Annotated in this window: 42 protein-coding genes (2 of these 42 running past the window's edge); 29 read left to right on the top strand and 13 right to left on the bottom strand. The window is 45.7% G+C overall.

The annotated features are described in order from the left end of the window. Both PPO43_RS03290 and yihA read right to left on the bottom strand, forming a co-directional pair. Positions 1-900 carry the 5' portion of an MATE family efflux transporter gene (locus PPO43_RS03290; RefSeq protein ID WP_272620374.1) on the bottom strand. 423 nt of this gene lie to the left of the window's left edge, so 900 of the gene's 1,323 nt are visible here — the first part of the coding sequence; it begins with the start codon at positions 898-900; the stop codon falls past the left edge of the window. Positions 901-931: 31 nt separating this feature from the next. Then, complete coding sequence (gene yihA, locus PPO43_RS03285) at positions 932-1,540, bottom strand: ribosome biogenesis GTP-binding protein YihA/YsxC (protein ID WP_272620373.1); 609 nt, start codon at positions 1,538-1,540, stop codon at positions 932-934. Positions 1,541-1,640: 100 nt separating this feature from the next. Here yihA and ubiE point away from each other — a divergent pair, with 100 nt between their 5' ends. The 3 genes from ubiE (at position 1,641) to rluF (ending at position 4,546) form a co-directional block, all read left to right on the top strand. Continuing rightward, positions 1,641-2,393: a bifunctional demethylmenaquinone methyltransferase/2-methoxy-6-polyprenyl-1,4-benzoquinol methylase UbiE gene (gene ubiE, locus PPO43_RS03280; RefSeq protein ID WP_272620372.1), complete on the top strand. Its 753-nt coding sequence runs from the start codon at positions 1,641-1,643 to the stop codon at positions 2,391-2,393. Then, a complete protein-coding gene (gene porT / locus PPO43_RS03275; RefSeq protein ID WP_272620371.1) occupies positions 2,393-3,064 on the top strand; it encodes a type IX secretion/gliding motility protein PorT/SprT in 672 nt (223 codons plus the stop codon). The genes ubiE and porT overlap by 1 nt, the downstream gene beginning before the upstream one ends. Before the next feature lie 777 nt (positions 3,065-3,841). Continuing rightward, the gene (gene rluF, locus PPO43_RS03270; protein ID WP_272620370.1) at positions 3,842-4,546 is read left to right on the top strand and encodes a 23S rRNA pseudouridine(2604) synthase RluF; all 705 of its coding nucleotides are present in this window, start codon (positions 3,842-3,844) and stop codon (positions 4,544-4,546) included. Between the two features lie 86 nt (positions 4,547-4,632). On the opposite strand, the gene PPO43_RS03265 is transcribed toward rluF, so the two are convergent. Beyond that, a complete protein-coding gene (locus PPO43_RS03265) occupies positions 4,633-5,229 on the bottom strand; it encodes a TetR/AcrR family transcriptional regulator (protein ID WP_272620369.1) in 597 nt (198 codons plus the stop codon). A gap of 125 nt (positions 5,230-5,354) precedes the next feature. On the opposite strand from PPO43_RS03265, the gene PPO43_RS03260 reads away from it, so the two are divergent. After that, positions 5,355-7,466, top strand: coding sequence for a penicillin acylase family protein (locus PPO43_RS03260; protein WP_272620368.1), 2,112 nt, complete (start codon positions 5,355-5,357; stop codon positions 7,464-7,466). Here PPO43_RS03260 and PPO43_RS03255 read toward each other — a convergent pair. After that, positions 7,444-8,538, bottom strand: a complete 1,095-nt coding sequence (locus PPO43_RS03255) for a hypothetical protein (RefSeq protein ID WP_272620367.1) — start codon at positions 8,536-8,538, stop codon at positions 7,444-7,446. The genes PPO43_RS03260 and PPO43_RS03255 overlap by 23 nt on opposite strands. 715 nt (positions 8,539-9,253) lie before the next feature. Continuing rightward, positions 9,254-10,498 (bottom strand): T9SS type A sorting domain-containing protein, encoded by a 1,245-nt coding sequence (locus tag PPO43_RS03250; protein WP_272620366.1) that lies wholly within the window; start codon positions 10,496-10,498, stop codon positions 9,254-9,256. Between the two features lie 351 nt (positions 10,499-10,849). Between PPO43_RS03250 and cysS the strand changes: the two genes are divergently transcribed. The 7 genes from cysS to PPO43_RS03215 all read left to right on the top strand — a co-directional run bounded on the left by cysS (position 10,850) and on the right by PPO43_RS03215 (position 19,977). Beyond that, positions 10,850-12,373, top strand: coding sequence for a cysteine--tRNA ligase (gene cysS / locus PPO43_RS03245; protein ID WP_272620365.1), 1,524 nt, complete (start codon positions 10,850-10,852; stop codon positions 12,371-12,373). A gap of 291 nt (positions 12,374-12,664) precedes the next feature. Then, positions 12,665-13,234 carry a hypothetical protein gene (locus tag PPO43_RS03240; RefSeq protein ID WP_272620364.1) on the top strand — a complete coding sequence of 190 codons (570 nt, stop codon included), beginning with the start codon at positions 12,665-12,667 and terminating at the stop codon, positions 13,232-13,234. A gap of 4 nt (positions 13,235-13,238) precedes the next feature. Further along, positions 13,239-13,784, top strand: a complete 546-nt coding sequence (gene rfbC, locus PPO43_RS03235; RefSeq protein ID WP_272620363.1) for a dTDP-4-dehydrorhamnose 3,5-epimerase — start codon at positions 13,239-13,241, stop codon at positions 13,782-13,784. 6 nt (positions 13,785-13,790) lie between these two features. Then, the gene (gene rfbD / locus PPO43_RS03230; protein ID WP_272620362.1) at positions 13,791-14,669 is read left to right on the top strand and encodes a dTDP-4-dehydrorhamnose reductase; all 879 of its coding nucleotides are present in this window, start codon (positions 13,791-13,793) and stop codon (positions 14,667-14,669) included. Between the two features lie 65 nt (positions 14,670-14,734). Next, on the top strand, positions 14,735-16,624 hold the full coding sequence (hscA, locus tag PPO43_RS03225) for a Fe-S protein assembly chaperone HscA (RefSeq protein WP_272620361.1): 1,890 nt from the start codon (positions 14,735-14,737) through the stop codon (positions 16,622-16,624). Between the two features lie 217 nt (positions 16,625-16,841). Further along, positions 16,842-18,203, top strand: coding sequence for an aldehyde dehydrogenase family protein (locus PPO43_RS03220; protein ID WP_272620360.1), 1,362 nt, complete (start codon positions 16,842-16,844; stop codon positions 18,201-18,203). Positions 18,204-18,417: 214 nt separating this feature from the next. Next, on the top strand, positions 18,418-19,977 hold the full coding sequence (locus PPO43_RS03215) for a hypothetical protein (RefSeq protein WP_272620359.1): 1,560 nt from the start codon (positions 18,418-18,420) through the stop codon (positions 19,975-19,977). Between the two features lie 210 nt (positions 19,978-20,187). Here the strand turns inward: PPO43_RS03215 and PPO43_RS03210 are convergent, their stop codons facing one another. Beyond that, a complete protein-coding gene (locus tag PPO43_RS03210) occupies positions 20,188-22,725 on the bottom strand; it encodes a DNA gyrase/topoisomerase IV subunit A (RefSeq protein ID WP_272620358.1) in 2,538 nt (845 codons plus the stop codon). A gap of 330 nt (positions 22,726-23,055) precedes the next feature. On the opposite strand from PPO43_RS03210, the gene PPO43_RS03205 reads away from it, so the two are divergent. Continuing rightward, complete coding sequence (locus tag PPO43_RS03205; RefSeq protein WP_272620357.1) at positions 23,056-23,757, top strand: peptidoglycan DD-metalloendopeptidase family protein; 702 nt, start codon at positions 23,056-23,058, stop codon at positions 23,755-23,757. 36 nt (positions 23,758-23,793) lie between these two features. After that, positions 23,794-24,657, top strand: a complete 864-nt coding sequence (locus tag PPO43_RS03200; RefSeq protein WP_272620356.1) for a hypothetical protein — start codon at positions 23,794-23,796, stop codon at positions 24,655-24,657. A gap of 249 nt (positions 24,658-24,906) precedes the next feature. Here PPO43_RS03200 and PPO43_RS03195 read toward each other — a convergent pair whose 3' ends face one another. Further along, positions 24,907-26,175 carry an alkaline phosphatase D family protein gene (locus tag PPO43_RS03195; protein WP_272620355.1) on the bottom strand — a complete coding sequence of 423 codons (1,269 nt, stop codon included), beginning with the start codon at positions 26,173-26,175 and terminating at the stop codon, positions 24,907-24,909. Positions 26,176-26,290: 115 nt separating this feature from the next. Here PPO43_RS03195 and PPO43_RS03190 point away from each other — a divergent pair, with 115 nt between their 5' ends. Beyond that, positions 26,291-26,713: a hypothetical protein gene (locus tag PPO43_RS03190; protein ID WP_272620354.1), complete on the top strand. Its 423-nt coding sequence runs from the start codon at positions 26,291-26,293 to the stop codon at positions 26,711-26,713. Positions 26,714-27,064: 351 nt separating this feature from the next. Here the strand turns inward: PPO43_RS03190 and PPO43_RS03185 are convergent, their stop codons facing one another. Further along, positions 27,065-30,592 carry a T9SS type A sorting domain-containing protein gene (locus PPO43_RS03185; RefSeq protein ID WP_272620353.1) on the bottom strand — a complete coding sequence of 1,176 codons (3,528 nt, stop codon included), beginning with the start codon at positions 30,590-30,592 and terminating at the stop codon, positions 27,065-27,067. 1,121 nt (positions 30,593-31,713) lie between these two features. On the opposite strand from PPO43_RS03185, the gene PPO43_RS03180 reads away from it, so the two are divergent. Further along, a complete protein-coding gene (locus PPO43_RS03180) occupies positions 31,714-34,698 on the top strand; it encodes a T9SS type A sorting domain-containing protein (protein WP_272620352.1) in 2,985 nt (994 codons plus the stop codon). 307 nt (positions 34,699-35,005) lie between these two features. Here the strand turns inward: PPO43_RS03180 and PPO43_RS03175 are convergent, their stop codons facing one another. The 5 genes from PPO43_RS03175 to PPO43_RS03155 form a co-directional block, all read right to left on the bottom strand. Then, the gene (locus PPO43_RS03175; RefSeq protein WP_272620351.1) at positions 35,006-35,596 is read right to left on the bottom strand and encodes a bifunctional nuclease family protein; all 591 of its coding nucleotides are present in this window, start codon (positions 35,594-35,596) and stop codon (positions 35,006-35,008) included. A 258-nt stretch (positions 35,597-35,854) separates the two neighbouring features. Continuing rightward, complete coding sequence (locus tag PPO43_RS03170) at positions 35,855-37,102, bottom strand: bifunctional 3,4-dihydroxy-2-butanone-4-phosphate synthase/GTP cyclohydrolase II (RefSeq protein ID WP_442985434.1); 1,248 nt, start codon at positions 37,100-37,102, stop codon at positions 35,855-35,857. Beyond that, entirely contained in the window at positions 37,068-38,273 is a 1,206-nt protein-coding gene (locus tag PPO43_RS03165; RefSeq protein ID WP_272620349.1) for a glycosyltransferase, read from the bottom strand. The genes PPO43_RS03170 and PPO43_RS03165 overlap by 35 nt, the downstream gene beginning before the upstream one ends. Positions 38,274-38,419: 146 nt before the next feature. Further along, entirely contained in the window at positions 38,420-38,674 is a 255-nt protein-coding gene (locus PPO43_RS03160) for a hypothetical protein (RefSeq protein WP_272620348.1), read from the bottom strand. Positions 38,675-38,787: 113 nt separating this feature from the next. After that, entirely contained in the window at positions 38,788-40,338 is a 1,551-nt protein-coding gene (locus PPO43_RS03155) for a T9SS type A sorting domain-containing protein (protein ID WP_272620347.1), read from the bottom strand. A 674-nt stretch (positions 40,339-41,012) separates the two neighbouring features. Between PPO43_RS03155 and mraZ the strand changes: the two genes are divergently transcribed. The 14 genes from mraZ to ftsZ all read left to right on the top strand — a co-directional run. After that, the gene (gene mraZ / locus PPO43_RS03150; protein ID WP_272620346.1) at positions 41,013-41,474 is read left to right on the top strand and encodes a division/cell wall cluster transcriptional repressor MraZ; all 462 of its coding nucleotides are present in this window, start codon (positions 41,013-41,015) and stop codon (positions 41,472-41,474) included. Then, complete coding sequence (rsmH, locus tag PPO43_RS03145) at positions 41,467-42,375, top strand: 16S rRNA (cytosine(1402)-N(4))-methyltransferase RsmH (RefSeq protein WP_272620345.1); 909 nt, start codon at positions 41,467-41,469, stop codon at positions 42,373-42,375. Before mraZ ends, rsmH begins: the two co-directional genes overlap by 8 nt. A 1-nt stretch (position 42,376) precedes the next feature. Continuing rightward, on the top strand, positions 42,377-42,718 hold the full coding sequence (locus PPO43_RS03140; RefSeq protein ID WP_272620344.1) for an FtsL-like putative cell division protein: 342 nt from the start codon (positions 42,377-42,379) through the stop codon (positions 42,716-42,718). Between the two features lie 9 nt (positions 42,719-42,727). Next, on the top strand, positions 42,728-44,887 hold the full coding sequence (locus PPO43_RS03135; protein WP_272620343.1) for a penicillin-binding protein: 2,160 nt from the start codon (positions 42,728-42,730) through the stop codon (positions 44,885-44,887). Between the two features lie 9 nt (positions 44,888-44,896). Continuing rightward, positions 44,897-46,372: a UDP-N-acetylmuramoyl-L-alanyl-D-glutamate--2,6-diaminopimelate ligase gene (locus PPO43_RS03130; protein WP_272620342.1), complete on the top strand. Its 1,476-nt coding sequence runs from the start codon at positions 44,897-44,899 to the stop codon at positions 46,370-46,372. Positions 46,373-46,989: 617 nt separating this feature from the next. Beyond that, on the top strand, positions 46,990-48,039 hold the full coding sequence (locus PPO43_RS03125) for a leucine-rich repeat domain-containing protein (protein ID WP_272620341.1): 1,050 nt from the start codon (positions 46,990-46,992) through the stop codon (positions 48,037-48,039). A 215-nt stretch (positions 48,040-48,254) separates the two neighbouring features. Beyond that, positions 48,255-49,508, top strand: coding sequence for a phospho-N-acetylmuramoyl-pentapeptide-transferase (mraY, locus tag PPO43_RS03120; RefSeq protein WP_272620340.1), 1,254 nt, complete (start codon positions 48,255-48,257; stop codon positions 49,506-49,508). A 1-nt stretch (position 49,509) separates the two neighbouring features. After that, on the top strand, positions 49,510-50,886 hold the full coding sequence (gene murD / locus PPO43_RS03115; protein WP_272620339.1) for a UDP-N-acetylmuramoyl-L-alanine--D-glutamate ligase: 1,377 nt from the start codon (positions 49,510-49,512) through the stop codon (positions 50,884-50,886). A gap of 6 nt (positions 50,887-50,892) precedes the next feature. Continuing rightward, on the top strand, positions 50,893-52,059 hold the full coding sequence (locus PPO43_RS03110; protein ID WP_272620338.1) for an FtsW/RodA/SpoVE family cell cycle protein: 1,167 nt from the start codon (positions 50,893-50,895) through the stop codon (positions 52,057-52,059). Then, positions 52,059-53,144, top strand: coding sequence for an undecaprenyldiphospho-muramoylpentapeptide beta-N-acetylglucosaminyltransferase (gene murG / locus PPO43_RS03105; RefSeq protein WP_272620337.1), 1,086 nt, complete (start codon positions 52,059-52,061; stop codon positions 53,142-53,144). The genes PPO43_RS03110 and murG overlap by 1 nt, the downstream gene beginning before the upstream one ends. 164 nt (positions 53,145-53,308) lie before the next feature. Beyond that, the gene (murC, locus tag PPO43_RS03100) at positions 53,309-54,670 is read left to right on the top strand and encodes a UDP-N-acetylmuramate--L-alanine ligase (RefSeq protein WP_272620336.1); all 1,362 of its coding nucleotides are present in this window, start codon (positions 53,309-53,311) and stop codon (positions 54,668-54,670) included. A gap of 348 nt (positions 54,671-55,018) precedes the next feature. Then, complete coding sequence (locus PPO43_RS03095; RefSeq protein ID WP_272620335.1) at positions 55,019-55,807, top strand: cell division protein FtsQ/DivIB; 789 nt, start codon at positions 55,019-55,021, stop codon at positions 55,805-55,807. 56 nt (positions 55,808-55,863) lie between these two features. Beyond that, positions 55,864-57,207: a cell division protein FtsA gene (gene ftsA / locus PPO43_RS03090; RefSeq protein ID WP_272620334.1), complete on the top strand. Its 1,344-nt coding sequence runs from the start codon at positions 55,864-55,866 to the stop codon at positions 57,205-57,207. Between the two features lie 50 nt (positions 57,208-57,257). Next, positions 57,258-57,671, top strand: partial view of a cell division protein FtsZ gene (gene ftsZ, locus PPO43_RS03085; protein ID WP_272620333.1) — the 5' end (the start) only. The gene runs 978 nt beyond the window's last position; the window shows 414 of its 1,392 coding nt (coding positions 1-414); the start codon lies at positions 57,258-57,260; the stop codon falls past the right edge of the window.

Genomic DNA, 57,671 nt, shown 5'->3' with positions numbered 1-57,671 from the left:
TTTACCGATGAGTTGGCTAACGATGGTGTTGATGCCGGAAGAAAAGCCCCAGGCGGGAATCATATAGATCATGTAAGCTGCTCGAATGATATTGGAAACGGCCAATTCTTTTTGGCCCAGCTGTTCGATCAGGGCGAAAAAGACAAACCAACTGCCCACGCTAGCAATAGATTGGAGGACGATGGGGCCAGAAAGGCGAAGTTGGGCCTTAATGAGCTCAATATCTAGTTCTGGCCATTTAAAGAGTTGGTAATCATGGCATTTTTTATCGAGAAGCACATAAATAATAAAAACGCCAAAGGCCAAGACCTCGGCTAGGGTAGAGGCTAGGGCGGCTCCAGAAATCCCCATTTCGGGCAGGCCAAAATGGCCAAAAATGAGCCCATAATTGAGAATCGTATTGGCGATACCCATAACGACAGCATTATAAATAATTACGGTCGTTCGGGCTAAGCCTGTATACATGGCTACAAAGGCCACGCCTAGATAAGAGAAAAAGACCCCATAACAGCGATAATCGAGATAGGCAATACAGGCCTCGTAAATATCGGGATCGGTCACAAACCAGCCAAAAAAGGTCCGGCTACCAAAAGCTAAAAGTAAAAACATGAGTAGGGCGAGCAAAAAAGCAAAAATGCCCATAGCATGTACTTGTGGACCCACCTCTTCTTCTTGTTCCGACCCAATTCGGCGGGCGATCATAATTTGGCCTGCCTTCGTAAAACTGTAGCCAATAGAGGTGATGAGCAAATAAAAAACGCCCACTAAACCAATAGCGCCTAGCTCCACTTTGCCCACCCGACCCAAAAAAATGGTATCGGTTAGGGTAATGAGATTTTGTACCGCAGAGCCCACCATAATGGGCATAGAAATTTGAAAAATTCTCTTGTAAGTGATCATAAAAAAAGGCTAGCTGAGAGAAGGAGATGGCTTAATGCAGAGGTTCGAAATTGGCATTGACCGATTCGATAAACTCTAGCAATTCCTCTCGGCCTCTTTTGCTTTCGGCAGAACTGAGGTAGCAGGGCGGAATTTGCTCCCAGTATTCGCCCAATTTTTGTTTGAAGGCCCGAATATAGTTATCGCCCTGACGGGCTTTTTTCTTATCTGTTTTGGTAAAGACAATCACAAAAGGGATTTGATTTTCGCCCAACCAATTGGCAAACTCAATATCAATATCTTGAGGGGGAACCCCACTATCAATGAGCAGAAAAGCACATTGCATAGAAATCCGAAGTAAGAAATACTCCTCAATCATTTTGCGCCAATTTTGCCGTCTTTGCTTACCCGTTTGGGCGTAGCCATAGCCCGGTAAATCGACCAAATACCACTCTTTATTGATGTCGAAATAGTTAATCATTCGGGTTTTCCCTGGGCGGCCAGAAGTTAAGGCCAATTTGCTGTGGCCCGTTAGCATATTGATGAGCGAAGATTTCCCCACATTAGAACGACCAATAAAGGCGTATTCGGGGCGATCGGAATGCGGTGCCAACTCTACTTTGGGCACACTAATGAGGTATTCTGCAGTTTTTATAATCATATCAACCTTTATTGGGCTATTCCTGTTACCTTTGTAGCGCATTTGCCAGGGCAAATGAGGCAACTCAATTGTTTTCCGTTCACAAAATAGTAAAATTGATATGAGTGTTCAAAAGATAAAATCGGAAGAGGTCAAGCCCTATGAAGTAGAAGCTGAGAAAAAGGCCCAGGTTTCCAAAATGTTTAACAACATTTCGAAGACCTACGATTTCCTCAATCACTTCCTTTCACTCAATATAGATAAGAGCTGGCGCCGCAAAGCCATTGCAGAACTCCAAGATATTCAGCCTAAACGCATTTTAGATGTGGCTACAGGAACTGCCGACCTCGCCCTAGAGGCCTACAAACAACTTTCTCCCCAAGAAATTATTGGCGTAGATATTTCTGTAGGTATGCTCGAAGTGGGCCGCAAAAAAATTACTAAAAAAGGCCTCGATAAAATTATTGTCCTCGAAGAAGGCGATTCTGAACATCTGCCCTTTGAAGACAATAGTTTCGATGCCGTCATCGTTGCTTTTGGAGTACGCAACTTCGCCAACGTAGAAGCTGGCCTCAAAGAAATGGTACGAGTCTTGCGCCCCGGCGGAAAATGCGTGGTCCTCGAATTCTCCAAACCTAAAGTCTTTCCTATTAAGCAAGTTTACAACTTTTACTTCAGTAGCATTCTGCCCGGTATTGGCCGCCTGACCTCCAAGGATCAGAAAGCCTATGCCTACCTCTATGAGTCAGTGCAGGCTTTTCCCGAAGGAAAAGACTTTGAAAACTTATTGCTTAAACTTGGACTAACTGATACGAAATGCCAGCCACTCACCACCGGAATTTGTTCGCTCTACTCGGCTTGCAAACCTGCATAATGGCCCTCCTCCTTTTTGGGCCTAGCTTGTCTGCCCAAAGAGGAACCTTCAACTATTACGCTTTTTCCAAAAAGACTTATTATTTTGGAATTACCCTGGGCTACAATAGCTCGCGCTACCAAATTCAACGCTCCGAAACGCTGATCCAAAACGATAGCATTCGCCTGATCCAATCTTCTAATGGCCCCGGTTTCAACCTCGGAATCGTGACCAATATTAAGTTTGGCGAAAATATGGATCTGCGCTTCAATTTGCCGACCCTCTCTTTTGCCGAGCGCCGCCTAGAGTACACCCTGCCCACGCAAGAGGTCATTAGCCGAAATATCGAATCGGTTTTCCTCGATTTCCCCATCCAGTTTCGCTACAAATCGAAACCCTATCACGATGTCCGCGCTTTCTTTATTGTGGGGGCCAAGTATAGCCTCGATTTGGCCTCCAATTCTAGAGCCCGCAAGGCCGAAGATTTGGTCCGCATCCAAAGTAGCGACATCCTCATCGAGTATGGAGTAGGCCTGCAGTTTTTCTTTCCCTACTTTATCCTCTCACCCGAAATCAAGTTTTCGCACGGCATCAATAATATCCACAGCCGAAACGATCAGTTGATTTACTCTCGAACCATCGATAAGCTTTTTGCCCAAGGAATTACCATCTCGGTCCATTTTGAAGGCTAAATAAAGCCAATAAAAGATAACTGGCCCTTCACTTTCTTGTGGAGGGCCTTTTTTTGGGGCTGCCCCTTCCGCTAGGTTGAAACCCAGCGCAAAGCGGTATCGCTTTGCGAAGCGATACAAAATGAGGGTTGAAACCCTCATGAATTATCGGTCGGGTCGGGCTGTCTCGCAGCTCGCTGATCGTTCGGCCCTGCGCCGCCAAAGGCGGCTGGGTCTGGCCTTCGGCCACTGCTGCCCATCCCTCAGCCTGCGGGCCTTCGGCCCTTTTTACTGTAGGTTGAAACCTACAGCCAGATGGTATTGCTTCGCAACCTTATATGAATGAGGGTTAAAACCCTCATGAATTCAACTTAGGTTGAAACCTACAGCAATAGTGGTATTGCTTCGCAATCTTTTATAAATCAGTTTACTGCAGCCTAAAGGCCGCAGCCAATCTTGTTGGTCCTCATTTTTCTTGCCGCAGCGGCTTAAAAGCCCCTGCTTATGATTTTATGGAGGACGTCTATTTTCAGGCTTAGCGGATTTTGGCTTAGCAAAAATAGCCGAAGCGCAGGACTTCCATTTGGCCTAGCGATGTGCAGCAGTGCGGCGCAGCCGCAGACCAAGGCCGTTAGGCCGCAGGGCCGAGCGAATAGCGAGCTGCGAAACGTAGCGCCGCAAGGCCGCAGGCCGCAGCGGAGGCCCCAAAAGAAAAAAAACTCCAAAACGGAAGTTGAAGGCTTTTCCTCCTCCTTTTCATTTTCTGCCGTATCTTAGGGCCGAAAATTAGCAACAGATATGAGTCAAGATAATAGCATTAGCCTCAATAAATATATTAGCAGCAAAGGGATTTGCTCTAGACGAGAGGCCGATCGTTGGATCGAAGAGGGCCGCTTGAAAATTAACGGGCAATTGGCCAAAAAAGGAAACCGAGTGTCGCCCGGAGATGAGGTGCTGCTAGATGGCAAGGCCCTGCCCAATGCCCCCCAAAAACTATATATCGCCTTTCATAAGCCAGCAGGCGTAACCTGTACTACCGACCGTAGAGATCGCAGCAATATTGTCGATTTTATTGGGCATAAGGAGCGTATTTTTCCCATTGGCCGCCTAGATAAGGCCTCTACGGGCCTCATTTTACTTACGAATGATGGCGATATGGTCAACCCCATTTTACGGGTAGAAAATGGCCATGAAAAAGAATATATCGTTACGGTAGATAAGCCCATCAATAGCCGATTTGTGCAGCGTATGGCTGGGGGCTTGCCTATCTTGGGCCAAACCACAAAAAAGGCCCAAGTAGAACAACTTGGGCCCAAACGCTTTCGCATTATCTTGAAGCAAGGACTCAATCGGCAAATTCGGCGGATGTGCGAGTACCTAGGCTATGAGGTGCGTACCCTCAAAAGGGTACGCATTATGAATATTGAACTGGACCAACTGCCCAAAGGTCAATGGCGAGAACTAAGTAGCCAAGAACTTAAAAACTTAGAAAAGCAACTTTAGGACTTTTCTAAATTTAGCCCCACAAAAGAGCAGCGGCCGAGCTAGGAAAATCCTAGCTCGGCCGCAGGCCCAAAAAGGACAACTAATTAAGCCGTTAATGTTTTGCGAACCATCTTTTGAAGGTATTCGCAACGAAGGACAAAGGCCTCGGGATCGCGATAAACTCCCTCATAATAAGTAAGTCCCTCATTGAGCATAATCATATACTCGGCTATCTGACAAGGCGAGAAGTCTTTGATTACCCCTGCCTCTAGCCAACGATCGGCTAGCTCTACCAAGACCTCCTTAAAGCGATTGTACATCTGCTGAAAACGTTCCCGAATTTGGTCATGTCGAGAACTGAGATAATAACAAGCGTAAAAAACAGAATGTTGGTCAGACATCTGCATCCAAGCGTGGCCAAAGAGAATGTCAACCACCATATCAAACTGCTCTTGAGGGTCCTTTTTGGCAATAACCATATTGAGAAAGGCATCCTCATAACGTTCTAAAAGAAAGTCAACTAAACCCACAACCATATCTTCCTTACTTTTGAAGTAGTGGATGAGTAAGCTGGGGTTAACTTCCATGCTTTTGGCAATTTTAGCAATAGAGCTATTTTCAAAGCCTTCGGTTAACATGACTTTGTAGAAATGCTCTAGAATTTCCTTTTTTCTTTCTTCTGCCTTACTTTTTCTTCCCATATTTTTATAGTGTGCTGTGTGTGGCTAAAGCCAACATGATGAAACTTGCTTTAGGAAAATAGTTATTCTTAAGAGCAAGAATGTGGTGTTCATTAGATTTGAGGCGGGGCGCAAAATAGCATAATATGATTGTATTTAAAAATCTATATACCAGATATTCGCCTATGTTGTTTAGAAAAACTATGTTACTCTTATTATTGGTTTTTTGTGTTTCTGCTTTGTTTTCACAACGAAAAATAGAACCCCAACAAATCGATATTGTTCGAGATAGCTTTGGTATGCCTCATATCTTTGCCCCAACTAATCCTGAAGTGGTTTACGGCTTAGCTTGGGCCAATGCAGAGGATAACTTTGAGGCACTGCAGGAGACTGTCCTTATTACTAAAGGTTTAATGGGGCGCTATAAGGGGAAAGAGGGGGCCGCCTTTGATTATTTTGTCCAAGCTATTAACCTAGAGGGCCTCTACCAAGAACAAAAAGAGAAGATTAGCCCTGAGTTTATGGAACTCCTCTCTGCTTATGTCACAGCAGTAAATACATTTGCTAAAAAAAATCCCGATAGAATCTTGCTGAAACGAGCCTTTCCCCTAACGGAAAAAGATATGCTGAAGGCCTATGTTTTGTCTTTTGTGGCTCTAGCAGGTTTACCCGAAGCCCTAGGCGATATTATGGCTGGTCGAGAACCTGGCGCTTTTCGCCAAGAAGCTCCCCTAGGCTCCAATGCCTACGCTATGAGCAAAAGCCGAACCGCCAGCCAACAAACCTATCTGGCAATTAACCCCCACTTTATGCTCCAAGGTCCCCTCTCTTTTTATGAGGCTCATCTTTGCTCTGAAGAAGGTTGGAATATTACAGGGGCCCTTTTTCAAGGAGGAACAAGCGTGTTTATGGGAAATAATGAGCATTTAGGCTGGGGACATACCTTTAATTATTTGGACCAACTCGATGTTTTTGAACTCCAAATGCACCCCAAAAAGAAAAAACAATACCTCTGGGATGATGGCTACAAAAAATTAGAAACTCGCCGCTTCTGGCTCAAAGTCAAACTCGGCAAAATCGTCATTCCCGTCAGAAGAAAAACCTATTGGTCCGAATTCGGCCCCACTTTTAAAGCCCCCAACGGAAAGTATTATGCCCTGCGCAGCCCCGCCTTAAATGCCCTTGCCGCCGGCCAACAGTTCTACGAAATGGGGAAAGCCCAAAACCTAGCCGCCTTTAAACAAGCTCTGCGCCTCAATTCTTTGCCCTTATTCAATATTGTTTATGCCGATAAAGAAGATAATCTGCTTTATCTCTGTAATGGAATGATTCCCCAACGACCCGATAGTTTTGATTATAGCGGTATCCTTTTGGGCAAAAAAGAAAATTGTTGGACCAATTACCTCGATCTAGAAGAGAAACCTTTGTTAGAAAACCCCAAATGCGGCTATTTGTTCAATACCAACAATACCCCCACAATCGCTAGCTGCGATTCTGTACATGAAGATATGCAGGTCCCTTATACCGATCTTCGCCCTGGCCTGAATAATCGAGCGCATCGCTTTCTCGAATTGATCGAAGCTGAAATGGGCCTGCTTAGTTGGACCGACTTTAAAGCCATTAAGTTCGATCAACAACTCTCTAAGGCTTCTCCTTTCTATCAGTCTATCCGATTTATTTATGAGCTGAAACCCGAAGATTATCCCCACCTACGCAAACCCCTAAAAGAATTGCAAAACTGGTCCTTGTCCGCAGATGCCACAGACCCCCGCGCAGGCTTGGTCCTACTGACTTTCCAATATATCTTTAAGGAAAAAGGCTATGGCGATGAGGTCTTTATTTCAGGCCCAGAAATTAGTACCACCGAACTACTCGCTGGGCTCGAAAAAGCCAGCCGCTATCTCTATAAACATCATAATAAACTCTTGGTCCCTATTGGCGAGCTAGCCCGCTACCAAAGAGGCGAAGAATGGCAGCCCACTTCTGGCTTTCCCGATATGCTTAGCCCTACTTATTACGATATGCCCAATGCCGCAGGGCAGTTGGTCCCCACTTTTGGCGATACTTATATCCACTTTGTCCGCTTTGATGAGAATGGCCCTGCTGAAATTCAAACCCTTTTGCCCTATTTCCAAAGCCCCCAGATTCAAGCGTATAAGAATCAGGTGGAGGCTCTGGAAAAACGAACACTCAAAACAATTGAGATGGATAAGATTAAGGTGATGAAGGCGGCCCTTAAAATTTATCATCCCGAATAGGACGCAGTTTGTACTCTACTTCGCCTTTGCGCAAAACAATCTGATCACCTTCGCTAAAGACCTGAAATTCGCCCTCAAATTGCTCGCTAATTTCGCCAGCGCTTTGGGGGCAACAGCCCGCTGCACAGCTTTTTAAACTTAGGGTTTGCCCCTTAAACGCACAATCTTTCTGGCAGCGCTCGCCCTTCCAGCTAATGGCGCCCTGCCCTTCTTCAAAAGAGAAAATATGCTGCATGGCATGAACGCTGGCCATCATCCCATCACTATAACTATCCAATTCCCAACGCAAGCCCTTGAGCTTTTCGGCGGGCAGGGGTTTGGCCTCTGCTTGCAAGCCTCTGAGGGGCTGGGCAATGAGCTCATAATTTGCAGAGCTCAAACGCAATTGATTATTACTCAAGCTATAAGTCAAGCTATCCAAGCGCATGGCTTTTAGCCACTCGGTTCTGGGCGCATCGCAACAGGCCTCGGTACAACTGCCCGTTTCATTGGGCAAAATACGGCCCTCTGCATATTCGCAAGTCTGCCAGCAGCTATTGGCCTCCAAAAAGAAGCGATAGCCCTCGGCCTGAAAGTCCAAACGATAGGGGAGAGGCGGCTGCCAACTATCACCCGTTGCTTTTTCACGGACCTCCTCAATCAACCAACTGCTTTCGCTTAGCTCTAGCGGCAAACGGTTGCGGCTAAAATGCCATTCGCTCTTTCCCGTTTGCACAATCAAACTATCTTTTTGCTGTCGAAGGATTTTAAAGTCACCGCCCAACAATCCCTGCAACTGATTATCTAGCTCCGAATCGCAGCACATTGAGGTGGTCATCCAGCCATAATCTTTGGTTTTGGCCGTATTGCCCGACCAGCTTACTTCCGTACGGCTATGATTCCGAGACCAAAAAAGACTCATGCCTTCTTCACGAATACGTAGGCTGTTGGCCCGATTTACCACTATTTTTTGTCCGTCTACCAGAACATGCTCCAAATACCAATTTCCTTGGATATCCTTGGGGGCCTGTCCCGTACAAGCCGAAAATAAAGTCAGCAACAAGGCCAACATTAAAAAGAAGGGGGATTTCATAGGCTTTTGTTTTTTATGGTTCTCCTAATTTTCTATTGAATAGATGCCAATTTTTTCTGTTTGGCTACTCAAGATAAGGTTTTTTTGGGGCCCGCGGCCGGCTAGGCTTTGCCTAGGTCGGCCGCCGCTATGCTGCGGGGCTCGCAGTTCTGCTCGGCCCTGCGGGCTCCACTTCGTTTCGCCCTCGGTCTGGCCTGCGGCCCCCCCTCCGCAGCGCTGGGCCTGCTGCGGCTTCGCCGCTATCTGCAGCCTAAAGGCCGCAGCCAATCTTGTTGGGCCATCATCTTGCTCGCCGCAGCGGCTTAAAAGCCCCTGCTTCTGAGATAGAAGGCAGGGGCTTGTGTATATCCAGCCTGTAGGTTAAAACCTACAGCCAATTAACGAATGCATTTTAATGTAAAATGGAGGGTTGAAACCCTCCATAAATAAACATCTTATATGCTGCCTAAATCATAAATGCAGCGGCTATGAGGACCGTTAAAAGCTGTGGAGGGTTTTAACCCTCCACGCTATGGATGTAGAATGGTCCTGTTGTCTGGCTGCGGGTTTTAACCTACAGGCCCATATAGCAGGCTTGAAGGGCCGCAGGCAAAGGCCTAACAACTTAAAAGCCCCTGCTTCTAAGATAGAAGGCAGGGACTTAGATTTCAGGTCCAGTAGCTTTTAACCTACAGGCCAGTTATTGTTTAGAGGCAGTTGAATCTGCTCTAAGAGCTTATCGGCGAATGACAAATTTTTTGGTCCATTGTCCTTCGGCTGTAGCTATTTGTAGGAAGTAGTTGCCTGCGGGCCAATCAAAAGAAAGGCTAAGATCAGTCTGCTGGCCCTCTAAAGTTTGTTGATACATTTTGCGACCCAATACATTATATATCTGTAGCTCTGCAGAGCTGCTTTGGTTTAGGCGAAGTTCTAGTTGCATATTCCCCGAATTGGGGTTGGGAAAAATATTAAATGCTTCGGCCCAATAAGTTGATACTGCAGTAGGGGCGTCGATGTTTGTGCTGCTGCTATAAGTACAAGCATTAGCATCGCTAATTGTAAGCGTATAGTTTCCAGCAGCTAGATTAGTGGCTGTTGCGGTTGTTTGTCCATCAGACCAAAGGTAGGTATAAGGAGGCGTTCCGCCGCTGGCTGTTGCGCTAGCCGAGCCATCATGGCCTAGGTTTTCGGGACTACTGACAATGTTTACACTAAGGGCCGTAGGCGATGTAATATTAGCGGATGTTGTGGCGGTACAGCCATCTGCATCCATAACTGTAACATTATAGTTACCGGCCATGAGATTGCTAGCTGTTGCGCTTGTTTGTCCATCAGACCAAAGGTATTGGTAAGGGGCAGAACCTGAGCTAATATTGAGCGAAGCGGCACCGTCATTTTGGCCAAAACAACTGGCATTTATGGGGTTGCTACTCACTGTAAGCGAACAAGAAGCACAGCTATTTCCGACCAAGGCTTGGCTGATGCTGCTACAACCATTAGCATCGGTAAACGTAATCTCATAACTACCAGAGTTGAGGCTGCCAATACTGGCGCTAGTATGCCCACTAGACCATTGATAGCTGTAAGAGCCTGTTCCTCCCGAAGGGCTGATGCTGGCCGTTCCGTCTAAGCCTGCACAGCTTTCTGGACTACTGCTAATGGCCCCACTAAGAGCTGTAGGTGATGTAATAGTAGCGGATGTTGTGGCGGTACAGCCATTTACATCCATAACCGTAACACTGTAGCTACCAGCAGTAAGGTTGACGGCTGTGGCCGTTGTTTGTCCATCGGACCAGGTATAGCTGTAGGGTGCTGTGCCCGAACTAGCATGGGCCGTAGCCGATCCATCATTGCCCGCATAACAGCTAGTTTCGGTATGGCTGCTGCTGGCGGTAAGTGTACAATTTGTTTGTCCCCAGAGCTGGCTAGCGCATAGGAGTAAGAGGGCCCCAAATAAGGACTTGACATAGTTCTGTTGCATAAATCAAAGAATGATTGATGGTGAAAAAGATTTTTTATTAAGTAGGAGCTCCATGTTTTGAAGAACGTCTGTTCAATCTATAATGTATGCATGGCTTTGCTAAAAAAAGTTTTCAACCCGCAGGGATGGCAGAAGCGAAGGGTTCCCATTTGGCCTAGGGGCCTGAAAGGGTGGCCGCAGCGGCAGACCGAGGGCGAAACGAAGTGGAGCCCGCAGGGCCGAGCAGACCTGCGAGCCCTGCAAGGGCCCGGCCGCCGAAGGCGGCAGGCCCCAAAAAATTAAAAACAGAAGGTTTGTAAAAGCAAGTTGAAGTCTGTATCTTGCCGCCTTAACATTCGAATCAAAGCTAGTATGAACGCATTAAAAATTTACAATTCGCTAAGTCGGACCCTAGAGGAATTTACGCCCATAGACCCCAACGGAAAGAAAGTTGGCTTATATGTCTGTGGACCAACCGTTTACAATGAGGTGCATTTAGGGAATTGTCGGACCTTTTTTAGCTTTGATTTGCTCTATCGCTATTTGTTGCATAAGGGCTATAAGGTCCGTTATGTGCGCAATATTACGGATGTGGGCCACCTAGAAGGGGATGTAGACACCGCCGCCGATAGCAAGATTGAGCAACGGGCTCGCTTAGAGGAGCTAGAGCCTATGGAGATTGTGCAAAAGTATACTTACCTCTTTCATGAGGTGATGAACCAACTCAATATTTTGCCGCCTAGCATTGAGCCTACGGCTACGGGCCATATTGTGGAGCAAATCCAGATGGTCCAAGATATTTTGGATAATGGCTATGGCTATGAGGTCAATGGATCGGTTTATTTTGATAGCCAAAAACTCATTGCGGAGGATAAAGGCTATGGCCAACTGTCGGGCAAATTGGTTGAAGACCTAATGTCGGAAAGCCGCGATGACCTCAAGAACCAAGACGAAAAGCGCTCGCCTTCTGATTTCGCCATCTGGGTAAAGGCTTCGCCTACACATATTATGCGCTGGCCCTCGCCCTGGGGCGAAGGTTTTCCGGGCTGGCATCTAGAATGCTCGGCCATGAGTACCAAGTATTTGGGCAAAACCTTTGACATTCATGGGGGCGGGATGGACCTACAATTTCCGCATCACGAAAATGAAATCGCCCAGAATTGGGGCGCTTGCAACTGCCAGCCCGTCAATTACTGGATGCACGCCAATATGTTGTTGCTCAATGGCAAGAAAATGAGCAAGAGCAAGGGTAATTCGATCTTGCCCAAGGAGCTTTTTGCGGGCAGCAATCCGCTAATGAGCAAGCCCTATAGCCCTATGGTTATCCGCTTCTTTATGTTGCAGGCGCACTATCGCTCTACCCTCAACATTACGGAGGATGCCCTTTTGGCTGCCGAAAAAGGCTATCAGCGCCTAATGGAAGCCCATGAAGCTTTGATGGCTTTGGAGCAAACTCAGCTTTCGGACTTGGCTAAGGGCCTAGATATCAAAATCAATAAGCTATTGGATGGCGCTTTTGCGGAGCTCGATGAGGACCTCAATACGCCCAAGGCACTCGCTAAAATCTTTGGCTTGGTCAGCGATATTCAGAAGTTTAGCAATGGCCAACAAGATTTGGGCAGCATTGCGCCCGAAACCTTGGCCCGCCTCAAAAAGGATTTTAGCGCCATCGTTTTTGATGTCTTTGGCTTGCAAAAAGAAGCCCTCATCGGCCAATCAGATGAAGATAAGGCCTTGTTAGATGGCTTGATGCAGATGATTATCGAACAGCGCCAAGAAGCAAGAGCCAATAAGGACTGGGCAAAAAGCGATCAGATTCGGGACGCCCTCCAAGTCCTTGGACTACAAATCAAGGACGGCAAAGAAGGCAGTAGCTGGAGCAAGATTAAGTCCTAGAAGAATTTGGGGCTGCCCCTTCCGCCGGGTTGAAACCCAGCGCAAAGCGGTATCGCTTTGCGAAGCGATACAAAATGAGGGTTAAAACCCTCATGAGTTCTCGCTCGGGTCGGGCTGTTTCGCAGCTCGCTGTTCGCTCGGCCCTGCGCGGCTTGCAGCCGCTGGGGCTGCCGCCGATGGCGGCCCTGCTGTCCATCCCTCAGCCGCGGCGCTTCGCGCCTTTGCGGCGGCTGCGCCGCCTGTTCGCCGCAAGGCCATACATTATCCACCGGACCCTATTATCTATTGTCTATGCCGCTTAAGTGCTTATTGTTTTCCTTGGCCCTATTGGGGAGTAGTTGGCTTTCTGCCCAGCCCTTATTGGGCAGTTGTGAATGGGAAACCCTGGCCCAGGATGATTTCACGGGTCGGGCGGAAAAGCGTTTGCCTAGTCGCTGGTTTTTCAGCTACACGCCCACAGAATACCGTCGATTTTTTCCCAATGAAGATTATCTATCGGCTTCGGGCTTTTTGCGAGAGAGTGAGGGCAAGCTTTTGATGGAGTTAGAAATCCGTTTATTGGACCAGGAAGCCGATAAGAGCTTTGGCTTCTTGCCGCCCAAGGCAAAACTAGAACTTACGGCCATGGATGGCCGCAGTTATACATTATATTCGCCCTTGGGGGCCAAACGGCAGGCGCAAGGCAAAGAAAGTGTTTACATTTGCCGTTTTCCGCTCAAGAAGAAAGACCAAAAATGGCTGCGCAAGCATGAAATCTCCGAGCTGAGTCTGCAATGGTCGGCCGGGACGCAAAGCTATCGCATTTATTATCTCGATTTTTTTAAGGACCAATTGGATTGCCTCCAGCAGCAAAAAAAATAAGTCTATGCCTTTCATTAAAACACCTATCGCTGATCTCCTCATTTTTGAACCTCGTGTTTTTGAGGATGATCGCGGCTACTTTTTTGAGGCCTTTAATGCCCAAACCTTTGCCGAGGCGGGTATTGAACGCCCCTTTGTGCAAGATAATCAGGCCCGTTCGACCTACGGGGTGCTTCGGGGCTTGCACTATCAGGTTGGCGAGCAGGCGCAAGCCAAATTGGTCCGTGTGCTAGAAGGCAAAGTACTAGATGTAGTGGTCGACCTTCGTCCCGATTCGCCCACTTATGGCGAACATTATGGGGTAGAGCTTTCGGCGGAAAACAAACGGCAGTTGTATGTGCCTCGTGGTTTTGCGCATGGTTATGTTGTCTTGAGTGAAACGGCAGAGTTCTTTTACAAATGCGATAACTTTTATCATAAAGCCAGTGAGGGGGGCATCCGCTACGATGATCCCCAATTGAATATTGATTGGCAGATAGATTTGGCGCAAGCTATCCTCTCTGAAAAGGACCTAGAATTACCTCATTTTGGCCAACACAGAAAAGCCTAGACAATTATGATTAAGAATATACTTATTACAGGGGCCGAGGGCCAATTGGGAAGCGAAATACAGGCCTTGGTCATGAATCAAAAGGCCTTGCGTCTTTTGGCAGGCGGCCAATACCATTTCACCGATCAGTCTACCTTAGACATCACGGATGCCGAGGCGGTTAGTCGCTATATGCAGCAATATAAGATAGATTATTGCATCAATTGTGCGGCCTATACTGCGGTAGACAAGGCCGAAGAACAGGAAGAATTGGCCCAGTTGGTCAATGTAGAAGGGCCGCGCAATTTAGCTAAGGCTGCGGCAGCCGTTGGGGCCAAATTGGTGCATATCTCTACCGATTATGTTTATGCGGGTACGGCTTCTGGTCCTATTCGGGAGACAGCTGCTACAGATCCGCAGGGCGTCTATGGTCGCACAAAGCTAGCGGGAGAGCAGGCCGTTTTGGCCGAGCAGCCCGATGCTCTAATCATTCGCACAGCATGGGTATACTCTTCGATCGGGCATAATTTTGTAAAAACCATGTTGCGTTTGGGCCAGGAGCGCCCGAGTTTATCGGTGGTAGCGGATCAGATTGGTAGCCCCACCTTTGCGGGAGATTTGGCTGAGGCCATTCTGCGCATTTTGGGCCAAGAGGAGTCGCCTTCTGGCCTCTATCATTATAGTAATGAAGGGGTGGCGAGCTGGTACGACTTTGCTCATGCCATCTTTGATTTGGCCAAGATAGACTGTGCGCTTCAGCCCATAGATACTAAAGACTACCCCACCCCCGCAAAACGTCCCGCCTTCTCTCTATTGCATAAGGGCAAAATCAAGAATGACTTTGGTTTGCAGATTCCCCATTGGCGAGAGAGTTTGGCCCGCATGCTAAAAACGCTGCGGTATTAAACAAAAGGGGCGCAGTTCTATTATAAAGGGACAAAACACCCTTTGAAAAAGGAAGATATACAGCTATGGCAAAAATAGGAATCAACCTGCAATCAGGGCAGGTAGAAAAAGATAAAACCAAAAAAGGCGAGCTCATTATTGGGATTGATTTGGGGACCACCAACAGTTTGTTGGCCTACATCAATGCCGAGGGCAAAGCCGAATGTTTAAAAGAGGAATCGGCCAAGCATAGCTTGGTCCCTTCTGTAATTCATTGGCAAGAGGGAGAACCCTTAGTGGGCCAATCGGCCAAAGAGATGTTGGTCAAAGATCCAGCGAACACCATTTTCTCGGTCAAGCGGCTTTTGGGCAAATCTTATGGGGACCTCAAGGATTATCAGGGCTTTTTTAGCTATGAAATTATCCCCAATGAGCAAGAAGATGGCTTGTTGAAGGTTCGTTTGGGCAATAAGTTTTACAATCCCATCGAATTGTCGGCCGTCATTCTCAAAAGTTTGAAAGAGCGGGCCGAAAAGCTATTGAAGCAACCGGTACAGAAGGCGGTCATTACCGTTCCTGCTTATTTTAATGATTCGCAGCGGCAGGCCACTCGCGATGCGGGTAAATTGGCTGGATTAGATGTCTTGCGAATTGTCAATGAGCCAACAGCGGCTAGTTTGGCCTATGGGATTGGTTTAGATCCAGATGAGCAAAAGACCATTGCCGTTTATGATTTGGGCGGGGGCACCTTTGATGTGTCTATCCTGAGTATTGACAATGGGATATTTGAAGTTTTGGCTACGCATGGCGACACCTTTTTGGGGGGCGATGATGTAGACCGGGCCATCTTAAAGCATTGGGCCGAGGGCGCCAACTGGAGCGAGCAGCGCTTGCAAGAGGATCGGGCTTTTGCGCAGGAACTGCGCCTTTTGGCCGAAGAGGCCAAGAAGAGCCTATCTCAGGCCGATGAATTTGAGGGGGAGTTAGGGGGACAAGTTTTGCGTTTAAACAAAGCGGAATTGGTCCAATTGACAGCAGAATTGATTCAGCGGAGCCTCAAGGCTTGTGAGCAGGCCCTCAAAGATGCGGAATTGAGTCTGACCGATATTGACGAAGTGGTTTTAGTGGGTGGTTCTACTCGCATGCCCATAGTCAAAGAGGCAGTGGCTAAATTCTTTGGTCAAGCGCCCAAAGACGAGCTACATCCCGATGAGGTCGTGGCTCTAGGGGCAGCCATACAGGCGGATGTATTGGCGGGCAATCAAAAAGACATCTTATTATTAGATGTAACGCCTTTATCATTAGGGATAGAGACCGTAGGTGGTTTGATGGACGTCATCATCCCTAGAAACTCCAAAGTGCCGATGAAAGCTGGCCGTCAGTATACTACTTCTGTAGATGGGCAGGTCAAGCTAAAAGTAGCGGTTTATCAGGGAGAGCGGGAATTGGTGGCCAACAACCGCAAGCTAGGGGAATTTGTATTGAAGGGGATACCGCCCATGGCGGCAGGCATGCCCAAGATAGAAATTCACTTTTTATTGAATGCGGATGGCATATTAAAAGTGCGGGCCAAGGAATTGCGTTCTGGGGTTGAGCAACTAGTAGAAATGCGATCGCCTTATGGTATTTCTGAGGAAGAGATGGGAAGAATGCTATTGGATTCTATTAAAAACGCCAAGGAAGATATGGCCATCAAGGCTTTGATAGAGGCCAGAACAGAGGCGGAATCGGTATTATTGGCGACAGATAAATTCATTGGGCAGAACGAGGCCATTTTATCAGAGGAAGAGATTGTGGGCATGCAGAATCGGGCGGCTAGTTTGGCCCAAGCTTGTGGGGGAGAGGATAAGGACCTCATTCAGCAGCGGATGGAAGAGCTTAACCAATATGCTCGTCCCATGGCCGAGCGGGCTATGGACCAGAGTATTGCCAAGGCCGTAGCGGGAAAGAAAATAGAAGAACAAAAATTTGATTAAATAGCGAAGGCCTTCCAATTTGGAAGGCCTTTATTTTTTAGTGGAACAGGCGGCTTGGCCGCCGCAGGGGAGCGCAGCGACCGGCTGAGGGATGGACAGCAGTGGCCCGAAGGGCCAGACCCAGCCGCCTTTGGCGGCGCAGGGCCGAGCGAATAGCGAGCTGCGAAACAGCCCGACCCGCCCGCAGGGCGGGGCAGCCCCCAAAAAACAGAAAAGAATGAATCAGTTTAGATCTAGAAATCCATATACAGGAGAGTTGTATGGAGAATATGATTTTGTGAAAGCCTCTGAGCTAGAGCAGCAGTTGAAGAAAGCGGAGCTTGCTTTTCGGCATTGGCGGCGGGTAGCTATGGCAGAGCGTCAGGCTTTATTTTTGGCTTTGGAGCAGCAGTTATTGGCGCAAAAAGAGGAATTGGCCTTAGTGGTTAGTCAGGAGATGGGCAAGCCATTGCGTCAGGCATTGGCGGAGATAGAAAAATGTGCTTGGTTGATTCGGTATTATGTAGAATTTGGGCCGAGCATGTTGGCGCCGCATGCGGTAGATTATGCGCCAGAGAGTCGTAATATGGTTTGTTATGAGCCTTTGGGAGTGATTTTACAGATCATGCCTTGGAACTTTCCGTTTTGGCAGGTCTTACGTTTTTCGGTACCGACCTTATTGGCGGGCAATGTCAGTTTGCTCAAGCATGCGCCCAATGTGCCTCGTTCGGCCATGGCCATAGCTCGGTTATTTGAGCAGGCTGGTTTTCCGGAGGGGGTATTTCAGAACAGTTTTGCCAATTTGGAGCAAACGGCGGCCTTAATCAAGGGGCCAGTGGTGGCTGGGGTATCCTTAACGGGCAGTCGAAGAGCGGGATTAGCTGTCGGGGCCTTGGCTGGGGGCAGCATGAAGAAAATGGTGTTGGAATTAGGGGGCTCGGATCCTTTTATTGTATTGGAAGGGGCTGATTTGGAGGCGGCGGCCAAGGCGGGTGTACAGTCTAGATTTGGCAACAATGGGCAGACCTGTATAGCGGCCAAGCGCTTTATTGTAGAGCGGTCTTTGGCGGCAGATTTCTTAGATGCTTTGAAGTATGAGATTGCTCAATTGCGCCAGGGGGATCCTATTGCGGATAATTTGGACCTCAGTTGCATGGCGCGAGAAGATTTGGCTTTGGAGTTGGCCCAGCAGCAAAAAGATAGTTTAGCGGCTGGTGCTCAGTTGTTGTTGGATGGCGGAAAAGGAGAGGGGGCCTTGTTTAGTCCAGTCATTTTGGGGCAAGCGCCAAAGGGGGCTCCAGCTTATTCCGAAGAGTTATTTGGGCCAGTTCTCAGCTTTTTTGAGGTAGAAGATGCAGCAGAAGCTATTGAGCTAGCCAATGATAGTATTTATGGCTTAGGAGCTGCTCTTTGGGCTGATGAAGAGCGGGCCTTAATGTTTGCCCCCTCATTAGAAGTAGGCACTTTAGCTATAAATCAATTGATGCGATCTGCTCCACATACCCCTTTTGGGGGAGTTAAGCAGTCTGGTTTGGGACGTGAGTTGGCTGCAAATGGAATAAAAGAATTTGTTAATATCAAGTCTATTTTGCGTTCATAACTAGTTAGGCTTAAAAAAAGCTTAAAATATAAATCATTGTTAATTAGCTTATTGTGGAGGGTGTAATGTGGATTTTATCTAAATAGTTAGTCAATTTATAAATTAATCAAGAAAAAGGAGGTTGGTAAAGCCTCCTTTTTTTGTTATTTTGTACTTGTTAAATGTGACATAGGCACTAACAATTAAGCTAACAATAAATCAATCCCCGTAACACATGAAACATATATTAGAAATAGCGAAGATCGTTACCAAGAAGAAAGTCAAGAAGATAGAGATTTTTGATGACTATTCTCTTAGTCAGAAGAGTAGTAAATTTAATGACTTTTATGAAGCTGTTGTTGAGGATAAATTTGAGACAGATGAGGAAGCAGCCGAATTTTTATATGGTAGCCCCTCAACTGATGATAAATATCGGCAGCTAAAGTCTAGATTTAAAAAACGATTGCTCAACACCTTATTCTTTTTAGATGTTAATTTGCCCTCTACTTCAGATTATAATCGGGCTTATTTTTCGTCTAATAAAGATTGGACACTGATCAAGATTCTCTTATCTAACAAAGCTTATGACACTGCGGCTTATTTGGCTCGTCAGCTGATGACCACAGCACAGAAGTTTCAGTTTGCTGATGTAATTGTAAACTGTGCGCGTATTCTACGCGAGCATTATGCTTTGCGGGAAGAAAATGAGCGGTTATATGAAGACTATGATCAATTGTGCAAAGAATACCAAAATGTATTAGATGCTGAGATTCGCTCAGAGGAATTGTATCAACGCGTGGTGATCAATTATTATAAGCCACACTCTAAGAACCAAGACTTGGCTAGCCGAATCAATGTATACTGTCAGGCGCTAGAGGGCTTAGCCGAATTATATCAATCGCCTATTGTGCATTATCATCGCTATATGGTTTGGGCTTATCGTTATGAAATGCTGCAAAATTATGAGCAGATGATGGGCGTTTGCCAGGATAGTGAACATTATGTTGCAGAACATCCAGAGTTCTACCGAGATGATAAGTTTGCCGAAATCACGATTAAAAAGTTGTCGGCACTTTTGCATACGGGCCAATATACGCCTAGTATGGCTCCTGGATTGTATAAGCAGGCTATGGCTTTGCAAGAGACCGATAGCTGGTTTCAACTGATGGAGTTTTTCTTTTTACTGACGCTACATGGCGAACACTATGAGCAATCCCAGCAGATTTTCTACGAAGTGGTTGGAGATCCCCGTTTTGACCGTTTGGAAAGAGAGGAACAGGAAAAATGGAATGCTTTTGAAATTTATTTGAGCTACTTGCACCAGTTTTATCCTGTGCTTAAAGACATTGAGCCTAAAAATAGCCGAGCTAAACGCCGTAAGCGTTTCCGCCTACACAAGTTTTTGAGCGACCCCTTAGCGTTTAGCAAGTCAGAGCGCATGCTCAAAGTAAGTCACCTAATTGCTCAGTTACTCTTCCATCTGGAAATGTTGGACCTTGAGGCCGCTGCGGCCAAGGCCGAGTACCTAAAAGAAATTGCTAATCGCCGTCTGCGCCGCGAAGAACACTACCGAACCATACAGTTTATTCGCCTGCTTTATCAACTATCTAAGGCTAATTTTGACTTTGCCCAAATTGGTATTTATCAGAAATATTTAGACCGTTTGGCCGAGGAACCTTTCCGTTATAGAGGTATGATTGATGAGTTTGAGGTGATTGATTATAGCCATCTTTGGACGCTTTTGTTGGAGCGCCTAAGAGATCTACAAATTAGTAGTGCTAGTCCAATGAATTAGTCTTAGGTGGGGCTGCCCCGCCCTTTGGGCGGGTCGGGCTGTGTCAGGGCTCGCAGGTCGCTCGGCCCTGCGCCAGCAAGCTGGCTGGGTCTGGCCCTTCGGGCCACCCTTTTCCATCCCTCAGCCTGCGGCGGCTTCGCCGCCTGCTAAACGCAAAAAAGCCCCAAGCGATTCGCTTGGGGCTTTTCTAGCTTTGGACCATAGCTTTATTTAGAATAAGGCTTTTTGGTTATCGTCTTTTTCTTCGTTAGCAGCGGTGATTGCTGGACTCAGATCTTTTAGATTGCGAATTTTGTCATCATGTAGTTTACTACCTAAGGCTTTCCAACCTGTCACATCTGCAATTTCGGCTAATTTTGCTTTGTTGGCGCTATAGTTACGTCCCTCTCTTTGTTCAAAGCTAACTTCTGGAGCTGGATGTGTGCTAGCCCAAAGTAATTTGGTCGAGCGATGATCATTCGGCAAATACTCAAAGCGGCTATTAAGGGTTGTGGTTTCAATGAGGAAGCGCTTAACAAAGGTCGTTTTGCGTTCGCCATCAAAGTAAAGGGCCGTGATGGGCTGCTCGGCATCCCATTTTTGAACCAACAGTAGTTCTTCGGCTTCAAAGCGATTGCTCAATTCATAGTTAGTCATCTCATAACTACCATCTTGATAAAGGGCCAAGATACGGTCTTCTTCTTCAAAATCACCCAATAGTTGCCCATAACCAGAGCTATTGAGACGGCCAGTTTCTGGCTCAAACCAAATTTGCAGTGCACCCAAAGTAGATTCTCCCTGACGTTTTACCTGAATCTTGCGAATAGGGTATTTGCTCAAGAGATTCCCTCTAGCTGAACGCCCCTTAACCGCCAAATCAGCAAAATCGTATTCGAAATCTTTTTTCTTGGCCTTACAAGCCTGGCTGAGTTGAATATGCAAGAGTTCGGCTTCTCCATTGGGATTAGCCGAAAAGTGTAAGATTTTGGCCTTTTCCACTTGGTTGGCAATAGGATATTGGCGATCTCTGGTAATGGCTGTTACGGCAAAGCGTTTGACGTAATTGGCTCCTTTGTCCAAATCAGCATAAACCACATTATAAATCATGCGTTCATCGCCTTTACGCCAAATAGCCACATGTAAGGGGTTTTTACCAATAAAGACCTTCTCTGCAATTTTGGTTACGGTATAGCTACCATCCTTATGAAAAACGATAACATCATCCAAATCTGAGCATTCTTCAATAAACTCATCTTTTTTGAGGCCATAGCCCATAAAACCTTCTTTGCGGTTGATATAGAGCTTGGCATTATTGACGACCACTTCTACGGCATCAATATTATCAAAGGTGGTAATTTTTGTTTTGCGTTCTTTGTCTTTGCCAAAGTCTTTAAGCAGGCCTTTGTAATACTCAATAGCATAATCCACCAAGTTGGCCAAATCATGGCGAACATCAGCCAGCTCATCCTCTAATTTTTTGAGGTATTCATCGGCTTGGAACTTATTATATTTAGAGATCCGCTTAATTTTAATTTCGGTCAAGCGGATGATATCCTCTTGGGTTATTGGTCGCCAAAGCTGTTTGACAAAAGGCTGCATAGCCTTATCTATCGTCTCTAGAACCTCCTCCCAACTTTCGCAATCCTCAATCAATTGATAGATGCGATTTTCGATGAAAATCTTTTCTAAAGAGGCCAAATGCCATTTATCTAGCAGTTCTTGCTCCCGAATTTTAAGCTCCCATTCTAAAAGGTCTTTGGTTTGCTGAGTGGCAATTTCCAAAAGTTTATCGACCGTAACAAAAATGGGTTTATCACCTTGGATGACACAGGCATTAGGCGAAATAGAAAGCTCACAATCCGTAAAGGCATAAAGGGCGTCCATTGTAATTTCAGGCGAGCTATTACTAGGCAGCTCGATCAAAATCTCTACATCTTTGGCCGTGTTATCCACCACCTTTTTGATCTTGATTTTCTGCTTGCTATTGGCCTTGATAATACTATCGATCAAGCTAGAGGTCGTGCAACCATAAGGAATCTGGCGAATAGCCAAGGTCTTACGGTCTACAATTTCTATTTCTGCCCGCAAACGGATTTTCCCTCCTCTTTTTCCACCATTATAGTTAGAGGCGTCCATCATTCCGCCTGTGGGGAAATCGGGTAGGAGTTGGGTCTTTTTCCCTCTCAAAATGGCGATTGAGCCCTTAATTAGCTCGACAAAGTTGTGAGGGAGAATCTTGGTAGACAAACCAACGGCAATACCTTCTACGCCCTGGGCCAACAAAAGGGGAAATTTAACAGGCAAATGGATGGGCTCTTTTTTTCGTCCATCATAAGCCAGTTGATAATTGGTCGTTTTAGGATTAAAAACAACCGTTTTGGCAAATTTAGACAAGCGGGCCTCAATATAACGTGGGGCGGCTGCTCGGTCTCCTGTACGGTTATCTCCCCAGTTTCCCTGACAATCAATCAAGAGGTCCTTTTGGCCCAAATTGACCAAGGCATCACCAATAGCAGCATCCCCATGTGGGTGATACTGCATGGTTTGGCCAATAATATTAGCCACCTTATGAAAGCGACCATCATCCATGCTGTGCATAGCATGTAAAATCCGTCTCTGAACGGGTTTAAAGCCATCTTCTACAGCGGGTACGGCCCGCTCTAAGATTACATAAGAGGCGTAGTCCAAAAAATAATCTTTGTACATCTCGCCCAATTGGTTCCGCTGTGGCTTTTGCTCCTGTACGTCCTTTTCTATTTCTTCTGACATATTGTTTTATTTTCCAATAGGGGCCAAATATACGCTTAATGTTTGGTTTTTGCGAAGTTTTAGCCCATCCTTGCGCTTATTTTACAACTTTTTGTTTTTAGTTGCAAACTTTTGTTGCCTTTCTTTTAGAGAAAGCCTTTTATTGGAGCTAGAACAGGCCTAGCGATCTGTAGCAGTGGCCGTTAGGCCAGACCAGAACAAGGCCTTTAGGCCGCAGTTCAACGACCGCAGCGAGGCGGAGGACCCAAATAAAAATGATTTGTTTATTTAAAAGTAATAACTTATTTTTAAACGCAAATTTATATCTAATAACCAGTTAAATAGAGACCTATGGCAAGAGTAGATGATTTTTTGGCTTGGGTAGGCCCAAAGAAGGGCATGTTTGGCAATGTTGTGACTTTTTCGCCCAATCGAGAGTATGCTGTGGCCGTGGATTTATCGGAAAATAATCCGAGAATGGCCGAGATTAAGACCCAAAAAGACTTGCAAAATTATATTCAAGAGCGCTTAGATGTTACCAGTAGTTTTATGGCGATTGGAGGCTATTTGGAGCGCCGAAATTTGTATCGAGATAAGGGCTTGTTTAATCCAGAGGCAGATCCTTTGGATGAACGCTGCATACATTTGGGCATAGATATTTGGATGCGCGTGGGGACGCGGGTGCGCACACCTCTAGCGGCCAAGGTACACAGCAAGGGCTATCTGGAAGAGGAAGGGAATTATGGAGGAGTGATTATTTTAGAGCACCAACCTTTTAATTGTCCCAAATTTTATACTTTGTATGGCCATCTGTCTAAGGCTTCTATTGAGGAGCTACAGCCAGGCCAACGCTTAAGAGATGGGGCAGAAATCGGTAAATTGGGTAGTTTGCGCGAAAATGGAGGTTGGTTGCCGCATTTGCATTTTCAAATTATTATAGATTTGCAGGGACATTCTGGCGATTATCCTGGGGTTTGCTCGGCTCGTCAATTAGCTGAAATGAAGCGGAATAGCCCTGACCCCAACTTGATTTTGAACAGCCCACTCTTGTAGTTTAAGTTGTTTTCTCTATTTAACTCACCTATACCTATGAAAAATCTACTTTTTGCCATTGGCCTGCTGCTTTCAGGTCAAGTTTTCGCTCAGCATCCTACGCCTGTCGATATGCTGTTTAATCCTACAGAAAACATTTTTCAGTTTTCTGGAGCAGGTGGGGGGAACCTCTACGGCTTGTTTAAAGCCTCTGGGGCCGCCTCTGGAGTTTTGGCCTTGGATGCCAATTATAATTTGAAGGAAAAAGTGGCCGATGGTCGCAAGAAGATCAATACTTTGGCCCTTAATTTTAAGGTGCACCCTTTTATCAATACCCTTTTGGAGGGCCGAGATTCACTGGATTTTAGAAAATTGGCCTTTCAGGATAATGATTTTCGCCTGCAGTTTGGCGCTCGCTATACCGTTTTGAGCGAAAAGGAAAAAAAGGGTCTTTTAGAAGGGAATTCTAAGCGTTTTGCTCAGGCTTTTATTGATGTGATTGTCGTACCCTATCAAATTGAAGAGTCGGTCAGCAACCAAACGGGCTTTACGAGCCTGAGCCTCAATATGGGCGGTAAATTTGGCATTTTACGCAAAATTATGGGCGGTACTTTTGGCATTACCGCTAACCCGCAACTCGACTTGCTCTTTATCTTGGACCAAAATATGGCTTTTGAAGAAGCTTTTCTCAAAGATCCTACCGCCATTCAGCTCGATAATATGCAGGCTAGCGCTAGAGCTTTTGCTGCTGCAGGCCTCAAAATTGAAGTGCCCCTCAATGACTTTATGCTCACTTTTGACATTCGTCGCTACTACAAACTGGGCGAAGGGGCCGAGCTAGAAGGCTTGACCGATCGCACTCTGTTTTCTGTGGGCGGCGTTGCTATGGGGAGCATCTTTAGCAAAAAGAAAAAAAAGTAAATTGAACAACTAGAAGCAAAGGCTGTTTTGGGGCCTCCGCTGCGGCCTACGGCCTTGCGGCGCTACGTTCCGCAGCTCGCTATTCGCTCGGCCCTGCGCGGGCTTCGCCCGCTGGGTCTGGCCTAACGGCCACTGCTACAGATCGCTAGGCCTGCGGGCCGCTGCGCGTCCCTGCAAAACCGTTTAAGTGTTGGACCAAAATGGCCCTAAGGCCAAACGGCCACAGCAAATTATTGCTGTGGCCGTTTTTTATTGCAAATCCTTTAGGGCAATTTCTCTTTGCCAAAGTAGTTGGCCTTTTCGATTAAAGGTTTGGATGCGGCAAATGCGCGCTAAGCCTTGGCCAAGAATAGTTAAGAGGCCATAATTTTGTTTGCGGACAAAAGTGCCCTCTTCTCGGCAATCATTCACTTTGGAGTAATAAGGGTCGGTAAAGCTCGTGAGGGGAGAGCAGGTATATTCATAAAGTGGGTAATTATCTTCACGCTTCAGGCAATTGAGCTCGCTATAATGTCGGTCTCCACTAATCACTACTACGCCTTTGATCTTTTCTTTTTGGAGAAAATCTAAGAAATCTTTTCGCTCAGCGGGAAAATGGTCCCAATGATCCCCTTTATCTAGTTTGGGCCAAAGTTGCGTACCTGAAAAGATGAATTTAAAATCACCTTTGGCTTGTTTGAGTTGTCTTTTGAGCCAATCCATTTGTTTTTTGCCAAAGAGCGTTCGATCTTCTTCTGCTCCATCAGTTATACAATAATAACGAGAGTCTAGCAGGAAAAAGTCGCAATTCTCTTGGCTAAAATGGCTATAAACTCCAGGGTTGTCTTCTTCTCCATAATAGGGGTTGGCCCAAACCTTTTTAAAGACATTTAGGGCGGTATCTTTTAGAGGGAAATTAGCATCGCTATTATTTGGACCATAATCATGATCATCCCAAGTAGCATATTGGGGACAAGATTGTAAAAAATGATTGATGGGTTTGCGTTCTCTAGAACGCAGGTTCTTTTTGACCATCCCCTTGTAAGAATTCCATTGGCCAAGAACATAATAGACATTGTCGCCAGTCCAAACCATAAATTCGGCCTCTGTTTGGGCCATTTTATTAAAAATCTTATTGTAGCGTCGGCGTTTACCAAACATATTTAGAATAAGGGGATATTGGAAAGCGCAGGAGCCCGTGAGAAAGCTAAAGCTATCTTTTGGGGGCGTATTTTTTGGGGTTTTCTTGGCCAGCACACGAACTACTCGTTTGTCTTTCCAAAGTGGCTCGTCTTGATAACTAATACTGCTAAATTCTTGTTCTAGTTTGTTGAGGACTGCAGTTAGGCGGTTTTTCTTTTGTAGAGCGGGTTTTTTTTGGACCAAGATCCAGAAGCTAGCGGTAGAGTCGGTATAGTGCCCAGGCATTGGTCCGCTAATTACTTTATAGTCTAAGAGTTGGTCTTGAGCGAGTAGAGAAAAGGAAAAAAAGAGAAGGGAGAGAAGGTAGAAAAAAGGATTACAGAGTTGAGTTCGCATGTTAATTTAATGTTAGCTGTTGTACAAGTCTGCAAATATAATTAAGTAGTCTATATCACCCTTAAAAAATAGAAAAATCCCTACCTTAGCTGGCCCAATAAATCAAATTTATGCTATGGTTTTCGATATAGATTTCAATCAAGAAGAGGTGGCTCGTTTGTATTTGACTTACAAGCGTCGCCCAGAAAATTACGACAAGATTAAGAAGCGTCTGATGGGTTCTAAGGCTCAGAAAGAGTATCAGAAGGGGCAGAGAGGGCGTTATTTTTTTATGGGAGCGGTGCTGGCTATTAGTATGGTGGGTTCGGCTTATTCTTTTTTCTTGGGGCATTGGGGGAGTTTTGGGGCCATATGGTTAATTTGTGCGGCATTTATGATTGCTTTAGGGACATTTTCTTTTGTGGCCTATCGCAATTTTGAGTTAGTATTTAAGCGCAACACGGTCTTTTTTGAGGAGTTTGAGGCTTTGGCGGAGAAGAGCAGCAATTTGGAAGATTTTCAGATTGACTGGAATTTGAAGTTGGAAGCTCAAGAGTAGAAGCCTAAAAAAATGGTAGGGAAGGCCCCAAAAGCATTTGCTTTTGGGGCCTTTTTGGGTCCAATTGGATGGGACAGGCGGCGAAGCCGCCGCAGGCTGAGGGATGGACAGCAGTGGCCGTAGGCCAGACCCAGCGGGCGAAGCCCGCGCAGGGCCGAGCGAATAGCGAGCTGCGATACAGCCCGACCCGACCGGAAACTCATGAGGGTTTCAACCCTCATTTTGTATCGCTTCGCAAAGCGATACCGCTTTGCGCTGAGTTTCAACTCGGCGGAAGGGGCAGCCCCAAAAAAAGACGCCCCTCCAAGATAGGAGAGGCGTCAGATTGGTGCACCTTAAAAAGGGGCTAAATTACTTTTTGCTGATGCGGTAGCTATTGCTAGCTTCTTGATCGGCAACACGTAGGAAGTAAACGCCGGCGGGCAATTCACTCATGTCGATATCGAACTGTTGGTTAAGGACTTGTTTAGCTTGGAAGCTACGGATCACTTGACCAGCGGCATTGCTCAATTCGATTTTCACATCGCTAGCTTTGTTAAGTTCGATAGTCAATTTAGCTACAGATTCCACAGGGTTGGGGAATACGCTAATATTGATATTGGCGTTAGTGGCTAGAACAGCAACGGGGCCATCGGGAACATTAACAGTGAGGCTAGTATTACAGCCGTTAGCGTCAGTTACAGTAACGCTGTAAAGGCCAGCGACTAAGTTAGTTACGTTAGCGGTAGTTGCGCCATTAGACCAGCTGTAAGTATAGGGAGCTGTACCACCAGTTACGGTAAGGTCAATGCTTCCGTCGCTAGCTCCTACTACAGAAGTACCTGTAATGGTAGTATCGAGAGTAATAGCAACATTGGCGTTAACAGTAGCATTGGCTACCAATTCGCAACCGTTAAGGTCAGAGATTGTAACCGTGTAAGTGCCAGCAGCAAGAGCAGTAAGGTTAGCAGTAGTAGCACCATTGCTCCAGTTGTAGGTATAAGGGGCTGATCCACCAGAAGTGTTGGCGGTGATAGCTCCATCTGCGCTACCACTACAAGTAAGGTCAGTCACAGCCATGCTATTTACGATAGCTGTAGGTTGAGAAATAGTTACAGTAGCATCATCTGTACAGCCGTTAGCATCGGTAACAGTAACGGTGTAAGTACCTGCGCCGATGTTATTGATAGCGGCAGTGTTGGCATTATTAGACCAAGCGTAAGTGTAACCGGGAGTTCCACCAGAGGCTGTGATTGTTGCCATACCGTCATTGTTAGAGAAGCAAGAGGCGTCCATAGTACCTGTCATATCAACAGTTGCATCAACTAGAGCGGGAGCAGTAACGGTTACGATAGTGCTTACGGCACAGCCGTTGTTATCGGTAACAGTTACAGTTTGGTTGCCTGCCGCAAGTCCTGTAGCTGCGGCAGTAGTTTGTCCATTAGACCAGATATAGGTATAAGGAGCAGTGCCACCAGCAGGAGTAACAGTAGCTTCTGCATCGCTAGCACCGTTACAGCTAAGTTCAGATCCGTTGTAGTTAGAAGTTACAGCGGCAGTAGCTGTAGGTGCGTTGGGGTTGCTTACAGTTGCGGTAGCAGTACCTTGGCAACCGTTTGCATCGGTAATCGTAACTGTATAAGTGCCAGCAGAAAGGTTAGAAGCTGTAGCTGTAGTTTCGCCATTGCTCCAGTTGTAGCTATAAGGAGTAGCACCACCAGTAGCGGTAACTGTAGCTGAACCATTGGCTGCACCACAACTAGAGTTAATGCTAGAAGTTGTTCCGCTAACGGTACCTGTTGTGCTGCTTACTGTGGCGCTACCAGTTACGGCACAACCGTTGTTGTCTGTTACAGTAACATTGTAAGTGCCTGCTACTAGAGCTGTAGCTGTGGCGGTAGTTTGGTTATTAGACCAAAGGTAAGTGTAAGGAGTAGCACCACCAGTAGCGGTAACTGTAGCCGAACCGTTGGCTGCTGTACAAGTAGCATCTGTAGCGCTAGTGCTAGCACTAGGACCTGCAGGGCTGTTAACTGTAGCGCTAGCTGTACCTTCACAGCCATTAGCATCAGTAAATGTTACATTATAAGTACCTGCCATAAGGCCTGTAATAGTGGCAGTAGTTGCGCCATTGCTCCAGCTGTAGGTATAAGGAGCAGTACCATTACTGACAGTAGCTGTAGCCGAACCGTTAGCATTTCCACAAGTAGCGTTAGTTGCTGTAGCAGTACCTGTAAGAGCAACTGTAGTTTGGTTAACAGTAGCAGAGGCAGTAGCTACACAACCTGAAGCATCTGTAATCGTTACATCATAAGTTCCAGCTGCCAAACCACTGATTGTTTGCGTAGTTGCAGCGTTTGACCAAAGGTAAGTGTAGGGTGCAGCACCATTGGCGGGAGTGGCAGTAGCAGAACCATCACTAGCCGTACAAGTAGCGTTAGTAGCGCTAGCTGTTGCTGTAACTGTGCAGTTTGTATTAAGATAAGGACGAATAACAGGAGAGTAGGGGAAACCTGCCGTAATTAGGTCATTAAGTGGTTGAAATGCCCCCCCATTAATGTTGGCAAAAACAGTATTAGGTGTATAGATATTGGGGTCACAAAGGAGGCCTAAACCATCCATAGTAATTGATTCTTCTACACCAACTAAATATTGGCCGGGGGTAAGGCTAAGGGCTCCACCAGTAGTATTTGTAATAGGAAGAACAAAAATTGTCCCGCCAGAAGTGGTGTCAGCCGCTGTAATAGCATAGGGGGCTGATTGACCAAGAATAGTACCATTAGGTACACCTGCAGTAGTTTGTACAACAACAAGGCGAACTGTATCTCCAAGATAGGTATCATCTAAGTCTAAGAAAAACAAAGCTGAGTCTAGTTGGGTAGTGGCTCTAATATCATATAGATTACCAACAATTGCAACTGCGCCAGTACCAGCACCAACAAGGTTTGTTGGGCTACCCGCATCACGAGCATATTCATTATTTGAAATAGTTAGGCCATAACGGGCAGTATCATTAGCCGTACTTCCAGTAGGACCTGTGATAATGTGCTCGAAAATATAGCTTGATTGTGTAGGAGGTGTAAAGGCTCCCATGCTAACCGTAGTCGTAGAACCAGCTGTAAGATTTGTTGCTGTGTTGCTATAGGTCTGAATAGGGGTAGTAGGAGCGGCAAAATCATAGACATTTGTCGTAATATTGATTGTTGCTGCAGTATTACCACCGATATTGGCAATGGTTGTACTTACAGGAATCGCACTTGCCTGGTTTTCAGGAATTATTGTGTATTCCGCAGGCAAAATATCCGAAATTAAAAGCTCATCAGCAGAAGCTGTTTGATTTAAACGAACATTGTCAACACCTAAACCAGAGGCCCAACTTCCACTATCATTATACCGAAAAGCAATGAGTACACTGCTATTATTGGCATAAGCGTTAAGCGAAATAGTAATATTATTTTGCCAGAGAGAATCTGCAGTCATAACATAAATAGGGGCCCAACTGCTTCCGCCGTCGGTACTAATCTCAATCTGTCCAGTACTTCCGTAATTGCCATCCATGTATAAGTCTGCAATTAACTCAACCCCACCTGAACGTGTAGCAAAGTTCTGTACAGGCAAAATGAGTCGATCCTCAGATTTGTCACAATCACAAAGGTCATCGTTGCTCTGTGCAAAAAGAGTGTGATTGGGTACAGGCCAATACCCTCCCGCATCAGCATCTGCAGAATCACCTACATAATAAATACCATCCGTAGATAAGCCTGATTCTGTCCAGTTTGTCGGCAAGCCATTGCTGCCGGTTAAACCCTCAAAATTCTCCGTAAAGAAGATTTGTGCACCCGCTTGTTGCCAAAAGAAAAGGCTAAACAGCAAGAATGCAAAAGTCTGAATTCTAGTCATTTAATTCTGTTTTTGTTAGTTGAAATGAGAATGTATCCAAATCTATGGATTTTAAAAGACAAATGGGGGACAAATTTTAAATATAGCGCTTAACTTTTATAAGTTAATAGCTTATTGGTAAATAATAGCCTATATTAACAGTTGATGCAGACTATTTTCTTTATAGCTTTCAACTTAATTCAAAATTATCTTGCTAGGCTTTAGGAGTCATGGCTAACCTAGCTGACTATGGTTATAGTTATACCCTTTGCTCGTCGAGCTCTGTCCTAAAGGGCTTGTTGTTGGGGCTCTTAGTTCTGCTCAGTCGTTATTCCCTTCAGTCATTAAAACTGTGTGCTACGCACTTTTGGGAGCCGACTTAGAATCTTTGTGGTGGGGACTGTTTTATTATAAAAAAAATAAAGGGGGAAATTTTTTACCATTAAAAAGACTTTTTTAGTTAAAATGTGAACTTATAAATTTTATAAAATGGAGAATATTTAAGTCCTTATCAATAGTCCTCTAAATTATTTTAGACTGTCTAATCATTAACTTTTAAGTGGCTAATTAAGCTAATTTTAAATTTTATTAAGACTTGCTCGACGGTTTTTATAGAGATGTATTTATAATTCTATATTTTGCTGCATCCAAGCCAAAATCCAAGTCTTAAAATATATTTACCTAACTTAATTAACTACTAATGAGCCTATTGACTAGAGCTACATGGAGCTTCCTATGCCTTTTGTTATTCCCCCCTATACAGCCATGCTACCCATATTGTAGGAGCTGATCTTACCTATGTTTGCTTAGGGGCCAATCAGTATGAAGTCAATCTGCAATTCTATCGAGACTGTGCTGGTGTATCAGCACCCTCTTCAGCTAGTATTAACATTAATTCGGTCTCTTGTGGGCTGTCAACCTCTGTCACACTAACACAGATATCATTTGCTGAAGCCTCCCCTCTTTGTCCTGCAGAATTAGCTAATTCTAGTTGTAATGGTGGAAGCTTACAGGGAATTGAAGTCTACCAATATAGTGGCGTAGTTACACTACCCGCAGCTTGCACCGATTGGATCTTATCCTACCGAACGGGAAATCGAAATAATGCCGTTACCAACATTACAAGCCCTGGATCAGCTTATATGTATATTGAAGCCTTGCTTAATAATGTAGATGGTGGCTGCAATAGCTCCCCAACTTTTACTACTCCACCTGTGCCCTATATTTGTGAAGGTGTTCCTTTTGAGTACAATCATGGTGTTATTGATGCAGAAGGAGATTCTATTGCCTATAGTATGATTACCCCCCTTGATAATGCTGGTGTAGGCATTACTTTTAATGGTGGATTTACCGCAACTCAACCCATGAGCACTACTGGATCTTTTGGATTCAATTCTAATACAGGACAAATTAGTATTACTCCTAGTGGGACACAAATTGCCGCTATTGCAGTTTTAGTCGAGGAATTTAGAAATGGGGTGCTTATTGGACATAGTATCCGAGATATGCAGGTCGTAGTCATTAACTGTAGTAATAATGTTCTTACCGTAAATCCCGTCAGTAATATCACTGGAGCTTCACTTACCGGAACTACCTTTTATACCTGTGAAGGCAATAATATGAGCTTTAGGGTCGAAGCCCAAGATCCCGATGCTACAGACCTTATCCAAATCTCAGAAACAGTGAGTAGTAGCCTCCCTGCTGCTACAACTACAATTGTGGATAATGTTAATCCAGCCTATATTGACGTTAACTGGACTGTGCCTAATGGAGCCCTAGCGAGCTATAACTTTACCCTTACTTTTGAAGATAATTCTTGCCCTATTCCTGGCTTTCAAGTTCTTGGCTATACCGTCCAACTACCCACCGTTCGTCTAACGAACCAAAATGTAGAAAAATGCCCCACTCAAACACTAACTACCCCCTTATCTGCAAATTCAGGTACAGCCGGAACCTATGTATGGGGACCTTCAACAGGCCTTTCTTGTACCAACTGCCAAAGCCCAACCGCTACGGTTAATTCACCAACTACCTACCGAGTAACTTTTACCGATAATGCAACAGGCTGTACAGCAACTAATGCTGTTAATATTATAGATCAAAGTATTCAAGTAGATGTTACTGCAAGTACCACAGACTACTGTACTGGAGATCCCCCCGTTCAACTAAATGCCCAATTGCTCATAAATGGTGTCCCACTAAGCAACTCTAATTGTGTCTCTTTTCGAAATGTTGTTGCTAATCCCTCATTAACACTCGATAATACACATAGCTTTACCGGAATAGCTAACGCTCCGACAGCTGGCGCAACTCTAGATATTTGCGTACAAGGAGATATTGACGGTACCACAGAGTACTGGGATATTCTAGATGAAAATGGAAATACACTCACAACAATTGCCTCTACTTCTGGCCCTACCCAATGCGGAGCCGCAGAATGCCAAACAATTGCTGTTACGCAAGCCCAATTAGCAACTTGGGCCGCAGACGGAACTGTTAGCTTCCGATCTGTTGGTTCTTCATCGGTTAATCCTAGCCTTTGTACAGAGGATTCTGTATCTATCACTCTCTCTTATTGCGGAGCTACAACTTATAGTGAAGCTATGCCAATTTCTACGGTTAGTAGTTGCTACAATGAAGCTATTAGCTATATCGACCCCGATCCCAACCTTAGCGATGTAACAACAATGACCTTTAACGCTACTCCCACTGGCGCTTCCGGCGGAGGAACCCTAACTATTTATGCTTTTGGAGACCTTAATGGAAGCAATGAAATCTGGGATATTAGCGATGAAAATGGCGCCGCTTTGGGGAGTATCGGTGGATCTGGAACTCAGTGTGGAACTGTACATACTACCACAATTACCCTAACCGACGCTCAACTAGATGGCTGGGCCGCTAATGGGAGTATTAGCTTTGTGGCTACAGATCAAGGCGGAATCAATGAAAGTCTTTGTGGAGATGACTCTTTACGTATGGAACTCAGTTACTGTACAGCAGCTGGTACTGGAGGCGATTGCTCTGGCAGTACCCTTAACTATACCCACCAACTCCTATTTGATAATAGCGTGCCTGATGCCACTAGCAATGTAACCCTAGAGTTTTGCCTAGAAGGAGACTATGGTTCTAGCACTGAAGGTGTCGAACTCTTTGGAGAAGATGGCCTTAGCTTAGGAATTTTTAATGAGCTAACAGCTGGTGCTACCTATTCCGATTGTGGGTCTCCCGGCTTTTGCAATACGGTGGCTATCCCTACTGCAAGCTGGAATAGCTGGAATGATGATGGCCAAGTTGCCTTAAGCCTTGTCCCCAACAGTAATGTCAATTTTAGTTGCTCGGGCAATTACTCTTGCCTGACCGCCGCTAGCGTAGATTATCAACGCTCTTCAGCTAGTAATTATAGCTGGTCACCAGCCGCAACGCTTTCCGATCCATCTATTTCTAATCCTACTGCTAGCCCTCTAGGGGCAAGCACCACTTACCAAGTTACCGCAACCGATGGAACCTGTGCCGTTAGCAATGATATTACGATTAGTTGTATACTCTTATCCGCCAATTGCCAAGATTTTCAACTAGAAAATAGTCAATTAGGTCAACCCCAACTCTTTTGGACCCTCGGCCAAGAGGAAGACAACGCTTATATCCGCATCGAAAGAGCTAGTGAAAATGGCGACTTCCAAACGCTGGCCCGTATTCCCTCTCAAGGCAATTATAGAGGCCAACAAAGTTACCACTGGCAAGAACCTCAAATTCTATGGCCCAATAAAGATTACTATTATCGCCTGATTCTAGAAAAAATCAATGGCCAAACAGAACAGATTTGCGAACAACGGCACTTTCGCTATAAAGAGAATCAAACCCCAAATTTCCTGACCCTTTACCCCAACCCGAGCCGATCTACTGCCTTTTTGCGCTTGCAATTGCTCAAAGAGATGTCGCTAGAAGTAACGATTATTGATGTTTTAGGCCGCAAAGTGGCCAAAGTGAATCAACTTGACCTCCAAGCGGGGATCCAAGAGTTTGAGTTAATGCCCCTAGCCAATTTGCCCGCTGGTCAATATTTTATTTGCATCAAAAGCGAAGGCGGTAGCTACCAAAAAACATTGCGTTTCTCTAAAATTAATTAGTTTGTTTTGGGGCCCGCGGCCGGCTAGGCTTCGCCTAGGTCGGCCGCCGCTATGCTGCGCGGCTCGCTCTTCGCTCGGCCCTGCGTTTTTTTTCGCTGCGCTCAAAAAAACTGGGTCTGGCCCTTCGGGCCACCGCTGCGCAGCGCTGGGCCAAGAAAATAAGTCAGAATAGCTGAAAATTAAATCAAAGGATAGACGTAGCAGGATTCCCATTTGGCCTTTGCCAAGGCGCAGCGCCCCTTTCTAAACGCAATAAGCCGCTCTCCCCAACGGGAGAGCGGCTTTTCTATACTGGACCAATTGACGCTTAGTTGGCGCCTCGGCGGTTCATTTCATCTCTAATTTTTGCCGCCTGCTCGTAGTTTTCAGCTTGCAGCACTTCATCGAGCTTGCGCTCTAGCTCCTCCATACTCAAATCCTCTAAAGAGCGTGTTTTTTGTTGCTCCTGACGGCGATTTTTGGCCTCTTCCATCTCTCTTTCGGTCTCTTCTTCTAGCACAATACCTGCTTGCTCCAAAATAAACTCATAAGTATATACAGGGCATTCAAAACGAACGGCTAGGGCCAAAGCATCAGAACTTCTAGAGTCAATTTCTATGGTTTTGCCATTTTGAACAAAAATCAAATTTGCATAAAAAATGCCATCCACCAAATTACTAATAATAACCTCTTTGAGCTCTACGTCTAAGGTTTCAATCGTATTTCGGAAAAGATCGTGGGTCATGGGCCGGCTGGCCTGCATTCCCTCCATAGCCACAGCAATAGCCTGAGCTTCAAATCCGCCAATAACAATAGGCAAACGGCGACTGCCGCCCATTTCGCCCAAAACCACGGCATAATTTTGCGATTGGGCCAAACTATGTGAAAGGGCTACAATTTCTAACTCTACTTTTTTCATTTGGTGATTTGTTGTGTTTGAACAGCAAAGGCCACAAAGATAAAAAATTATAAGAAAGCAAAAAAGCCCTTTTGCTTTATCGGCAGGGCTTTTTTGCGGTGGACAGGGCGCGAAGCGCCCGCAGGCTGAGGGATGGAAAAGGGGGCGGCGAAGCCGCAGACCCAGCAAAATGAGCAAAGCGAATTTTGCGCAGGGCCGAGCAGACCTGCGAGCCCTGACACAGCCCGGCCCGCCCGAAGGGCGGGCAAGCCCCAAATCCTAGGACTTCTTCTTATCTAGAATATTATGGCCCATTTTGTCTCTTTTGGTAAAGAGATAGAACTCATTATGTTCGTTGGGTTCAATTTCGAGCTCTACATTTTCTACGATTTCTAGACCGTAGCCAATCAGGCCAATGCGCTTGGTGGGGTTGTTGGTCATCAGGCGCATTTTGCTAATTTTTAGTTCTCTGAGGATTTGGGCCCCGATGCCATAATCGCGTTCATCTGCTTTGAAGCCGAGCATCAGGTTAGCTTCTACGGTATCATAGCCCTGCTCTTGTAGTTTGTAGGCCTTGAGCTTATTGAGTAGACCAATGCCGCGGCCCTCTTGCATAATATAGAGCAAAAGTCCTTTGCCTTCGGCTTCAATTTGTTTCATGGCTGCATGCAGTTGGGGGCCACAATCGCAGCGCAAAGAGCCCAAGATATCGCCTGTTTGGCAAGAAGAGTGGACCCGAACCAAGACGGGCTCATCGGCTTTCCAGTCGCCTTTTTTGAGGGCTAAATGCGTTTCATTTCTGGTTTTATCTTCAAAGGCGATCAATTGAAAATCGCCATATTCGGTAGGCATTTGCACATCGATAAGGCGCTCTACCAATTTTTCGTTTTCTACTCGGTATTTAATCAAGTCGGCAATCGAGATGATTTTTAGGTCGAACTGTTCGGCCACTTTTAGTAAATCGGGTAGGCGGGCCATTGTTCCGTCTTCATTGAGGATTTCGACCAAAACGCCAGCGGGCGCCAAGCCAGCCAAGCGGGCTAGATCTACAGCAGCTTCGGTATGTCCAGCGCGGCGCAAAACGCCACCATCTTTAGCAATAAGGGGAAAGATATGGCCTGGGCGGGCGTAGTCGGTCCAGCTAGTGTTGGGATCGGTCAGCAAGCGAATTCCGGTAGAGCGATCGTAGGCAGAGATTCCTGTGCTACAGCCATGGCCAATCAGGTCGACAGAAATGGTAAAGGCCGTTTCATGATGCGAAGTATTGGTTTGCACCATAGGCTTAAGGTTAAGCTCTTTACAACGGTCTTCGGTTAGTGGCGTACAGATTAGTCCTCTTCCGTGTGTGGCCATAAAGTTGACCAGTTCTGGAGTTACTTTTTCTGCTGCGCAAATAAAATCTCCTTCGTTTTCGCGGTCCTCATCATCAACGACGATAATGATTTTTCCATCGCGGATATCCTGAATGGCAGCTTCAATACTATCCAGTTTTCTATCCAAGCTTTCGTTTTGTTGGTTGCCAGACATTGGTTTTGACTCCTTTTATATAGTTGATAAATCCCTTCACTAGGGCAATATTCATGGCTAAAAAATATCGGATGTACCGCAGGTACTTCTGATGTATGCCCATTTGCTCTAATAGCCAATCGAGCAATGGAACAATAAAGAATAATAGGTTCTGTGCTGTAAACAAGAGGAGCCAAATTAAGTTGTCATCTAGTAGGTTGAGCAGGGCTAAACTGCTCCAACTTAACAACATAAAAACAGGGCCTAGCCAACGCAGGACCTTATGGGACCAAAAAACAAAGGCCAAACTTCCCCATTGGGGCAAGAGTAAATGCTTAAAGGTGGCTAGGTTCTTATAATTGCCGCTGGCTATGCGGACCTTTCGGCGGAATTCTCCGGCCAAATTGCCTGATACATCTTCTAGACAAATGGCTTTGAGCTCGCTAATGGCCCGTCCGCCCTGTTCAAAGGCCTTCATGGCCCAATAAAAGTCATCGACTAAATAGCCTTTGGGAATAGGGGAGAAGTGGCTGGCTCGCAAAGCAAAAAAGCCTCCCAATGGACCTAGTGTTCGGCCCCAAATGACGCCCTCTCTATATTTAGTTTGTACTTCTTGAGAAATGTAACCCTGTTCATTGCGGCCAATCCCCTCTGCCTCACTATCATAATGCTGAATATTGCTATCCACCAAGATAATATCCTCTTGCTTAAAATGTTTGAGCAGCTCGTAAATGCTCTTGGGCTGAGGCATCACGTTAGCATCGGTAATCAGTAGCACTTCAGCCGATTGTTTTTGGGCGGCTTCAGCTAATTGGTTGATGATTGCGGGTTTGCCTTGTCGCTCTTGGAAGGGGAAAAAATGGACCCGTTCTGGATATTGCTCTGCATAGGCTTGCAGAATAGCATTTGTGGCATCTGTGGAACAATCAGAACCTAGGTAAATATGCAGCTTTTGCTTTGGATATTGGGCTGCTAATAGCTGTTGCATCTTTTGCTCAATAACTAGCTCTTCATTATGAGCGGCCATGAGCACGGCCACAATAGGGAGCTCAGAATCTTCTGCAGAGTAAACTGCTCCTTTTAGTCCTTTACCTTGGCCCAAAATGCGCAGCAAAAGAGGGTAGAGTACATAAGTGTACACCACGGCAAAAGAGGAAAGCAAAAAAATCGTAAGCCCTATTCCAAATATCATTTAGCTGCTTTTAGGCCGCAAAACTACACATATTTTTTCCCTTAGTGGAAGAAGTGATTGAAAAACTGAGTGAGGACTTGAGAGCAGGAATAAAAAAAAGAGCCAAACCTTAAAAGGCTGGCTCTTTCGTCTTTAAAATTCCCCTATTAGGTCGAGATGAATACAAAATACATCAAGAACATTAAGGCAAAAAGACTAACTACGGCAATGATGGTCAACATGCGCAATTGCTTGCGGTCTTCTTCATCTGGAGCTGTAATCATCATGTTGTCCTCTTTTACCACTTCTGTCGTTTGTTCTAGTGGTTGCAAGGGGTTTTCTTTACGCATTTTCTTCTTCTCGCGGCGACTCAACTTCTTTTCATGTGATCCGCCGGGGGGAGCATATTGTTTTCTAGACATATTCTAAAGGAATTATAGTAGGGCCAAATGACCTAGTTTGCTAATGAAATCTTAATAGATCAGCGGTAAAAATATAGTTTATCTCTTAAAAAACCAATTGGCCCCATCCTTTTTTAGTGGACTAAGACAAAAGGCAGTTGCTTATTTTTACCTTCCATTTGCAAATTGAGCCAATAGTGTCCCGCCTGCAAATCTTGAGTACCAATGCGCAAAAGCTGCTCACCAGCTTGTATCGAAAGAGCTTGGCTAGAAAGCAATTGGCCTAAGCTATTATAGATTTGAATATTGGCCTTTTGACTTTCTGCTGTTTCTACAGATAAAATGAGCTCTTGCCCAGCGGCTTGTGGGTTGGGCCATAATTTGGGCGCCGCCAAATTAGTTGTAGCGTTTACTGCAGTCGCCCAAGATTCAGTACGGAAACAAGCCCAAGGAGTCGCATTATAATTACAAGGGTCTTGTGCCCCCATTGCCCGAACACTCCAACGATAATATTGCCCTGGATCTAAATTTACCCAAACAGAGGTGTCATTGGCCAAAAATTCTTGTGTTTGACCTGTTGGAATACAGCTATTGGGGGTTACTTTTTCTACAATTACCCAATAAGCATGGGCCGCATTGGCTGCCTGCCAACGCAATTCAACAGCTTGCCCCACATTGGGAACTAAGCCTCCATCTTCTGGAAAACTTAGGCTAGCTACCCCATCAGCTGTCAAATGAGGAGGAGCCGTATTATAATGCTGACCTCTAGAAAGCATATCCAACATAATGGCTTCTTGCTGCTGAGCCGTAAAGCTGCTCCGACAAGAAAAATAGCTCATGTGATTGCTAATTAAAGGTGTGTTCGTTGTTGCATCAATTATAATGCTATCCGGATCTCTCCAAGTTTCCGTAAAGCTACAGCCTCCTCCACCAGAAGCATAATCTGGAGGCGTATCACAAAATCCATCTGCCGCCCATTGACAGTTTTCTCCTGTTTGGCCACGTATTACTTTTTCTATCGGACGGCCATTGCTTCCCATCTGAGGAGCCTTATTAGCCACTGCTGCCGTGGCATATTCCATTCCCTCCCAACCATAAAAAGTATGGGCCAAGGTAAAGTAATGCCCTAACTCATGGGTCAGGGTCGTTCCTCCAGCAATTTGATTATTCCAAGCAAAAATCCAATCAAAGTTGGGAGCATAATATGCCCCATAACTGCTGCCCTGTTGATAAGGACCCCCTACGTAAATATTCACTACCCCAAGACGCTTGTGTAAGGAGCGAATATAATCTGAAGTGTTTGCCTCATTTACATACAACTGCTCAGACCGAATCTCATTAATTTCATTGATATAAAAGACAATATTCATATCCGCATAAAAACCATTGATCGCGCAAAGGTTGTCATACAATTGCTGATAAGTAACTGCTCCTGTGCCATCTCCTTTAGCTACCCGATGAAAGGTAATTGGCACATAGACCGTACTATCAAAACTATTGCGGCTTTGTAACTGCTGTTGCCATTCAGCCAATAATTGAGGCGCCATACGACGGTTTTCCGCTAGACGTTCTATGCCAAGGGCTTGTGCCTCATGACTAGTCTCACAATTTAAATGACTAGGTTGTTGTGCCCAAATTAGACTAGGCAAAAGTAAGGCTGTAAAAAAATGATATAATCGAAACATAATAATGAATTTTGGATTGAACTGCAATATACAATTTTGTATAGTCTTTTAAACGCTCTATAAAGCTGTTTTTTTGGGGCTTGCCCGCCCTTCGGGCGGGCCGGGCTGTGTCAGGGCTCGCAGGTCTGCTCGGCCCTGCGCAAAATTCGCTACGCTCATTTTGCTAGGTCTGCGGCTGCGCCGCCCCCTTTTCCATCCCTAAGCCATGTAGGTTGAAACCCTCATGAAATGAACCGCCGAAGAAAACAGCCAAAAGAAAAACAAAGGATGAGCGGCCTAGCGATGTGCAGCAGTGGCCCTAGGGCCAGACCCAGCGGGCGCAGCCCGCGCAGGGCCGAGCGACCCGACCAACGGGAGCCGACGCAGCGAAGCAAGTAATAGCGAGCTGCGCAACGTAGCGCCGACGAGCATAGCGAGGCGGAGGCCCCAAGCCCTTAAAAAAGAGTGGGTAACTGATTGAAAAACAAGAAGGCTATTCGCAAAAAAGTGATGATTGTTAAAAGGGCAAGCAGTGGGGAAAAATGGAAGCTAAAAGTGGGAAAAAGTGGGAAAAAATAATATTTTGGGCCAAGTCTGATTGGCTAGAGGAGCTAGTGCAAACAAATGTCTTTTTTAGAGATACTTAAACTAATTGTGCTAGAATAAATTAAGCGGTCGGTTTCAAATTCGTTTTCATGCAATTTTTGGGAGAATATAGCTGTAAAATTGATGCAAAGGGGCGTTTCCGTTTGCCAGCAGCCTTATTGGCCCAATATCCGGCGGCAGAAAGCGAAGGATTTGTATTGAATCGGGGATTTGAAACTTGTTTAACCCTTTATCCGCAGGCGGCTTGGCAGAGCATTACGGAAGAGCTGCAGCAGTTGAATTTATATCAGCGGCAGAATCGCAACTTTGTACGTTATTTTTTCAGGGGGGCGAGTCCCCAGCAACTGGATAAACAGCAGCGTTTGCTTTTGCCCAAAGCCTTATTGGATTATGCTCAGATAGAGAAAGAGTTGGTGCTCTTTGCCTATTTCAATCGCATAGAGATTTGGGCCAAATCCATTTACGATAACCTTTTGCAAGAAGAACCTGGCGACTTTGCCAATTTGGCGGAGCAAGTCATGGGAAAAATAGAGAAGAAGTCAAATGTCTGATTATGATTATCATGAGGCGGTTTTGCGCCTGCCTTGTGTAGAAGCCATGAATTTGGTACCTGGTGGAACTTATGTAGATGTAACTTTTGGTGGTGGTGGACACAGCCGGGAGATTTTGCGACAGCTAGAGGGCGGTCGCCTTTTTGGTTTTGATCAAGACCCTGATGCTCAGGCCAATGTACCAGAGGACTCTCGTTTTGAATTGCTGCCCTTCAACTTTCGTTACTTTAAGCGCTCTTTGCGTTTGGAGGCGGTTCGGGAGGTAGATGCTGTTTTGGCTGATTTGGGAATTTCTTCTCATCAGATTGACACGGCGGATCGTGGATTTTCTTTTCGTTTTGAGGCGGAGTTGGATATGCGGATGAGTCAGGATGGCGAGAAAGATGCCCGATACATCTTGAATACCTATAGAGAAGAGGAATTACAACATATTTTTTCGCTTTATGGGGAATTGCGCAATGCTAAAACCTTGGCGCAAACGATTGTAAAGGCTAGGCAGCGGCAAAAAATTGAGCGGGTGGAGCAGTTGCTTCAGATCATTCAGCCGATTATTCGGGGCAAGCAAAACCGTTATTTATCTCAGCTTTTTCAGGCCCTTCGGATGGAGGTCAATGAAGAAGTAGAGGCCCTAAAAGAAATGTTGCAAGAAGCAACAGAAATGCTCAAGCCGGGGGGGCGTTTGGTGGTCTTAACTTATCATTCTTTAGAGGACCGTTTGGTCAAGCAGTGGGTGAAAAACGGTTGCTTTGACAAAGAGCCCGAAAAAGATGTTTACGGTCGCTTTTACAAACCCTTAAAGGCCGTTAATCGAAAGCCCATTTTACCCTCTGCCGAGGAGATTGCTCAGAACCCCAGAGCGCGCTCGGCCAAACTTAGAATTGCAGAAAAAATTGCCGACTAATATGGCTCATGCTAAAAAGAAACAAAGAAGAGAGTTTAAGCTTCCCCCTTTGATGACGCAGTTGCAGGCGCTGGCTTTTATGCTCTTCCAAAATATCAACTTTATCTTTTTTTTGGCCCTTTTAGGGATCATCTATATTGCGAACTCGCATTATGCGGTAGAGACCGTTAAAGAGATTCGAGAGCTGCAAGGAGAACTCAAAAAGGTAAGTTGGGAAAGTAATGCCCGTAAATCAGATCTGATGTACGAGAGTATGCTTTCTAGAGTCTCTCAGCGCTCTGAGCATTTGGGGCTCAAGCCGCTTAAAGGCAAGCCAAAGAAAATTGAAGTTAAAAAAGAATAATGTTACGCCATGAAAATCACTAAACTGACGCCCAAACAGGATGTGCTATGGCGAATTTATATCACCTTCGCCATTATGGGCTTTATCGGCATCCTCATTATGGGCCGTATTGCGAGCATTCAGTACTTTGAGGGCAGCCAACTCCGAGAGAAGGCCGAGCAAGAGCATATTGCCTTGAAGGATGTTAAGGCCCCCAGAGGAAATATCTTAGCCGATGACGGCAGCCTTTTGGCCACCTCCCTCCCCTATTTTAAGGTGCATTGGGATACCAAAGTAGTGCCTAGAGATACCTTTGATAAATATGTGGATACCCTAGCCACTTGTTTAGCCACCTATGTTTATACGGATAAAACGCCGGGGCTTTGTCGCCAAGAGCTTATCAATGCCAGAGATAGCAGCCGTCGTTATCATCCTATTTTGCCTAATGTAAGCTATATTCTACTCCAAAAAATTAAGGAATTTCCCATTTTTTCTATGGGAGACCGCCTGAAGAGTGGCCTGATTGTCGAGCAAATGGCCAAGCGCCAATATCCCTTTAAGATGTTGGCCCATCGTACGATTGGCTATAGCCGAACTGTGGAAACGGCAACGGGTACAGATACGCTATCCGTGGGGTTAGAGCGCTCTTTTGATGATGTATTGGCTGGAGAACAAGGCAAACAATATATGCAGCGCCTAAGCAAAGACCTTTGGGTGCCCGTAGATGATATTTCTAAAATTGAGCCCCGTGCAGGACAGGATATTGTCACTACAATTGATGTCAATATTCAAGATGTTACGGAACGCGCCTTACTCGAAAGCCTTCAGCAATATGAGGGAGAGCATGGTTGCGCCATTGTGATGGATGTAAAAACTGGAGCAATTAAGGCCATTGCCAATATTGGTTTTAATAAGGAACGAACAGAGTTTTGGGAAAACTATAACTATGCAGTTGGAGAACGGACCGAGCCTGGTTCTACCTTCAAGTTGGCTTCCATTATGGCCCTAATGGAAGATGGTTATGTTAAGCCCAGCGATACCGTCAACCTCAATGAAGGACGCTGGCAATTCTATGATGAAACCATGGAAGATGCCTCTTATCATGGCTTGCGACTAACCACTGTAGGCAAAGCCTTTGAGATTTCTTCTAATGTGGGGATTGCCAAATTAACGCATAAGTACTACAATAAAAGTAAGGAGGCCCAAAGCCAGTTTATCCAAAAGCTATCAGATATGGTCTTGACCCAATCTACTAATGTAGATATTGATGGGGAGCGCGAGCCTTATATTAAAGATCCGAATAATAGCGACTGGAGTGGAATTACTATTCCTTGGATGTCTATCGGCTATGAGTCAGAACTCACGCCCCTACAAATGTTGACTTTTTACTCGGCTGTGGCCAATGGGGGCCAGATGATGAAGCCACAAATTGTAACCGAGATTCGCTCTTATGGCTCTGTGGTCAAAACGATACCCCCTAAGGTGGTTAAGCGCCGGATAGCTTCCGAAGCGACAATCCAAGCTGCTACCGATATGCTTAAACGAGTGGTTGCTTCGCCTAAGGGTACTGCACACAGCATTTATACCCCTCGCTATGATATTGCGGGCAAAACGGGTACGGCCATCATGAACTATAAGGCCCATAAGCAAAAGGGCGAAGCCAAACGCTATAGGGCTTCTTTTGCAGGCTTTTTCCCTGCCGATAATCCTGCCTATGCTTGCGTGGTAGTGATTACCAATCCTCGTTCTGGTTTTTATGGGGGCCGTGTGGCTGCCCCTGTTTTCAGAAAGATTGCAGACTATTGTTATTCGCTTTCGTTGGGTTCTCATAAGGCCATAAATGCCGATGAGGCAGTTTATACCGACGCTACCTTGCCTCGCTTGCCCATTGGCCAAAAAGAAGATCTCGACTATATCATGAAAGAGCTAAATCTTCCTTTTGCAGATAGTTCTGCTACTCCTTGGTCGGTCGGAATGATTCGCAATGATTCTATTCTCCTTCGCAGCAGAAATGTGCAAAAGGATGTGGTGCCCAATGTAGTGGGCATGGGCCTCAAAGATGCCCTTTTCTTACTAGAAAACAACCGACTGCGTGTTAGGGTGTTGGGGGTAGGAAAAGTCAAATCGCAATCGGTGCCTGCTGGTCGCAGCATTCAATCTGTTCAAACTATTACTCTCGTTCTCGGATAAGTTTTTTATATGTCTACCCTCAAGGACCTTTTGGTCCACATTAACTATAACTACAAAGGGCAATCCCCCGCCCAGCTTTCTTTAGCAGGCCTTTGCCTTGATTCTCGGCAAGCCAAAAAGGGTTGGCTCTTTGCGGCCCTGCCTGGCAGCCAAGTCGATGGTCACGATTATATTGAGCAAGCCTTGGCTAATGGTTGCTCGGCTATACTTTGCGAAAGATGGCCCAAAGAAATTGCTCCTGAGGTCTGTTATATTAAGGTAGAAAAAGTAGCCGATGCTCTAGGTCCCTTAGCCGCCAACTTTTATGAGCAGCCCAGCCAACAACTGGCTTTGGTAGGCGTAACGGGCACCAATGGAAAGACAAGCACGGTGAGTTTGCTTTATCGCCTGTTCAAAGAATTAGGCCATAAGGTGGGCCTGATTTCCACTATTGAGAATCGCATTGATGATGAGATACTAAAATCTACGCATACTACGCCCAATGCCATTGAGCTGCAAGCCCTTTTGGCCCAAATGCGAGATGCGGCCTGCGATTATGTGTTCATGGAAGTGAGCTCGCATGCTGCCGAGCAAGGCCGCATTGCTGGCGCTCATTTTACAGGCGGCGTTTTTAGCAATATCTCTCACGATCATCTCGATTATCACAAGACCTTTAAGAATTATATTTTTGCCAAAAAGCGCTTTTTTGACCAGCTACCGAGCTCGGCTTTTGCCCTAGTCAATGCCGACGATAAACGGGCGGAGGTCATGCTCCAAAATTGCTCGGCTAAAGCCTACCGTTATGCGCAAAAGCAATTGGCCGATTTTCGCTTTCGCTTGCTAGAAAATAGCCTTTCAGGCTTGCAACTGGAACTAGATGGCCAAGAATTTCACTGCAGTTTGGTGGGCGACTTTAATGCCTACAACCTACTGGCGGTCTATGCTACCGCTATTTTGCTCGAAGAACCCAAAACGGAGGTGCTACGCATTCTCTCTGGCCTGAAACCACCAGCAGGCCGCTTTGAATATGTTCGCATTCCCAACAATCCCGTGCAAGCCATTGTGGATTATGCCCATACCCCCGATGCCTTAGAAAAGGTTTTACAAACCCTAAAAGCGACCACATCTACAGGCCGAATTATTACGGTGGTGGGCTGTGGGGGCAATCGCGACCATAGCAAAAGGCCTGTCATGGCCCAAAAAGCGGCAGCTTATTCCGATCTACTCATCTTGAGTTCTGATAATCCCCGCTTTGAAGAGCCCGAAGCCATTCTAGACGAAATGTGGGCGGGTCTAAGTAAGGCCCAACAAGCCCAAAGCTACCGCCAAGTCAACCGCCGAGAAGCCATCCGCTGGGCCTGCCAACTGGCCCAAGCCGAGGACGTAATTTTGGTGGCGGGCAAGGGACATGAAACCTACCAAGAAATTAAGGGGGAACGCCTTCCCTTTGATGATCGAGAAGAGTTGCGCCAAGCCTTGGAAGAGCAGTTGACAAAGTTTGTTTAGCGCTGCTTGGCCTCCCTTTGGTCCTAATCACTGGCTGCAGGGAATCTATCAGAACTGTTCTGTTTTTTCTGTATCTAATTAAAAATTGGGCGTTTAGCTTAAGTCAACCCAAAAAAATAGGAAAGGGAAAAGACAACATTTGAAGCAGTCCTCATTTCAACTCGTCTTTAGCATTTACTGATATTTTGGGGCCTGCCGCCTGCGGCGGCCGGGCCCTTTCAGGGCTCGCAGGTCTGCTCGGCCCTGCGGGCTCATTTCATTTCGCCCTAGGTCTGCCGCTGCGCGGCACCCTTGCAGGCCCCTAGGCCGAATGGAAGTTCTGCGCTTCGGCCATCCTTTGATAAAAATTTCAGGCTAGTCAAGGCATTTTTTAAAGGCATAGCCGTAGCTATGGGGGAGAAAAATAACGCAGAATAGCAGGAAATTAAAGCAAAGGATAGAAGTGGCAGGGCTTTTATTTGGCCTTTGCCTGCGGCGGCTTCGCCGCCTGCTAGCTGTGGCTGCAGGTTAAAACCAGCAGCCATACAACAGTTAGTATTGCTTCGCAATGATCTATGAATGAGGGTTGAAACCCTCATAAAATTAACCGCCTGTCCTTAACTCCAAAATTAACCAAGATGCCCAAAACTACCCTCTTTTTAGCCCTTTACCTACTGCTATTTGCCCAACTAAAAGCACAAAGTTACAACAGTCTATCCGAGGCCTTTGCACATAAAGAAGAGGCCAAAAGTCTAGATTTATCTAAGCAAAACTTAGATAAGTTAGATCCCAGTTTTTCAGAGCTCCATCAATTAACCCATCTAAATTTAAGCGAAAACAACTTACGGGACTTTCCCTTCGGCTCTTTTCTAGAGACAAAACAGCTAGAATGGGTTGATGCTTCTCATAATCAATTTGAAATAGCTGATGTTACGCGATTCCTTTATTCTCCTAAGATTCGCTATTTGGATCTAAGCTACAACCCCATAAAAAACTTAAAAAGATTTTATCTAACAGAACGGATTCCTCTCGAAAAACAAACAGCAACTCTAACACCCAAAATATTAGCCAGCCCTAGTCTAGAAAAGCTCATCATTAAGCATACAGAGCTAAGCATGCTCTATGAAGAATTTGCTGTTTTCCCAAATCTAAAATATCTCGACCTCAGTCATAACAAGATTGTTGCTGCAGGTGATGCGCTTTTTAACTTAAAGGAACTAGACAGCTTAATTCTTTCTCATAATGACTTTATTTTCTTGCCTAGTCGAGACAGCATAAGGGCCTATAAGCTAAGCTATATAGATGTTAGTCATAACCCAAGGTTAGTAGATATTGACCAACTATTCAATCAGTTCCCCAACTTAAAGCATATCAATGCAAGTTATTTGGGGGATGGCAGTCACTACAATATGCGCTTTGGCTTAGTTTCGTCTAAAAAATTCTATAAAAACAGTCCTGTAAAAACGCTTTTATTGACCCATTCTCACTTAAAGTCGGTCCCAAAAGCTATGGGATATATGGAAAACCTAGAATATCTTGACCTTAGCCATAATGAGCTGCAATCCCTGCCCAAATCCTTTAAGCGCTTAAAAAAGCTCAAGAAATTGGACCTCAGAGGCAACCCTTTTCTAGAAAAGGAGAAAGAAAACTGCCGAAAATATCTGCCAGATTGTGAAATACTCTTTTAACTGCTGTAATTTACGGGCCCAAAAAGGCGCGCAGCGCCTTGGCTGAGGGATGGACAGCAGTGGCCGCAGGCCAGACCGAGCTTTTTTGAGCAAAGCGAAAAAAAGCGAAGGGCCGAGCGATCAGCGAGCTGCGAAACAGCCCGACCCGAGCGAAGCGAGGGGCAGCCCCAAAAAACAGAAAAATTATTCATAGTCCTTGAGGCAGAAAAGAGCTTATGTTATTTCATTTATTTGACTATCTAGAACAACAGTACGATTTTCCTGGCGCCAGCCTTTTTCAGTTTATTAGCTTTCGGGCGGCCTTAGCCATTATTATTTCCCTGATTATTTCGCTTTTGATGGGGGGCCGCATTATTGGCTGGATCAAGCGGCGGCAGATGCTAGAAAAACAGCGGGCATTGGGCCTGCCTGGTGAGGAGCTCAAGGCCAAAACGCCGACTATGGGTGGGATTTTAATCCATATGGCCATTATTTTTCCTTGTCTATTATTGGCCGATTTGAGCAATGTCTACATTCAGTTGATGTTGCTCTCTACCGTTTGGATGGGGACCATTGGCTTTATTGATGATTACTTTAAGTTGACTCGATCTAAGGCGGGTTTGAGTGGAAAATATAAGATTTTGGGACAGGTCGTTTTGGGGGCCATTGTGGGCGCTACCATGCTTTTCCATTCTGATGTTGTGGTACGAGTAAATGCGGAACAACTGGCCCAAGGCAACTATGAAGTGATTGATACGGTTCAGGTTCAACTGGAGCGTTTGGGCGATAAAGAAGAGCTTTATTATGTGAAATCGACTATGACCAATGTGCCTTTTTTTAAGGGCAATGAGTTAGATTATGCCGATCTCCTTTGGTTTTTGGGCGATAATGCGCCTCAGTGGGTTTGGTTGCTCTTTATCCCCTTCGTCATTTTGATTGTTACGGCTGTATCGAATGCAGCCAACTTAACGGATGGAATAGATGGTTTAGCAGCGGGAACCTCCGCCATTATTGGGGCTACTTTGGGGATTTTTGCCTATGTATCGGGCAACAACATTTTGGCCGATTATCTGGGGGTACTCTATTTGCCCTATGTGGGAGAAATGACCATTTTTATTGCCTGTTTTCTGGGGGCTTGCATTGGCTTTTTATGGTACAATGCTTATCCTGCCCAAGTTTTTATGGGCGATACGGGCAGTTTGGCTTTGGGGGGCATTATTGCTGCTATTGCCATTATTTTGCGCAAAGAGCTCTTGATTCCCTTGCTTTGTGGAATCTTTTTGGCCGAAAACCTATCGGTCATTATTCAAGTGAGCTATTTTAAATATACCAAAAAGAAATATGGAGAAGGGCGTCGCATCTTCTTGATGTCGCCTTTGCACCACCACTTTCAGAAGCAAGGCATGCATGAATCAAAAATTGTTAGCCGCTTTTGGATTGTGGGTATTTTGTTGGCCGTTTTGACCATCATCACTTTGAAAATACGCTAAGATGTTGGAACAAGTTGTTGTTTTGGGCGCCGGGGAAAGTGGTTTAGGCGCTGCCCTTTTGGCCCAAAAAAAGGGCGGAAATGTCTTTGTCTCGGATGCGGGAAGTATTCGGGCAGATCGAGCAGATATTTTACGCGCTGCGGGTATCCCTTTTGAGCAGGGCGGACATAGCGAAGACCGCATTTTGGCGGCTCAACTCATTATTAAAAGTCCGGGGATTCCCGATACGGCCGCTTTGATTCAAAAAGCCAGTGCTGCAGGCATTCCCATTTGGGATGAGATTGAGCTAGCGGCTCGTTATAGCTCGGCCAAAGTCATTGGCATTACGGGCAGTAATGGAAAAACAACCACCACCGCCCTTCTTTATCATTTGCTCAAAACGGCGGGATATGCTGTGGGCTTAGGAGGAAACATTGGTCAAAGTTGGGCCATGCAATTGGCTCAAGGCCAAGACTATGAATATATGGTGCTAGAGCTGAGCAGTTTTCAGCTTGATCGCTGTTATGAGTTGGCTCCAGAACTGATGATTTTGACCAATGTAAGTCCCGATCATTTGGATCGTTATGGTTATGAGATGGATAATTATCTCGCTTCAAAGTTGCGCCTCATTCAAAATAAAACGGCTGAGCAGCCTTTTATCTATCCCAAAGAAGATCCTTATATTCCCGCTGGTTTAAAGCGCTATTATCAGGGACCAAATGCCAATTGCTTGGCGCAAGATTGGCCTGAGCTAAACGCCAAAGAGCTATGGGTAGAGGATTGGGCCTTTGCCCAAGATCAACTTCCTTTGGTAGGCCGTCATAACCTGATGAACATGAAAATGGCTTTGCAAGCCGTCAAATGCCTGGGAATGTCTCAGGAAATGGCCCAAAAAGGCCTCGATAGCTTTGAAAACCATCCGCACCGTTTGGAAAAAGTAATGGTTTTGGGCGGCGTTCAATATATCAATGATAGTAAAGCCACCAATGTGGAGGCAGTTTACTACGCCTTGGAAGCCATGCAAGCGCCCACAGTTTGGATTGTTGGCGGAGTGGACAAAGGCAATGATTATAGTAGCCTTTTTCCTTTTATTGGGCAGCCCGTAAAAGCTATTGTTTGTTTGGGGATAGATAATAGTCCCATAACAAAAGCCTTTAGCTCCAAAACTGAATATATTGTGGAAGCGGCCTCTATGGCAGAGGCCATAAAATTAGCTAGCCTATATGCCAATGCTGGAGATAATATTTTATTGTCGCCTGCCTGCGCTAGCTTCGACCTATTTAAAAACTATATCGATCGTGGCGATCAATTTAAGGCCATTTTGGAAGAGCAACGTCAACTTCTAGAAAAAGGCCATAGCATGGAAATGAATTTAGCCATCAATCGAAATAAAAAATAGTAGACCATGAGCTCTAGCATGAGTGTTTTTCAAAAGCGAATTGGCGCCCTTTTACAAGGCGATCAAGTCATTTGGTTGGTTCTAGGCCTTTTGGGCATTATTTCTATCCTCACCGTTTATAGCTCGGCCGAGGTACTGGCCAACCGAAACGGAGTAGGTACCGAGTCTTTTCTCGTCAAGCATATTATGCTGCTTATCGCCTCGGTAGTGGTCATGTATATTGCCCATTTGATTCACTATAAACGCTACGCCCGCTGGTCCACAATTATGCTGGTCTTATCGGTCCTAATGCTTCTCTTTACCATGTTTTTTGGAACAGAGCTGAATGGGGCCTCCCGCTGGATTAAGATTCCTTTTGTCGGAATTACTTTCCAAACCTCTGACTTTGCCAAGATTTCACTCATTTTATATGTGGCCCGAACCATTTCTCTCTTACAAGAGAAGAAAGGTTCGCTCTTAGAGCTGGTTTTGCCCGTTTTATTGGTCTGTGTGCTCATTGCCCCTTCCGATTTGTCTAGTGCGTTGGTCCTTTTCTTTACCTGCATTTTATTGATGTTTATCGGTCGGGTGGAAATTCGCAGCTTGATTTCTTTAGTTATGCTGGGGGTAGGCCTTTTTGCCATGCTCGTTATTCTTTCCGATTTTGTCGATTGGATCCGTGTAGATACTTGGGTGAGCCGTTTGCGCAGCTTTATGGATGGCGCAGGCTCTGGCGATGTGTTTCAGGTAGAACAGGCCAAAATGGCTATTGCTCGTGGGGGATTTTTTGGAGTTGGTCCAGGAAATGGGGTGCAAGCGCACTTTTTGCCCCACTCTTATTCCGATTATATCTATTGTATAATCATTGAAGAATACGGCATTATTGGGGGAATCTTTGTGGTCTGCCTTTATTTGGCCCTTCTTTATCGCACGATTAGAATGGTCCACCGCAGTCCCAAAACCTTCGGCGCTATGCTGGCCTTTGGCCTTTGCGCTAGCATGGTGATTCAAGCCTTTGCCCATATGGCCGTAAATGTGAACTTGATGCCCGTAACAGGACTCACCCTCCCCTTTGTCAGTATGGGGGGAACCTCTCTGATGTTTACGGGACTCTCTTTTGGTGTAATGCTGAGCGTTAGCCGAAATATTGAAAAAAATCAACCGAAGAAAGAAGCTAAAGAAGAAGCAGCCTAATGAAATATCTAATTAGTGGCGGGGGAACTGGCGGCCATATTTTTCCAGCCATTGCTATCGCCCAAGCCTTAGAACAGGCCGATCCCGAAGCCGAATTCCTTTTTGTAGGAGCCGAAGGGAAAATGGAAATGCAAAAGGTGCCCGAAGCGGGCTACCGCATTGAGGGCCTCCCTATCGCAGGCTTTAACCGCCAAAATTTGCTCAAAAACTGGAAGCTGCCTTTCAAGATTTGGGCCTCTATGTCTAAAGCCCGAAAACTCATCCGAGATTTTCAACCCGATGCCGCTATTGGCGTGGGGGGCTATGCCAGCGGCGTGGCTGTCAAAATGGCCAATATGATGAAGATTCCCACTTTGGTCCATGAACAAAATTCCTATGCTGGGAAAACAAACCAAATCTTAGGCAAAACCGTGGACAAGGTTTGTGTGGCCTATCCCAATATGCAACGCTTTTTTCCCGCCAATAAGATTGTCCAAACGGGCAATCCCATTCGCAAAGATTTACTGCAAAAATCCGATAAACGGGCCGAAGCTTTCGCTTTTTATGGCTTCGAGCCCAACAAAAAAACCATTTTCCTGACAGGCGGTAGCCTAGGTGCCCGCAGCCTCAACGAAAGTGTTTTGCCCTTTGTCGAAGAATTGCAAAAACAAGAGGTCCAAGTCCTCTGGCAGGCCGGAAAACTCTACATCAAGGAGTTTGAGCCCTTGGCCCAAAAATACCCCAATCTAAAGATTCAGGCCTTCATCCAACGGATGGACCTAGCCTATGCCATGGCCGATATGGTCATCGCTAGAGCTGGCGCCCTCACCCTTTCTGAGCTTTGCGAAAACGGAAAAGCTGCTATTTTGGTCCCCTCGCCCAATGTGGCCGAGGATCATCAAACGGCCAATGCCAAGGCCCTCACAGAACAAGGCGCCGCCCTTTGGTTGCCCGATGCAGAAGCCCGAAAAAAACTGATTCCACAAGCTCTGGAGTTGTTGCAAAATGAAACAGAAATCCAAAAGTTAGGACAAGCCGCAAAAAGTCTGGCCAAACCTCAGGCTGCTCAAGAAATCGCTCAGGAGGTCCTGAAACTAATTAAGTAGTATTTTTTGGGGCCTCCGCTGCGGCTTCGCCTTGCGGCGCTACGTTTCGGGGCTCGCTATTCGCTCGGCCCTTCAGCGCTACGCGCTTCGGTCTGGCCTTCGGCCACCCCTACACATCGCTAGGCCATTTGGACCTACTTCTTACACCTAATAAAAAACGAATCATGGCATTAGCCTTAGCCTCTATTAAGAAGATCTATTTTGTTGGAATTGGTGGAATTGGGATGAGTGCCCTAGCCCGCTATTTCAATTATTTGGGTGCCCAAGTTTTGGGCTATGATAAAACTGAAACGGCCCTAACCAAAAAGTTGGTCGAAGAAGGCATGCAAATTCATTATACAGAGCAAGCCGATCAAATTCCAACAGATATAGATTTAGCCGTATATACGCCCGCTATTCCCGCCAAAAATAGCGAACTACAATATTTTCAGGCGGCAGCTACGCCTTTGCTCAAGCGCTCTGAGCTTTTGGGCCTAATTTCTAGAGAGCGGCGGAGCATTGCCGTGGCGGGCACGCATGGCAAAACCAGCACCTCTTCTATTTTGACCCATTTGCTCAGAACGGGAGGAATTGATTGTACTGCTTTTTTGGGCGGGATCGCCAACAATTTAGGAAGCAACTTTGTGGCTGGCAGTTCGGATTGGGTGGTTTTAGAGGCTGATGAATTTGATCGCTCCTTTTTGCACCTGCGTCCAGAAATTGGCATTATCACCTCTACGGATGCGGACCATCTAGATATTTATGGAGAGCATACTCAACTACTCGATAGCTTTAATGAGTTTGCAGCACTTTGCAGCAAGCAGCTTTTTTTGGCCCGTGGAACCGAGCTAAAACTGGCCGATTTAAGCGCTAAGGTAGCCTATTATAGCGCCAGCCAATCCGCCGATTATCAGGCGAGCCGGATTCGGGCACAGGCCCCCAACTTCGTTTTTGACGCACAACTAGCAGAGCGATTCTGGGAGGACCTCAATTTCTCTTTGCCAGGCCGTCATAATGTAGAAAATGCTTTGGCTGCTATAGCCGTGGCTTTAGAATTGGGCGTTACAGAAGAGCAAATTCGACAAGGCTTGCGCAGTTTTAGAGGAATTTGGCGCCGCTTTGAGTGGGTGGTCAAGCAGCCCAACAAAGTATTCATTGATGATTATGCGCATCATCCCACCGAATTAAAAGCGGCCATACGGACCGCTCGCAGTCTTTTTCCTAATCGAAAATTGGTAGGCATATTTCAGCCGCATTTATTTAGTCGAACGAGAGACTTTATGGATGGTTTTGCTGCGGCTTTGGATGGCTTGGACCAGCTCTACTTATTAGATATTTATCCAGCTCGAGAAGAGCCCATAGAGGGTATTGATTCTGTGGCCCTTTTGGCCCGCATGCAACTAAGCGAAAAAAAGTTAGTGAGCAAGGCGGAATTGCTAGTAGAATTGGGCCAAGCGCCGCCAGCGCTTTTGTTAAGTCTGGGAGCTGGCGATATAGGGGCTTTAGTGCCAAAAATAGCCCAAGAAATTTATGGTAAAGCCGAATAAAATTTTTTGAGTTAAAGAAAACGGAATTTTTTGCGGAAAGCCGTTGTTTAGGCCAAAGTTTTACGCTATCTTTTAGCGTTTAAATAGGCGAAAAAGTTTTTTTGCTTTGGGACAGACAAGTGCTTTTTGTTAAAGCAGCTTATTTTGGTCCAAAAGATGTAGCAGGGCGCGTAGCGCCCGCAAAGGAGCGAAGCGACTGGCCTAGCGATGTGGAGGGGTGGCCGAAGGCCAGACCGAAGCGCGTAGCGCTGAAGGGCCGAGCGAATAGCGAGCCCCGCAACGTAGCGCCGCAGCTTTGCTGCGGAGGCCCAAAAAGGAAAACGTCTATTTAGAAACAGATAAAAAGGTATGAAAGTACATCCTGGAAGATTGAAGTGGATAGCGGCCCGTATGGGTTGGATCATTGGGGCTGTGGTATTGGTTCTCTTGATATGGGGAGGTGTACGTTATCGGCAGCAGAGTCGGGTGCCAAGAGTATACATTCAGATAGCGGATGATGCTCAGGGTAATGCCTTCGTGGATAGTAATGATGTGCGGGATATATTGGTGAAGACCTTTGGACATTTTGTAGAGGGGCAGACTTTGGAAAAGATTGATGTGGCGGCGATAGAGTCGGCTTTAGAGCAAGATCTTTTCATAGAGGAGGCTGATGTCTATGTAGATGCCATGGCGAATGTCAATATTAGTATTCAGCAGCGTTTGCCAATTTTGCGGGTGATGGATGTGGAGGATGAGACCTACTATTTGGATGCGCAGGGGCGGCAGATTCCTTTTTCTACGAAATACACGGCTCGGGTATTGGTAGCAACGGGAGACATTGGTTTGTACAATTCTAGTTTTATGGAGTTAGAGGACCATCGTTTGCGGCATACTTTTATTTTGGCTCAGGCGATTTTGGAAGATCCTTTATTGTCTAAGCAGATCGAGCAAATACACATCAATCGCTTGGGCGATGCTTTATTGGTTCCGAAAGTGGGTAATCACAAAATATATTTTGGGGCGCCATTGGAGCGTACGGCTGAGAAGTTGGATGAGTTGAAGATATTTTACAAAGAGGCCATGCCTTATGAGGGTTGGGAGAAGTACAAGTTGCTGAACCTAGCGTTTGAGGGGCAGATAGTGGCCAAGAAGAGATAGCAATTCCCCAGGGCTAGCTGGCTAGCCTTCACCTAAAATTAGATCACTGATATAAAATGAAACAGACGAACGAAATTGTAGTAGCGCTAGATATTGGGACGACCAAGATTGTGGCCATGGCGGGCCGCAAAAATGAGCATGGTCAGTTGGAGGTATTGGGTACAGGACGTGTAGAATCACTAGGTGTTTCTAGAGGAGTGGTATCGAATATTGAGAAAACGGTGAATGCCATTTGTGAAGCCATTGAAGAGGCCGAGCGTAGCTCTGGTGTGGAAGTGGATGTAGTGCAGGTGGGAATTGCGGGCCAGCATATTAAGAGCTTGCAACATCGGGGGATGCTGACTAGAAATAGCCTACAGGATGAAATTTCTCAGGGAGATATAGATGATCTAATTGCGGATATGCACAAATTGGCGCTGCCCCCTGGCGACAAGATTATCCATGTAATTCCGCAAGAATATACGGTTGATAATGAGCGCGGTATTGCTGATCCTATTGGAATGGCGGGTGTTCGTTTGGAGGCCAACTTTCATATCATCACGGGACAGGTTTCTGCCATTAAGAACTTGAAAAAGTGTGTGGAGAAATCGGCTCTAGAGATGGAAAACTTGACCTTGGAGCCTATTGCTTCTGCTGCTGCGGTATTGACTGAAGAGGAGATGGAAGCGGGGGTAGTATTGATTGATATTGGGGGAGGGACAACAGATTTGGCTATTTTTCATGAGGGAATTATCCGTCATACGGCGGTCATTCCTTTTGGGGGAAATATTGTGACTCAAGACATCAAGGAAGGATGTGGAGTGATGAGTGATCAGGCGGAAAAACTCAAACGTCGTTTTGGTTGCGCTATGGCGGAGAAAATCAAGGATAGCCGAGTGATTACGATTCCGGGCCTAAAGGGACGTCCTGAAAAAGAGATTATGGAGCGCAATTTGGCCCATATCATTCAGGCGCGTATGGAAGAGATTTTGGACAGCATTGTTTGGGAGATTGACCGTTCGGGTTTGGCTAGAAAGGTGGCTACTGCAGGTATTGTTTTGACTGGTGGGGGCTCTTTGCTTAAGCATTTAAAAGAATTGGTGGAGTATCATACGGGCTATACCGTTCGTTTGGGCGATCCTTCTGAACATTTGGCTCATGGTTATGAAGAGCAAATGATGAATCCAATTTATGCAACAGCAATTGGATTGATTATCAATGGGATTGATAATCGTAAGCTAGATACTAGCCGTGAACTAGAAAGTAGTTATGAACATACTGCTGTTGAAGAAGCGGAGGAAACGCCTTTTTACCAAGAGCCAGAGCAGCGCCTAGAGAAAAAAGACAAGGGCTGGAGTTTTTCTGGTTTGGTCAAAAGAGCAAAAAATTGGCTAGAAGCTGATCCCGATGCTGATTTATAGGAAAAAATGCCTATTTTAGGCCATTATTTTAAAAGTGAAATAAGATTGCTATGCAATTCAATATACCTGAAGATAACGAGTCTATTATCAAGGTAATAGGCGTTGGAGGTGGAGGTAGTAATGCTGTTGCCTACATGTTTGATCAAGGCATTGTGGGGGTCGATTTTGCGATCTCCAATACCGATAATCAAGCGATGAATCAAAGTAAGATCCCTGTAAAAATTCAGTTGGGTCCCAATCTCACAGAAGGTCGCGGAGCGGGCTCTAAACCTGCTGTGGGCCGAGAGTCTTGCATTGAGTCTTTGGAAGAAGTCAAAGAGTTTTTCCAACACAATACGAAAATGCTATTTGTCACTGCTGGTATGGGTGGTGGTACAGGTACAGGAGCTGCTCCTGTTATCGCTAAAGCAGCTCGTGAGTTAGATATTTTGACAGTGGCGATTGTGACCATGCCTTTCGGTTTT

Origin of the sequence: Saprospira sp. CCB-QB6, assembly GCF_028464065.1 — a bacterium.
Taxonomy (GTDB): Bacteria; Bacteroidota; Bacteroidia; order Chitinophagales; family Saprospiraceae; genus Saprospira.
The sequence above is the reverse complement of the archived record's forward strand: the minus strand, read 5'-3'. Positions and strand labels throughout refer to the sequence as shown.

Bases quoted from the DNA above. Each gene is read 5' to 3' on its own strand.
- yihA (WP_272620373.1), bottom strand. From the start codon at position 1,540: ATGATTATAAAAACTGCAGAATACCTCATTAGTGTGCCCAAAGTAGAG.
- ubiE (WP_272620372.1), top strand. From the start codon at position 1,641: ATGAGTGTTCAAAAGATAAAATCGGAAGAGGTCAAGCCCTATGAAGTA.
- porT (WP_272620371.1), top strand. From the start codon at position 2,393: ATGGCCCTCCTCCTTTTTGGGCCTAGCTTGTCTGCCCAAAGAGGAACC.
- rluF (WP_272620370.1), top strand. From the start codon at position 3,842: ATGAGTCAAGATAATAGCATTAGCCTCAATAAATATATTAGCAGCAAA.
- PPO43_RS03265 (WP_272620369.1), bottom strand. From the start codon at position 5,229: ATGGGAAGAAAAAGTAAGGCAGAAGAAAGAAAAAAGGAAATTCTAGAG.
- PPO43_RS03260 (WP_272620368.1), top strand. From the start codon at position 5,355: ATGATTGTATTTAAAAATCTATATACCAGATATTCGCCTATGTTGTTT.
- PPO43_RS03255 (WP_272620367.1), bottom strand. From the start codon at position 8,538: ATGAAATCCCCCTTCTTTTTAATGTTGGCCTTGTTGCTGACTTTATTT.
- PPO43_RS03250 (WP_272620366.1), bottom strand. From the start codon at position 10,498: ATGCAACAGAACTATGTCAAGTCCTTATTTGGGGCCCTCTTACTCCTA.
- cysS (WP_272620365.1), top strand. From the start codon at position 10,850: ATGAACGCATTAAAAATTTACAATTCGCTAAGTCGGACCCTAGAGGAA.
- PPO43_RS03240 (WP_272620364.1), top strand. From the start codon at position 12,665: ATGCCGCTTAAGTGCTTATTGTTTTCCTTGGCCCTATTGGGGAGTAGT.
- rfbC (WP_272620363.1), top strand. From the start codon at position 13,239: ATGCCTTTCATTAAAACACCTATCGCTGATCTCCTCATTTTTGAACCT.
- rfbD (WP_272620362.1), top strand. From the start codon at position 13,791: ATGATTAAGAATATACTTATTACAGGGGCCGAGGGCCAATTGGGAAGC.
- hscA (WP_272620361.1), top strand. From the start codon at position 14,735: ATGGCAAAAATAGGAATCAACCTGCAATCAGGGCAGGTAGAAAAAGAT.
- PPO43_RS03220 (WP_272620360.1), top strand. From the start codon at position 16,842: ATGAATCAGTTTAGATCTAGAAATCCATATACAGGAGAGTTGTATGGA.
- PPO43_RS03215 (WP_272620359.1), top strand. From the start codon at position 18,418: ATGAAACATATATTAGAAATAGCGAAGATCGTTACCAAGAAGAAAGTC.
- PPO43_RS03210 (WP_272620358.1), bottom strand. From the start codon at position 22,725: ATGTCAGAAGAAATAGAAAAGGACGTACAGGAGCAAAAGCCACAGCGG.
- PPO43_RS03205 (WP_272620357.1), top strand. From the start codon at position 23,056: ATGGCAAGAGTAGATGATTTTTTGGCTTGGGTAGGCCCAAAGAAGGGC.
- PPO43_RS03200 (WP_272620356.1), top strand. From the start codon at position 23,794: ATGAAAAATCTACTTTTTGCCATTGGCCTGCTGCTTTCAGGTCAAGTT.
- PPO43_RS03195 (WP_272620355.1), bottom strand. From the start codon at position 26,175: ATGCGAACTCAACTCTGTAATCCTTTTTTCTACCTTCTCTCCCTTCTC.
- PPO43_RS03190 (WP_272620354.1), top strand. From the start codon at position 26,291: ATGGTTTTCGATATAGATTTCAATCAAGAAGAGGTGGCTCGTTTGTAT.
- PPO43_RS03185 (WP_272620353.1), bottom strand. From the start codon at position 30,592: ATGACTAGAATTCAGACTTTTGCATTCTTGCTGTTTAGCCTTTTCTTT.
- PPO43_RS03180 (WP_272620352.1), top strand. From the start codon at position 31,714: ATGTATATTGAAGCCTTGCTTAATAATGTAGATGGTGGCTGCAATAGC.
- PPO43_RS03175 (WP_272620351.1), bottom strand. From the start codon at position 35,596: ATGAAAAAAGTAGAGTTAGAAATTGTAGCCCTTTCACATAGTTTGGCC.
- PPO43_RS03170 (WP_442985434.1), bottom strand. From the start codon at position 37,102: ATGTCTGGCAACCAACAAAACGAAAGCTTGGATAGAAAACTGGATAGT.
- PPO43_RS03165 (WP_272620349.1), bottom strand. From the start codon at position 38,273: ATGATATTTGGAATAGGGCTTACGATTTTTTTGCTTTCCTCTTTTGCC.
- PPO43_RS03160 (WP_272620348.1), bottom strand. From the start codon at position 38,674: ATGTCTAGAAAACAATATGCTCCCCCCGGCGGATCACATGAAAAGAAG.
- PPO43_RS03155 (WP_272620347.1), bottom strand. From the start codon at position 40,338: ATGTTTCGATTATATCATTTTTTTACAGCCTTACTTTTGCCTAGTCTA.
- mraZ (WP_272620346.1), top strand. From the start codon at position 41,013: ATGCAATTTTTGGGAGAATATAGCTGTAAAATTGATGCAAAGGGGCGT.
- rsmH (WP_272620345.1), top strand. From the start codon at position 41,467: ATGTCTGATTATGATTATCATGAGGCGGTTTTGCGCCTGCCTTGTGTA.
- PPO43_RS03140 (WP_272620344.1), top strand. From the start codon at position 42,377: ATGGCTCATGCTAAAAAGAAACAAAGAAGAGAGTTTAAGCTTCCCCCT.
- PPO43_RS03135 (WP_272620343.1), top strand. From the start codon at position 42,728: ATGAAAATCACTAAACTGACGCCCAAACAGGATGTGCTATGGCGAATT.
- PPO43_RS03130 (WP_272620342.1), top strand. From the start codon at position 44,897: ATGTCTACCCTCAAGGACCTTTTGGTCCACATTAACTATAACTACAAA.
- PPO43_RS03125 (WP_272620341.1), top strand. From the start codon at position 46,990: ATGCCCAAAACTACCCTCTTTTTAGCCCTTTACCTACTGCTATTTGCC.
- mraY (WP_272620340.1), top strand. From the start codon at position 48,255: ATGTTATTTCATTTATTTGACTATCTAGAACAACAGTACGATTTTCCT.
- murD (WP_272620339.1), top strand. From the start codon at position 49,510: ATGTTGGAACAAGTTGTTGTTTTGGGCGCCGGGGAAAGTGGTTTAGGC.
- PPO43_RS03110 (WP_272620338.1), top strand. From the start codon at position 50,893: ATGAGCTCTAGCATGAGTGTTTTTCAAAAGCGAATTGGCGCCCTTTTA.
- murG (WP_272620337.1), top strand. From the start codon at position 52,059: ATGAAATATCTAATTAGTGGCGGGGGAACTGGCGGCCATATTTTTCCA.
- murC (WP_272620336.1), top strand. From the start codon at position 53,309: ATGGCATTAGCCTTAGCCTCTATTAAGAAGATCTATTTTGTTGGAATT.
- PPO43_RS03095 (WP_272620335.1), top strand. From the start codon at position 55,019: ATGAAAGTACATCCTGGAAGATTGAAGTGGATAGCGGCCCGTATGGGT.
- ftsA (WP_272620334.1), top strand. From the start codon at position 55,864: ATGAAACAGACGAACGAAATTGTAGTAGCGCTAGATATTGGGACGACC.